This is a genomic window from Deinococcus peraridilitoris DSM 19664 (assembly GCF_000317835.1).
GTDB lineage: Bacteria > Deinococcota > Deinococci > Deinococcales > Deinococcaceae > Deinococcus_A > Deinococcus_A peraridilitoris.
In genome coordinates this window covers 115,344-173,014 of the sequence record NC_019793.1, presented here as the reverse complement: position 1 = coordinate 173,014, position 57,671 = coordinate 115,344, and the positions used below count along the sequence as shown (strand labels likewise).

The following is a 57,671-nucleotide window of genomic DNA, read 5'->3' as shown; positions in this document are numbered from 1 at the left end:
CGCCTCGCCGATGTGCTCCTCTGGTCCCTCGACTTCATCGAAGAACAAACTCCAGACCCGCGACAGCCATTTGGCCGGACCGTTGATGCCGCTGGCACTCCATGGACCACCCACTTCCCAGGGCGCGATGAAGGCCAGGTAAACCCGGACCGCGTCAACACCGTATTCCCGTACCAGGTTGTCGGGGTCAATCACGTTGCCGCGCGACTTGGACATTTTTTCGTTGTCCTCTCCCAGGATGATGCCCTGGTTGCGCAGGGCTGCAAACGGCTCGTCCGAGGAAATCAGGCCCAGGTCGCGGGTGGCCTTGGTCCAGAAGCGGCTGTACAGCAAATGCAAAATGGCGTGCTCGATGCCACCGGTGTACAGATCAATCGGCATGAAGTGTTCGGCTTTCGCCGTGTCGATGGGCCCGTCGATTTTGTCTGGATTCAGAAAGCGGTACATGTACCACGAGCTGTCCACGAAGGTGTCCATGGTGTCGGTGTCACGCTCGGCGGGTCCGGCGCACTGCGGACAGGTCGTCTGGCGCCATTCGGTGCTCAGCTTCAGTGGGCTCTGGCCGGTCGGCAAGAACTCGACGTTGTCGGGCAGCAGCACGGGCAACTGGTCTTCGGGCACCGGAACCGTGCCGCATTGCTCACAGTACACGATGGGAATGGGCGTTCCCCAGTAGCGCTGGCGTGACAGCAGCCAGTCGCGCAGCCGGTACGTGGTTTTGGCGCGGGCAATGCCCGAGTGCTGCAGCCGCTCGATCACCGGGCCGATGTGGGCTTTGCCGCCGGGCAGGCCGTCCAGTTCACCGCTGTTTACAATTATACCGTCACCGCTAAAGGCCTCGGTGGCCGTGGCCGGGTCGAACGGTTCGCCGCCGCTGGGCCGGACAACTTCCACAATCGGCAGTTCGTATTTTTTGGCGAACTCGAAGTCACGCTGGTCGCCGCTGGGTACCGCCATGATGGATCCCGTGCCGTAGGTGGCCAGCACGTAATCGGCAATCCAAATCGGCACCTGATGGCGCGAAATGGGGTGGGTTGCGAAGCTGCCGGTGAACACGCCGGTCTTCTCTCGCCCTTCGGCCTGACGGTCGATCTCGCTCAAGCGGGAAGCCGCGTCGATGTACGCCTCGACTTCCGCACGCTGCGCGTCCGTGGTGAGCGCCTTGACCTTCGCGTGCTCGGGGGCCAGGACCAGGAAGGTGGCGCCCATGATGGTGTCAGGTCGGGTGGTGAAGACCGTCTCGATTCCGGCCGGAGTCTCGAAGTCGATCTCGGCGCCCTGCGACTTCCCGATCCAGTTGGTCTGCATCAACCGTACGCGTTCGGGCATGTCGGTCTTGCTGAAGTCGAGCAGTTCTTCGGCATACTCGGTGATCTTGAAGTGCCACTGGCTCATCAGGCGCCGTTCGATCAGGGCGCCCGAGCGGTCGCCGCGGCCATCGATCACCTGCTCATTGGCCAGCACCGTCTGATCGACCGGGTCCCAATTGACAAAGGACTCTTTCTTGTAAGCCAGACCACGCCGATAGAACTGCACGAAGAACCACTGGTTCCAACGGTAGTACTCGGGGTCGCAGGTGGCGAACTGGCGCGACCAGTCGATCATGGTGCCCATGCGCCGGAACTGCTGGGTCATATAGGCGATGTTGTCGTAGGTCCAGCTGCGCGGGTTGATGCCGCGTTTGATGGCGGCATTCTCGGCAGGCAGGCCAAAGGCGTCGAAGCCCATCGGAAACAGGACGTTCCAGCCGTTCATGCGCATCCAGCGGGCACGCGCGTCCGGGACGCAGTAGGCGTACCAGTGACCGATGTGCAGATTGCCGCTGGGGTACGGGAACATGGTCAGGGCATAGTGTTTGGGCTTCTCACTGCTTTCGTCGAAAGTGTATAAGCCCTGCGCGTCCCAACGCTGCTGCCACTTGGGCTCGATGGCGTGGGGGTTGTAGCGAGCGGAGCGGGGTTCGGGTCGAATGGTCGGGGTACCGTCGGATTGTGCCTCTGGGACAGTCATGCTGAATACCTCGTTCTGGAAGGAAAAAGAAAAGCCCCGGCTTGCCACAAGCCGGGGAGACGCGCGCGCTGAAGTTTAGCCGCGAACTCCCCATTGTATAAGCGCAGAGCGGATCACGCATTCAGTGTAGGGGGCGGCGCTTGACGGGTCAATGTAGGCGCGCGAAGGCTGTGTTCGTGCAGGCCGCGAATTTCCCCACGATCCGCAGGATGGGAGCGCGTAAGCATCGTCGCCGCAGCGAAATTTTCCCTGTCGGCGACATCGGGCCAACCAGGGACCGCGGTCCCTCTGCTCGCGCCCTGTGTGCCGCGGCTGATTTCAGCTGCCAGGCGCCCCTTACAGGCTCTCGACCGACAGGACTTGCAGCATGGCCTGCACTGCAGCGATTTCGTCCTCGTTGATCAGGTGGCCCATGCCCGGGTAGATGCGTTTATCGACCTGACCACCCAGCCGCTCGAACACCTCGGCGCTCTCTTCGACGCGCTGCAGGGGAATGTGCGGATCGCGGTCACTGCAGCCCAGAAACACCGGCGTGCCGTCCAGGCTGCCCGGGTAGTCGCGAGGCGTGCCGTCGGGTCCGATCACGCCGCCCGAGAAGGCGAACACGCCGCCGTAGCGATGGGCGTTGCGCGCCACGAATTCCGAGACGAGACAGGCGCCTTGCGAAAATCCGCCCAGCATGACGTGCTCGCGGGCGATTCCGGCCTGTTCGAGCGTGCTCAGGGTGTCCTCAATGGCTTGCAGGCCACTCGAAAGGTCCGGTTCGTTGTGCGGCATGGGGGCCAGGAAGCTCTGCGGATACCACGTGTTTCCCTGCGCTTGGGGCGCGAGGTACGCGAAGGCCGACATGCCAAAAGCCTGTGACAGGCCCAGAATGTCCTGCGCGCTGCCACCACGACCATGAACCAGCAGCACGGCAGCCCGTGCCTGTTGGGGGGTCCGCCCTGCCGTCAGCAAAGGTTGGCCCTGGTGTGGACCGTTGACCCGTCCTGCGCTGCTTGTGGGGGAGTTGCTGCCTCGCCGGGCACTGTTGCGGCCGATCGTCGTGCCATGCTCAGGATTGACGATGGGAGCGAGATGTCCTTCGATGGCGCTTCGTCTGCTTTCCAGCCAGGCGGGAAGTTTCAGGGCCCGCCCCAGTTCGGCCACGTCCTCGTCGGCGGGAAAACCGGGAGCGTCGGTGGCAATTTCGAACAGCACTCCGGAAACATCCCGGAAGTAGATACTGTGAAAGTACTGGCGGTCCTGCACCGGGGTAACGCCGTAGCCTTTTTTGGTGAGGTCGCGCTGGTACTCGATCTGTTCGGCATCATCGCGGGTGCGCAGGGCCACATGATGAACACTGCCCGCGCCGAACTGCCCGCGGCCCTGACCGGGGCGCTCGACGACGTCGATGTACAGGCCTACCCCGTCCGAGTCTCCCTTGAATCGGGTGCGCGGGCCTTGCGGATCGTTTTCCTGGCCGACTCGTGTAAAGCCGAGATGCTCGGTGAGAAGCGTGGCTACAGGGGCAGCCCGCTCCACCCAGAGGGTGACGGAATGAAAGCCGCGCGGCGCGATGGCCTCGTCCAGCGGGCTTTGCCGCCAGGGCCGCGGCACGGGCGCATTGCTGGGGTCGGCGATGAGTTCCAGCGGCAGGCCGTCCGGATCCACCACTCGCAGGTACGCTGCACCGAAACGCATTCCTTCGGTGTAATCGAGGTTGAGCGCACTAAGACGAGCTTTCCACTGCCCCAGGGCGTGCGGGGGAACCGCATAGGCCAGCGCGCTGACCTCGCCGTTCCCGCGCTCCCCCCGCTGGGCGTCCGGCCACGGAAAGAAGGTCATGATGGTGCCCGGCGATCCCACCTCGTCGCCGTAGTACAGGTGGTAGGTGCCGGGGTCGTCGAAGTTGACGGTGACCTTCACGAGACGCTGGCCCAGCACCTGCGTGTAGAAGTCGATGTTGCGTTGCGGGTCGCTGGCCATCACGGTGAGGTGGTGCAGACCTTGCACGGGGGTTTTCATGCCCTTACTAAATCACTTGACGTGAAAAGATTTCGTGAGGTCAAACGGTCGGGAGCAGGCCGCCTCAGCGTGAACGCAGACGCCAATCGGCGTCCAGCCACAACAGCGCGCGCTCCTGTAAAAAGTCCGGCGCTTTCAGCACTTCACCGAGGTCGGCTGCCGGGCGCGCCAGATCGGGCAATTCCCACTTGCCACGGGCTTCGGCGTTCCAGACGGGCGTATCGTACCCCAGGCCGGCCAGTTCGCAGGCGCGCTCAATCCCAATGTTCAGGTCGCCAAGCTCATCGATCAGGCCGACTTCCAGCGCATCGGCGCCGGACCACACCCGGCCACGCCCCAGTTCATTCACGCGAGCCTGGGTCAGACCACGGCCCTCGGCCACGCGACCGGTAAAACGGTCGTAGACTTCCTCGATCGAACGATCGATCAACGCCCGCTCGCGCTCGCTCCAGGGCGTCGAGGCGCTCATCAATCCCGGGTACTCGCTGCGGCTGACGCGCTCCGGGCGAAAGCCCTGACGTTCGTTGAACTCCTGCAGCACCGGCTTGCCCGCCACCACGCCAATCGAGCCCGTAATCGTCGTCGGGGCGGCAATCACCCGCTGCGCGTGGGTCAGCACGTAGTACCCACCCGAGGCCGCCACATCACCCATCACGGCCACCACCGGTTTTCGTGAACGCTGCACTTCACGCCAGATCAAGTCCGAAGCCAGCGCCGAACCCCCACCGGAATTTACGTAAAACACGATTGCCTTGGTTCCGGGGTCCTTCTGGGCACGCCGCAGGGCGGTCACCACGGTGTCGGATCCGGCCTGTGGCCCGCCGAACAGCGGAATCGGCAGCGGATTGTTGCGTGAACGACCTGGAACAATCGCACCCTGCAAGGTGACCACCGCGATGCGGCTCGCACCCGGAGCGCTTGGAAGCAGTTCGGAAAGGTCCGGCTTGAGCAGCGCACGCACCACCGTCGAAAAGGGGCGGGTGCCAGGACCGACCAGTTCGTCCTCGTACGCGACACGGTCGATGATGCCCAGCTCCCGCGCCCGCCGGGCCGAGGTGACACCCTCGGTCAGCCACTCTCGTACCGTGTTTTCGTCCACGCTGCGCGCCCCGGCCACTTCGCGCACCCAGGTCGCTTCGGCGCTGGCGAGCAGCGCTTCGCGCTGCTCGCGGTCGAACGCGTCCATGCGCGACTCGCTGAAGCGGGTCAGGGCGCTTTTGTATTCCTTGATCCGCGCGTTTTCAAAAGCGATGCCGTGCTTGCGCAGGAACTCGCCCAGAAAAGTCACTTCCATGGCGAATCCGGTGAGGGAGAGGTCAGCGCTTTCCGGTAATGCGATTTCCCGAGCGCCGCTCGCAACCAGCAAACTCACCATGTTCAGCGATGACGCGTAGGCAATGGTCCGTTTTTCCTTCGACAGGCGGCGCAGGGAGCGCATCAGGTGCCAGGCGGTGCCCGCCTCGATGGGCAGCTCGCCCAATCTGATCAGCACGCCGTGCAGACCGGGGGCACCGGCCAGCGCATCGATTTTCCTGTCAAGGCTCTCCAGGGAGTCCGTGCGCTGCACGAGCGCCTGCAGGGCGTTGCGCGGCGCGCGTGCCGGGTAGGGCCCTTGCACGTCCAGCACCACCCAGGTTGGAAAGCTCAGGCCTTTCGGAAGCTTGTCGAGTACAGGAATGGGAAGGTCCATGTCTTAAACTACGTCAGCTTTTGGTGAGACGTTCCCGGCTTTGCTTGGCGCGCAGGACCCGGCCCATCGCCTCCGCGCGCGCGGTCAACAACGCCGCGTGCCCGGGTGCAAGCCCCTCACCGCAGGCCGCTTCGAACAGTGACAACCACCGCGTCAGGTGCTCTGCGCGAATTCCCAGGTGTGCGTGCGCCACGTTCAGATTGCCCTGGTAACGCGGAATGCCGCTCAGTGCCGTCACCCAGAAGTCTTGCACCCGATCGATGTGCGCGTCCCAGTCATGAACGTGCGCGGTGAACACCGGCCCCAGCACCTGGTCGTGACGGGCGCGGGTGTAGAAGTCGCGCAGCACCGCCCGCAGCGCCGCCTCGCCTCCCATGGCGTCGAGGGGGTCGGCAGGTCGGCGCTCGGGGTGCAGGCGAGCCTCCGTCAGGAACAGTTCGAGCAGAAAAGGAGGCAGCGCTACGCCCGCGTATCCCCAGTACCCCGCTCCACGAAAGAGCACGGGCAAGGCGGCCGCGCGGACCAACGCTTTTGCGCCGCGAGGAAGCGTAGTGACTTCCCGCGCGAGCAACACTTCTTTCAGAACAAGGCGTTGAAGCAGGTCTCGCGGACACTCGAGGGTCGTTGATGCTTCAGCGGAAATCTGGAGGGCCTGTGAGGGTAACGCGTTTTCCTGGAGGTGAACGCCCGCTCCCATTGCTCTGCCCAGCAGCGCCGCCCCGGAGCCCCAGCCGAAGACAGGAACTCCCATATTCAAAGCGCGGCGCACCAGGATAAGATCCGCCCAGCGCGACGGCTGATTGGCAAGATTCACGACCGGAAGATCGTCATGTGGCAGGAGCAGGGCGGTCGCGCGGTCCAGATTTACGGTCAGCCTCAGCGGCCACCACCGGCTCCTGAGCGCGTCCCAAAGAGAGAATCAGTTCAGGCGTCACCTCATTTCAGGTTTTTGAGGTGCGCCTGGATATCCGCAAGATCCTGATCCGAGGCGGGTTGACCTTTGGGCTGCAAGGCCACCGCGCCGTAACGCGGCATGGTGGCGTTCAGTGAATCGCCATCCGGGGTGACGCCACGAAAGAGCGCCCGACGGAAATCCGCGAATTGCCAGTCTGCCGCGCCTCCGTCCTCGACCAGGCTGGGGCCCAGGACACCTTTGGCGTTGGCTCCGTGGCATCCCTGGCAGTTCGCATTGAACAACGTTTCCCCGCTCTCTGCGTTGCCTTCCAGGCTGGCATTCTGTGCCTCTGCCGTTCCGCCGGAAACGACGCCTGAGGATTGATTCTGGGATTGCTCGGTGCTTCGGCGGTTCGCTTCGGGAACGCTGCCCGGTTGGGTCGTCAGGTTGCCCTGATTGTCCGTTCCCGCCTGACCGGCTTCACCGGCCTGGTCGTTGTTCTGCGTGCCTGTCTGGGCCTGGCCGCCATTCGCTTCACCGCCCGTCGCTTCGGTGCGCCCATCCGGGCCATCCTGAGGCCCCGCGCCCGACCCGGGACGCAGTTCGCCCCCGCGAGGCTCCTCCACTGCCGCTTCCCCGTGTGCACTCACGCCCAGGTGGTAGGCGTAATATCCGCCGCCCAGGCCCAGGGCGAGCAACAATGTCATCGACACCGCAAATGTCCTCATGAAACCAAACTACCACAGGCCGAGCGGGGCTTTTGTCGCGCTGCGCGCCCTTCTGTCTTCAGTCGCTCCTCACTGACGCGAGTGAAGCCCGCGTGCCATGCTGCTTCCATGCGCTTGGCCTCCCTGACCTGTTCGAACACCGAGATTCTCGTTGCGCTGGGGCTGCACCCGTCACTTGTTGCCGTGGACAGTCATTCCGACGCGCCCGAGGTAGCTCACCTTCCGCGGCTGGGCCCCGACCTCAACATCGACGTAGACGCTCTGGCGACATTCAGGCCCGATCTGGTGCTGAGCAGCCTCAGCGTGCCGGGCATGGAGCAGGTGGTGGCGAGGGTCGAGGCCGCGGGGCTGCGGCAGCTGATCCTCGATCCTCAGGGCTGGCCGGACGTGCTGCGTGACATCGAGGAAGTCGGCGCGGCGCTGAACGCGTCCGGGCGCGCGCGGCAGGTGGTTCGGACGCTGCAAGACGAGGTCAGGCTCCTGCAAAGACCTGGGGTACGCCGTCTGCGGGTTGCTGTGGAATGGTGGCCGCGCCCGATTATCGTCGCAGGTCGTCTCAGCTGGGTGACCGACATGCTGCAGGACCTCGGCGCGCAAAACGCCTTTGCAGACCGCGAGGTGCGCAGCACGCCCGTCAGCCGCGCAGACTGGCAGAGCGCGGCCCCTGACCTGATCGTGGTTTCCTGGTGCGGTGTGCGCCGTCTGCGCCCGGAGGTGGTGGAGGCGCGTGGTCTGGGTGTTCCCGTAGTCTGTATACCCGAGTCGGGGCTGGGACGCCCTGGACCGCGCCTGATTGAAGGTTACCGGGCCCTGGCGCACGCACTTGACACGCTGGGCAACTGACACACGGACAAGCGCCCCGCGTCGGTAAGCAGCGCAGGGCGCTCACTTTTTTTTGGCGACCGCACCGTGCAGCGGCCCGTTTCGAGTGAGTCATTTCAGCCGCGTTCGGGCAGGCCAAGCAGCGCACGCAGGCCCTTCAGGCAGCGCCAGCGGTACAGTTCGAGGTCAGGCTCACGGTCGTACAGAAAGCGGACCGAGAGGCCGTCGACCAGCGCACGTATGTGCAGGGCGCGGGCCTGCACGTCGCCCGGTGTGAGACGGGCCAGTTCGAGGTCGAGTTCGTGCGTATCCTCGTAGGCGGCGCGGGTCACCGACAGCAGGGCGGGGTCCTTGGTACTGGCCGACAGAAAATCAAGGTACACCGTGTAAAAGCGTTTGGTGTTGGCGAGCCCGTAGAACTGGTTCTCCACGAATACCCGCAGCTTCTCGTCGGTGCTGACCGCAGCCCGCAGCGCGCGGCGGGTGCTGGTGGCGATGGTGCGCATGAAACGCCGCATCACCAGCTCGAACAGTTTTTCCTTGCTGCCAAAGTAGTAGACCAGCGTTCCTTTGCTGACACCGGCAGCGCGGGCGATATCGCTGAGGGTCACCCGCGCGTAGCCGTGCTCATAGATGGCAAAGTAAGCAGCCTGCACCAGTTCCGCGCGCCGCTGCTTTTCCTTGATGGGGTTTACGCGGCGTGCCATGAGCAGCAGGATACAGGAGCAGACCGGCCTGGCCTACAGTGACGACCGCCCGGGCCGGGTGACGCAGCCGAAAGGCCACGTTTTCGGCTCGCGGCGTTCAGGGAAGGTCCGTGAGGACCTTCCCTGAACGCTCCAAGTGACGCCCCGGGCCGTGACTTATTTCCGTTCGGGCGTCGGCAGCGTGACTTTGTCGGCGAAAGTCTGCAGCTTGAGTCGGGTCAGCTGACTGTTGACGTACTTCTGGGCAGCCTCGTTTGCCAGCGTCTTGCGAATGTCGGCCTGCACCTCGGCGAGTGGCGCCATGCCAGCGTCATTGCGGCTCGACACGATCAGCAGATGCACCCCGAACTGCGACTTGACCTGCTGCAGCGCGCCCACGGGCCCGCTGAAGGACGCGCGGTCGAACTCGGGCACCGTGACTCCCCGCTCAAAGCAGCCCAGCTCGCCACCCTCGTTCTTGCTGCCCGGATCCTGCGACAGGTCGCGGGCGACGGCCGCAAACGCTTCCTGCTTGTCCAGCCGGGCCTTGGCAGCCTTCGCGGCAGCCTCGTCGGCCACCAGAATATGCTTGACGCAGGCCTGGGCGGCCCGCTGGAAGTCGGAGCGGTGCGTCACGTAATAACCGTTCACGATGGCGTCCGAGAAAGTGAATTTGCTCAGTAGGCTTTCCAGATAGGCGTTGGCCAGCAGGCTGTCGGTGATGATCTGGCGCAGCTGCTCTTCTCCGTTGAAGCCCGACTGGCCCAGGGCCTCGGCGAACTGCTCGTCGTTCTCGAAGTCCTCTTTGTTGCTGGCAATGGTGGCCTCGACCTGGGCGGTGTCGGTTTGCAGGCCGGCGTTGCGGGCCAACTGCAGCAGGCCACGCTGCCGGGTGATCTGGGTGAGGATCTCGGGACGATACTCGTTGAAGTAAGGCAGGACGCTCTCCGAAAAAGGCATGCCCTGTCCGTTCACAATCCGGCCGACATACACCCGGAACTGGGTCTCGAACTCGCCGAGGGTGATTTCTTCGCTGCCCACCCGCGCCACCACCGTGCCTGGATCCTGCGGCGCGGCGCTGGCCGGCGGGGTCGCGGGCGTTATCGGCGCCGTCTGGGCGGCGGCCATACCCGCGAAGAGGGCGAGGCCAAGTACGAAAGTCCGCCCCAGCCCGCTGCCGGGCACAGAGCGCCACGAGGGGCGCAGCAACGTGTTCATTTGTCCACTGTAGCGCACCCACAGGGCGCTCCACCGTCTGCTGGGTGAGGACACACTCAGCATGTCTACAGCCGGGAAAGGCGATACAATCCGCGCGTGTCTCTTGTCCTTGAACCCATCACCGAACCCCGCGCTTACGACGAGGTCGTGCGGGCCATGCCAGTCACCAGTGCGCTGCAGGGCTGGGGGTACGGCGAGGCGAGACGCACGCTGGGGCTCGTTCCCTTCCGGTTCCTGCTGCGCCGCCGTGAGCGCACCGTCGGTGCCCTGCAGCTGTTGCGCAAACCGTTGCTGGGTGGTCTGAACGTGCTCTACGCCCCTAGGGGGCCGGTGCTGGAAGACATGAGCCTGCTGCCGGAAGTGGCGTCGGCCATCAGGGCCTGGGCACGGCCCAGCGACGTGCGCGTACTGATCGAGCCTCCTTTTGCCCGTGACCTGAACCTCGTTCCCGAGCAGATCGGTCCTTGGCGACGTGCTGAGGCCGAGCAGCCCGAGCACACCATCCTGGTGAACTTACAGCGAAGCGAGGAGGAATTGCTCGCGAACCTGCACCACATGGCGCGCCGGAATGTGCGCACCGCACACAAGCTGGGTGTCCATGCCGGGCGTGACGACGACTTCGAAGCCTTCTGGGAGATTTTCACGGCCACCAACGAGCGTGCCCAATTGGGCGCCTACCCACGGGCGTACTACGAAACGATGCTGCGCGAAGCGAATGCCTACGGTGGTGAAGCGTACCTCGTGCTCGCGCGCCACGAGGGCAAGGCGCTGGCAGGCGGTTTCTTCCTGGCCATGGGCGGGGGAACCTACTACCTGTTCGGTGGCAGTGTGAAAGACGACCGACCGGGGACGAACGGCGAAGTTCGCAAGGACGTGCGGGCGCCGACGGCCTTTTACTGGCACGCCATGCTGGACGCCAAGGCGCACGGTTACCGCTTCTTCGACTTCTGGGGGATTCCGCGCGCCCTCGATGAAAGCAAGCACAGTTTTGGGCTGGTCAAGATGAAAGAGAATTTCGGGGGCGACAAGGTGTGGTATCCCGGTTACGACTTTGCGCTGAGCCCCCTGGCGCCTGCGGTGGCCCGCGCGCTGCGCTGGCGCAAGAGTTTCAACAACTACCGCAAGCGGGGAACCACCCAGGACGTCCTGTAAGACCCCGGCCAGCCTGCCCGGCGCTCGAGGCTTGGCAGAAACCGGGTCTCACTCTACACTCAGCTTCTCGGTTGCTCGTTTCCGATCATTCCGCCTCTCGTGATCTTGGTTCGCTGCTTCGGGCTTGCACGTTGCCGCGCCTGCTGCACGACGTTTACCCGGAACGCCCATGACCGGGCAGCCCCGTTCAAGGAGAATTCCGTACCCGTGAACCCCGACGCTCCGCTGGCCCTGATTGGCTATTCCCCCGACACCGCCCGTGCATTGCGGACGTTTGGCCTGTTGTCGCTGGCTGTACCCGAGGGGCCTCCTGGCGACGTGGTCGGCGCGCTCAAAACGCTTCGATTTACCGGTGCCCTGATCGCGCCGCACCTGGAGGAGGTCATGCTGGCACACGCGCAGCCTGACGCTGCCGCGCGCAAGGCCGGCCGGGTCGATGCCCTGTCTTTCTCCGGAGCGCTCCACGCCACCCACACCCTGGAAGAAGCGGTCGTGCGACTGGTCGAGGACAGCGGGTACGCGGCCCGCGGCGCTCAGGTGCTGATCGTCGGAGACGGAACGTGGCTTCGCGCGGCCCTTGGGGTGGCGCGGCTGGGCGCGCCCAGTGTCACGGTGGCCTCTTCCAGCCGTCCGGAGGCCGAAAGGGTGATTGCGCTGCTGCCGGGCGGCGTCAAGGGTTACGCCGTGGCTGCTGCTGACGGCGCCCTCGCCGCCCTCGCCGAGCGCGCCGACCTGGTCGTCGTGGCCAATGGTCCGCTGCCCGCTGGCGTACTGCAGCCCTACCACACCCTGCTTGACCTCAGCGGCGGTGCGCTTCCTCTGGCCAGCCGCCAGGGGGTCGCAACGATCGACTGCACTGGACTGCTGGCGTGGCGGCTCAGCCTGCAGCTGGAACACGCGACTGGCCAGCGCTTCAAGCCAGAGGCCCTGGCCGAGATCACTGCGACCCTGAGCAGCTGAAGCTGATCTGATGCAGCCTGAGGGCGGCTTCTCCTGTTAGACTGACGCGTGGTTTTCCTGTCTTGCAACACCCGGAATGCCGTCCTGGCCCGCCCACAGGCCGCCGGCGGCAGTTCGTGCTCGGCTTGGAGGGCATTCTGAATGCTTACCGCCACCGAGGCTTTTCCTTGGACGGTTTTACACCGTCTCTGGTAGCCTCGGAGGACTCCTCGGCAGCCATGTTGTTTCTGTTTCAGCAGGACCGTCTTCTGGTCCGCGGGGACGGCTCTTTGCCGATGGGGCGCCCGGAGCAGTATGGCGTGCTCGCGCCGCAGTTCCTGGGGACGTTGGCCGGCCGGAGCGCGTTCGCCGCTGCCGTGTCCGGGGACGCACCTCCCTCTCTTACCTGGAGGCGACTGCGCAGCGCCTACGGAACCCTGCCGGATGCTCAGTTCGCACTGGCCGGTTACGCCTACCAGGTGGTCGAGTGGGACCGCACGCACCGTTTCTGCGGCGCCTGCGCCACGCCCACCGAGGCCCATCCGACTGAGCGGGCCAAGCGCTGCCCCGAGTGCGGCCTGACGAGTTACCCACGTCTGGCTCCGGCTGTGATCGTGCTGGTCCGGCGGGAACGCGAGCTGCTCCTGGCGCGCTCACCGCATTTCCCGCCGGGCATGTACAGCGCCGTAGCGGGTTTTGTGGAGCTCGGTGAGACCCTCGAGGAGTGCGTGCAGCGTGAAGTGCGAGAGGAAGTCGGCCTGGAAATCAGTACCCTGCGGTACTTCGGCAGCCAGCCGTGGCCATTTCCCCACTCGCTCATGATTGGCTTCACCGCCGAATACGCGGGTGGCGATGTGCGTGTTGACGGCGTCGAGATCGAGGACGCAGCCTGGTTTTCTCCCGACGCACTGCCCACCGTCCCACCGGACATCAGCATTGCGCGGGCATTGATTGACGCTTCGCTCGGGTCATCGTGAGCGCATGACCGACCACATTCGTCTGCTCACCGCCGACGTTCTCTATACCGGTATGGGCCTCCCCATCGAGGGGGGTGGGGTCGTCGTGTCGGGTCGCACGGTCGCGGCAACCGGCAAAGCCCAGGAACTGCGCGCCCGTTATCCCCACGCTCGCCCAGAGCGGGCCGGGCATGTCATCGCGCCCGCTGCCATCAACGCCCACACCCATCTCGATATGAGCCACTACGACTTCCGGGCGTTGCCGTACTTTCGCTGGATTCCCGAAGTGGTGATTGCCGGGCGTGAACGTCGCGGACTGCACGGTGCCCGCGCGGGATTCGAGCAACTGCGGGCCAGCGGCGTGCGGGCCTTTGGAGACATCGTGTGGCATCCGGACGTCATGACTTTCCTCCTGCAGGAAAGCGACCTGCCCGGTATCGCCTACTGGGAAGTGCTGGATCCCAATCCGGCGACGGCCCAGGACACCTTCCGTGAAACCGTGCGTCGCCTGGAGGAATGGCGAAAGCAGGAGCGGACCGGCGGTGTACGGGTGGGGCTCAGTCCACACGCCACTTTCACGGTCTCACATGCCCTGCTGCGGCTGCTGGCCGATTACGCCCGCCGTGAGGAGCTGCCCATGCAGATTCACGTCGCCGAGCACGGCAGCGAGCGTGACCTGTTCGCGTTGGGAACGGGTGAGCTGGCCGAGTCGTTCCTGCGCAGCGTGTCAGGCCGGTTTCCAGGGCTGAGCCTGAGAGAGATTTTCGGGCGTCCGCCCGATCCGGCCCTGACCCCCGTGCAGTATCTCGCCGATCTGGGTGTGCTGAACGCCCGACCAACCCTGATTCACATGGTGCATGTCACCGAACAGGATGTGCAGCTCGTCGCGCAGTCGGGTTGCAGCGTCGTGACCTGTCCGCGCAGCAATCGCAACCTGTCCTGCGGAATTTTCGACTGGCCGCTCTTCGCGCGGTACGGCGTGGAGGTGGCGTTGGGCACCGATTCGGTGGCGTCGGGGGAGACGCTCGACGTTCATGCCGAAGTGAATCTGGCGCGCAGCCTGTACCCGCAGTTGGGCGAACGGACTTTTGTCCGGGCCGCAGTGAAAGGTGGAGCTCGCGTGGTCGGTGAATCGGTTCCGCTGATTCGCCGGGGCGAAGCGTGGTGCGACAGCTTCGTCTGGCGTGCGTTGAGTTCAGCCTGACCCACATAGCAGCGAGGAGCCCTTCCGGCTGGGAAGGGCTCCGCTCCTGGTCACCTTCGAATTGCGGTTACTTGATAAAGCTCAACACCGTGAAGCGCGAACCGTAGTAGCTGTTCATCAGCTTGCGAGGCATGGCGCCACCAACGCGGTTGTTGTAGGCCACGTTGTAGACCGGACCCGCCAGATACACCACGGGCTGAAGCTTCGACTCGACACTGGCAAGTTGCTGTCCCAGCGCGCGCCGCTTGGCCGGATCGCTTTCCTTGAGCCCCTGGAAGTAGAGCTTTTGCATTTGCTCTTCTTCGGGGGCGATGCACTTGCCGCTCATGTTCCAGAAGTGCAGTCCACCATCGCAAGGCACGACGTTACTGCCGAAGGGCCAGATGTTGTCACCACCCGAAAGTCCCAGCAGAATCGCGTCGAACGGCCGCTTGTCGCCGCTTGCGGTCAGCGAATCCACCAGCTTGTTGAAGTCAATCGGATTGAAGTTGACCTTCACGCCGGCCTTTTTGGCTTCGTCCGCGAAAATCTGCGCCATCTGCTCACGCTCGTTGTTGCCGGCGTTCGTGGTGAGATCGAACTCCAGACGCTCGCCCGAGGCGTTCACGAGATAGCCGTCGGTATCCTTCTTGGTGTAACCGAGCTCGGCAAGCAGCTTCTGGGCAGCCTGCACGTTGTACTTGTACGTTGGCAGGTCTTTGGGAATGAAGTTCGAGAAGATCGGGTACACACTGCTGTACACCGGAGCGCCCAGCCCCCCGAAGACCAGTTGCACCATGGCGTCGCGATTGGCGAGGTGACTCATGGCCTGACGGAACTTGCCGTTGCGAAAAAGTTCCTGCTTTTTGGGATCGTCAGCCTTGTTCCAGTTGAACACGATCCAGGAGGACGTCGCGTTGGGGCTTACATTGGGCAACAAGGTGGCTTTGAGGCTGCCCGCATCAATGGCCTTTTTGATCTGCGCGAGGTTATCGGCCTTCGTGGCAGGGCCAACGTCAGTCTGACCGGCCAGGAAAGCCGCGAGGTCACTGTTGGTATCTTCCACGATACGCACCGACTGACCGTTCAGGTAGGGGAGAGCTCCTCCCGCGCTGTCCTTGTTCCACTCACCCCAGTACTTGTTCTTCACGAAGCTTGCACGTTCACCGGGCCGGTAGCCGCTGAGCACCCACGCACCCGGCGAAACAATGTTCTTTGCGGGTGTGTTCAAGGCATACAGGGCCTTGACGGCTGCCGCACCACCCGAGCGGTAAGCCTTGCCCCACACGTGGTCAGGCCAGGGCTCGAAGGTCAGTTTGGCGAAGGCCGTGACGTCCTGCGAGGGAAAAGTGACCTGCAGCTGGTACTTGCCGAGCTTTTTCACGGTGACGGGCTTGTCCTCGATGAAAAAGCCGTCGCGCGCCTGGCTGCCGACTTTCTCGTCGGTGTGAAGCTTCCAGGTTGTCACGAAGTCATCGGCGGTGATCTCCACGCCGTCGCTGAACTTCATGCCCTTGCGCAGGGTGAAGGTGTAGGTCCTGCCGTCCTTCGACGCTGTGAAGGACTCGGCCATGTACGGCAGGAATTCGTCGGTGCGCGGGTCTTGCCGCACCAGGCCCGACGTGCCGGTCGCCATGATGGTCGGGATGCTGTCAGCCTCAGCCGAAGTAAAGGGGTTAAAGGTCTTGAAGTCCGAAATCTGCGAACCACGCAGTTCGCCGCCCCGCTTGGCCTGCTGGGCGGGCGTATCGGACCAGGCGGCTGGCCAGACGAAGGGTTTGTCGACTTTGGTCTGCGCCGATGCTGCACCGAGCACCAGAGCGCTTGAAAGGGTCAGAAGAGTGCGCATACGCATCAGAATGTTCCTCCTGGAAGGACAGGCTAGCGGCCCCGGGTGAGAGAAGTTCCCGGGATTTCTGACGCGGCTCTCAAAGGGTTAGCCTGGCTGATCGGGCACCCGTGACTGACCATCTGCACGCACGTTTCTGGATATGCTCCCACTGTACGCGGAGCTGACCACGGTCAGCGTATTCCGGTACGCAAATTCTCGGCCGCGTGCTGACCCTGCGGTGCGTGGACCTCGGCCCAGCGCGCCGCCGTTTCGAAATCGTACGGCACCCGGCGGAACTCGGCGTGCCAGACTCCCGCCTGACGCCGAAGCAGGACCCAGCGGGCATGCGGATCGCCATCCTTCTGGCGCGATACTGCCCCGACGTTCACGATCAGCTTCCCGCCGACGCGCGCGACGGCCTCCAGGTGGGTATGCCCGACCGCCACAACCCGCACGTGGTCCGGGACCCCGTGCAAGCGCTCCTGGAGGACCGCGCGGGAAACGGGTTCGTCGTCCTGAAAGAGGAGCTGCTGGTGTGGACTGTGCGGTGTGCCGTGCGCGAGCAGCACCTCGCCGTCCGCCACACGCAGCGAGATTGGCAGCCTGCCGAGCCACTCGCGCTCCTCAGTCGAGAGCTGCTCCGCCAGCCACGCGTCACTTTTTCCTTCAAAGTGCGCCAGGTACTCGTCGGTATTTCCCCTGACCGTCGGAAAGTTGTGCGCCTGGAGCACGTCAAGCGCTCCTCGGGGATCGGCGTGCCCCCACACCAGGTCACCCAGGTTGACCGTCAGGTCGGGTGAAGCGGCGTCGATGTCGGCCAGAACCGCCTCCAGGGCAAAGCGGTTGCCGTGCACGTCAGTCAGGATGGCCAGGCGGAATTCACTCATCCGTTTACTTTACCGGCAGCCGATAACGTGCAATTCGAACGTGCTCCACTGCACACTCATCGACCAGCATCAAGCCGAAGGTTTCGTAGAGGTTTCGCAGCTTGGTACGTCAAGCGGCCGTGTCGAGACGCAGCAAGCGCCTGTGGCGGCCCCGCGCTTCCAGGCGGGCGGCCTGCAGCATCTGCAGGGCCAGCCCAAGCCCCGCCACTTCCCGCGCGACCGGGAGTTCGCGCAAAAACAGCGGCCTGCCATCGGTGATTTCAGGCCAGAACAGCGGACCAGCGTCTTGCAGGATCATGGTGGCCACCGCGCGACCTTGCTGCCAGCCCCGGCGAAAATCGGGCAGCACGTACACTTCGAGCAGGCGTTTGGGCGTCAGGCACTCGGCTCTCACGAGGTCCTGTCGCGCGCCTGCAAGTCGCGGGCAACGCACTCCAGCGCTGAAAACAAAGGCAGCTGCTTGGGGAGAACGGGGCGTACGCCCAGCACACCATGTCCTCAGCGCTCAACATGGGGCGTGATTTTGCCTGGCAGGTCGATGAGGTGCCGGGCGCAGGCCAGGGGTTCGCAGGCCAGCACATTCCTGGCTTCACCCAGCTCGAAAGTGGTCAAAGCGGTGTTTTCATGCGCCGCACGTTTGTCAAACCAGGCCTGGGCCACGTCCCAGCCCAGCAGGCTGCTGATGAGGCCAGTGATGGCCGCGCCGTGGGTGACCAGCACAACGTGTTCACCCGGGAGTGGACGCAGCGTGTCCACGAAGGCCCGCACGCGGGCGGTGACATCACCCAGAGACTCACCGCCCGGGGCCGCCGTGACGGGCCAGCGTTCCAGCGAGGCTTCATCCTGCGCGCTGATCTCGTCGTAGCTGCGACCTTCCCAGGCTCCCACGTGAATTTCGCGCAGTTCTGCGGTGGGCTCGGCCCTCAACCCCAGCAGCGCTTCAAGTGCCGCGGCCGTCTGGCGCGTACGAAGCAGGTCACTGGTGTAGAGACGCGACACCGCATGTTCGTGCCCGTGCAGCCGACGGGCCAGCCGTGCCGCCTGGGCATGGCCGAGATCGTCGAGGGGAATGTCGGCCCAGCCCTGAAAGCGGCGACTGGCATTGTAGGCGGTCCGTCCATGACGAACGAGGGTGAGCAGCGCGTTCAATGCGCTTTCCCGTCTTGCAGGCGGATCTCGATGGCGCGGGCATGTGCCTCGAGACCTTCGGCCCGTGCCAGGCGCGCGGCGTGTGGCCCGACTTCGCGTAGCGTCACTTCGTTCAGACCGATGAGGGAGATGATGTTCTGAAAGTCGCGCACGTTGACCGGACTCAGAAAACGGGCGGTGCCGCCAGTGGGCATCACGTGGCTGGGTCCGGCCGCGTAGTCGCCCAGCGCTTCCATGCTGGCCTCACCGACAAAGATGCCGCCGGCACGCCGGACTTTACCGACGTATGACCAGGCGTCCTGCAGCAGCAGGCACAGATGTTCGGGCGCATACAGGTTCGCCAGCTCGAAGGCTTCATCGAGGTCACCTGCCAGCACGATCTTGAAGCGCGTCATCACCGAGTCACGCGCCCAGCTGCGGTTTGGTTCGGGAAGGTTTTCGAGTTGTCTCGCGAGCTCGCGCTCCACCTCGATCAACAGCTCCCGCGAGTCGGTGACCAGCACGGGTTCGGCGCCGTTGTGCTCGGCCTGCGCCAGCAGATCTGCCGCCACGAAGCGCGCGTCGGCGCCGTCGTCGGCCAGGACCAGCGTCTCGGTCGGACCGGGCAGGCTTTCGATGCCCACACTACCGTAAACGGCCCGTTTGGCGAGCACCACGAACTGGTTGCCCGGTCCGGCGATCTTGTCCACTGCCGCGATGCTTTCGGTGCCGTATGCCAGCGCCGCAATGGCCTGGGCGCCGCCAACCCGGTACACCGCTTCCACGCCGATTTCACGGGCGGCCACCAGAATCGCCGGGTGCACCTGTCCGCCCTGTCCGGGCGGGGTGGCCACCACAATCTCGCGGACGCCTGCCACCACGGCCGGCACGGCCGTGTGGATCAGGCTGCTCACCAGCGGCGCCAGACCCCCTGGCACGTACACGCCCAGGCGCTCCAGCGGCCGGACCAGCTGGCCCAGCGCGCCGCCCTCGGTGTGCTCGATCCAGCCACCGGCAGGTTGTTTCTCGTGAAAGGCACGCACCCGAGCGATGGCGACCAGAATGGCCTCGTGAAGGTCAGGCTCGACCCTGGCCGATTCGATCAGGTGTGCGGGAAGCTGCACCACGTCGATGTCAACTCCGTCGATCAGCTGGGTCCAGTGACGCAGCGCCGCGTCGCCACGCTCGCGGACGTCCGCAAGAATGCGGTCGACGGCCTGCTGCGGAGAAAGCCGCTCGCCGAACAGGGCGGCGCTGCGCTGCAGCACGCTTTCGGGAACGGGATTGTCGGCAAAGGTGCGCTTGAGGGCGGCACGCGCCGCGTCACCGGTCAGGATATTCACGCCCACGATCCTAAAGCATTTGCCGAGCACGCCGCCGACCTCGTCAGCGCCGTCGGCGGCGTGGGGTATCCGCGCGTATGCGGGAGCGCTCGACGCGCAAGATGGCGTCCAGCAGACCAAAATCGGTGGGTTGAACCAGCGTGAGCACCCGGTGGGGTGGGGCGTCGGCCAGGTAGACCAGTGCCCCGCCCGGACGAAGTTCGAACGCGCGGGCGTGAACGCCGTTGACGTCCACGTCGGCCAGACGCCGGACGTGCACCTTGCCCCCGGCCATCAGCACGTCGGCGCGCTCCAGCTGAACGTTGGCCCGCAGCCACAGCAGCACAGACACCGGATCGTGAACGTCACCCAGGAGAGGAGCGCTGGCCTCGTCGCGTCCTTGCTTGAGCGTGAGCACCCCGCCGCTGCGGTCCACTTGCGTCTCGAAGGTCGAGCGCTTGCCGTCTCCCTCGCTGTATCCGAGGCTGGTCAGGGTGCGGGGATGCACGCGCGAGGTCTGTACCCGTCGCAGACCCGGCAGAACGCCGCCGAAGTCGGTCTGTACGCGCGCCACCCAGGTGTGCTTGTCAGGCACGATCTGCCAGTGCATCTCTCCGGCCGAGCGGGAGCCCAGCATCAGGTCGAGAGTAAAATTCTCCGGTTGGAGTCTGAATTCCGATTCCACGGCGCGCTCCTTTCTCAGCTGGCCGGACTCTTGTGAACGTGAACGACCTGCCAGGGCTCGACCTGTCCAGGGGCTGACCGTTCCAGCACCCGAGTTTCGTTGCTGGTGCGGTGCGAGAGCCCCTGTTCGGTCACGACTGACACCATCAGCGTGTAGCACACCACCGCGACCTGTCCGCCCGCGAGCAGTTGCACGCTGGGTTCCAGAATCGAGACGTGATGCTCGCGTCCTCCGGTGGCCCAGTGGTTCTGAATCATGAAGCGGTGAAAATCCAGGCCACTTTGGCGGTGTGGGGTGACAAAATGCTCGTACAGGGTCAGCTCTTCGCTCGTGGTGGCCGCGTACCCGTCCCAATCGGCACGAAAGATCGCTTCGAGGTGGCGACGCAAAAAGAACAGGACCTCCTGACCCGCCGCGTCCGAACTCACGCTGCTCCCGCCGGGCCTGACAAAACGGGCCAGAAGCTCTCGCCCGGCCCGCTCCAGCTCACACCCAGAGCCTCAGCCACCGTGGCGCCCACATCGGCGAACGTGGCCCGTTCGCCCAGATCCACCCCGGGAATTCCTGGCCGGTAGGCGAGCAGTAGACCGTACTCGCGGGTATGATCGGTGCCATGCCAGGTCGGGTCGTTGCCGTGGTCGGAGACGATCAGCAGCAGACCATCGTGCTCCACGGCGTCCAGCAGTTCGGGCAGCCGTTCGTCGAAGGCCGCAAGGGCCGCGGCGTAGCCCTCCGGGTCGCGGCGATGGCCGTACTTGGCGTCGAAGTCGACCAGGTTGGTGAACACCAGACCATGAAACGGAGCGCGCATGCGCCGCAGCGTCTTCTCGATGCCGTCGAGGTTGTCGTCGGTGTGAATCTCCTCGGTGAAGCCGCTGTGGTCATAGATGTCCGGAATCTTGCCGATGCCGATCACGTCCAGCCCGGCGCTGTGCAGGGCGTTCAGTACCGTAGGAGGTGGTGTCAGCGAAAAGTCCTTGCGCGCCTCGTTCGCCCGCTCGAAGGGAGCGTCACCGCGAAACGGTCTTGCAATGACGCGCGCCACCGCATGCGGACCCTGCAGAATTTCGCGGGCAGCCCGGCACCATCTGTAAAGGGTCTCCAGCGGAACCACGTCCACGTGCGCGGCAATCTGAAAGACACTGTCAGCCGAGGTGTACACGATCGGGTTCCCCGTGCGCATATGCTCCTCGCCGTAATCGCGGATCACGTCGGTGCCGCTGTAAGGCCGGTTGCACAGCCAGCCGCGCCCCGTCGCCTGCGAGAAGCGTTCCATGACTTCAGGCGGAAACCCCTCCGCGAACGTCTGAAAGGGGTGCTCGAGCTGCACGCCCATGAATTCCCAGTGTCCGGTGCTGGTATCCTTGCCCGGAGAGACTTCGCGCAGGCGACCAAAGCTCCCCAGGGGTTCTGCCTGCATCTCCAGCAGCACGCTTTCGATTCCGCCCAGCCCCAGCCGGGCCAGTTGCGCCAGCTCCACGCCAGTACGCTGCAGCACGTGATTGAGGGTATGGGCACCGACGTCACCGAACGCGGCGGCGTCGGGAAGCTCACCCACACCCACCGAGTCGAGCACGATCAACGTGACTTTCATCGGTGCCGGGGTGTGGATGAAAGAGAATTACGGGTCGTCATGCTGCGAGTCTACCGTGTCGGTGCCGGGGCGGGTTCAACGCTTTCGCCCTCGTGGAGTGGCCATGCGGAAGGTGCCTCACAGGGTGCAAACGGCTGCATGCTACGATTTTCCCAATCATGAGTGCGCCCGTCTCTCCCGCCCCTTCCACTGCGGTGACCCCGATTCTCAGTGCCCAGGGCCTACACAAAACCTACGGTCGCCGAACGGTCGTGGGCGGGGTCAACCTGCACATCGCCCGGGGCGAAATCGTGGCGCTGCTGGGGCCCAACGGCGCTGGAAAGACCACCACCTTCTACATGATGGTCGGTTTTGTTCGGCCCAACGCGGGTCGCATCACCCTGTCGAGCGAGGACGTCACCCGGCTGCCGATGCACCGCCGGGCCCGGCTGGGTCTCGGTTACCTGCCCCAGGAGCCAAGCGCCTTTCGGCGCATGTCCGCCCGGGATAACCTGATGGCCATTCTGGAATACCAGCCCCTGAGCCCCAAAGAACGCGAACGGCGGGCCGACGAACTGCTCGACGAATTCGGACTGACCGCACTCGCGGCCAGTCCGGCCGTGGCGCTGTCCGGCGGGGAGCGCCGCCGCCTGGAGATCGCACGTGCCCTCACGACCGACCCGGATTTCATCCTGCTCGACGAGCCCTTTACGGGTGTTGACCCCAAGAGCGTGCGTGAAATTCAGCGCCTGATCCGCGATTTGCGCGAGCGGCGCGGTTTGGGCGTGTTCATCACCGACCATAACGTTCGGGAGACCATTGCGCTCGCTGACCGCGTCTACCTGATGTACGGCGGTCAGGTGACTTTCGAGGGCACTCCGGCCGAGTTCTGGAGCAATCCGGACGTGCGCTCCCGCTACCTGGGCGAGGATTTCGAGCTGTGACAGGCGCTCGTGTTGCTTCGGTTGCCCGTGTAGAACCCCTTTTCAAGCCTCTGACTGACTTCCACTGATGTTTCTCCTGTTTCTTGGCTTTGTCGTCCTGCTGTCGGGCTTCGTGGCGTATGCGGCCGACACCATCGCACGCCGGGTAGGACGGCGGCACCTGCGCCTCTTTGGTCTGCGTCCCAAAACGACCGCGCTGATCGTGGCGGTTCTCTCTGGCATGGGCATCAGCTTCGCGTCGGTGCTGGCGTTTGGCATACTGAACCGTCAGGCACTGCGCAACGTCGCCCAGGCCGACGAGATGCGCGTGGAAATCCGTGTGTTGCGCGACGAGCTCGAACCACTGCGGGCTTCGATCGACGAGACGCGCGATCAGCTTGATCACGTGCGCGGACAGGCTGCAGCGTTGGAGCGCTCCCGCGACGCCGCCATCAAGGCGCGCGACGAAGCCTCCGAGCAGGCGCAGGCTCTGGGGCGGGAGCGGGCGGCTGCCCTCAAGGAGCGTGATGAGGCCGTGCTGCAGGCTGATACTGCCGCCGCGCGAACCCGCGCGCTCGAGCAGCGGGTCAGTCAGCTGGCCAAACGGCGCGACGAACTGGCCCTCAAGGCGCAGGAAGCCGAAGCCGCGCTGGCCGAAAACCGCCAGGAAGTCGAAGCGCTCGCCGGGCAGCTTCAGAACCTCGAGCAGACCCGAGCCACCCTGGAGACGCAGGCGACCGAGGCACAGCGCCGCGAGCGCGAGGCACGGGCCCAGGAAGCGCAGGCCAAGCTGCAGGAAGAAGGTGCCCGCAAGCGTGAAGCCGAGGCCCGCAGTCGCGAAGCGGAGGCGCAGCGCCGCGAGGCGCAGCGCCGCGAGGCGCAGGCCCAGCGTGAAGCGCGCCTGGCGCAGCAGGACGCCCGCGCGGCCGCACAGCAGGCCAGCGAACTCGAAACGAAACTCACTACCCTGCAAAGCCAGCTGAACGCCGTGCAGACCCAGACGCGGCTGCTCGCCCAGCAATCCCAGGCGCTGATCGCCGAGCGTGACCGCCTGCGCAAGGAGCGCGACAAGGCGCAGCAGGACGTGCGGGCTGAGCAGGCCAGACGTGACGCCATCGTGCGTGACAACGAAATGCTGCAGCGCAGCCTGCAGGCCGCACAGACCGAGCGGGCCCGCCTGGCCGGCGATGTAGCACGCGCTACGAGCGAGCTGAGCGCTACGCGCACCGGTGACCTGCTGTACGAGAAAGGCGATCTCGTGCACATGCAGACGGTCGCCTCGGTGCATAACATCCCAGAGGCGATTTCGGGCGCGCAGGCGAAAGCGGCCGCACGCGGCGCGCGTGGCAGACCCCCGGCCACCCTGTCCGAGAGTGCCCACACGCGCCTGCAGGCGCGTGTACGCGGCCTCAATTACTCGGCGGTGATCGTGTTTCGGAGCGCGACGAACGCCGTACAGGGCTTTCCCGTCGAGCTGACGGCAGAAGCGTTCGCCAACCGCACGCTTTACCGGCGTGACGAGGTCATTCGCTCGGCCAGCCTCAGGCTCGGCAGTCCCGACCAGATGCGCGAGCAGCTCCTCGAACTGGTGACGCAGGCCCTGCTGGATCTGCAGGAACGCGGCGTTCCACCGGAAAACATCGCCAGCGGGGGCCTGAATCCCGTGGACACGGTGTCCTTTCTGGGTAACCTGAAAGGCACCGGCACAGTACGGGTTGGGGTGGCGAGCCGCACCGAAGTGCGCCCTGGCGGTGAGGTCGAACTGTACCCGGTGCTGCGCTGAAGCCAGACCAAGGGCAAGGGGAAGGCGGGCGCCATACTTGTTCGGCGCCCGCCTTCCTGTGGTAGTGCGTACCCGGAGAACGCGATGCCGGGCAACTGCTCGTACGAACTGGCGTTCATTTCAGAGCACCTGCAAAGATCACTCAGGTGCTCCTTGATCGCTGCAACCTCGTTGCTGAGTGCGTTCACTGCTTGCGGCGTCGACTGCTTTGCTCGGTCGTCAACGCCACTTGGTATCAGAAGAAATTACCAAGCCGGAAGTAGAACTTGCCGCCGGGATTCACCGGGCTGAAGGCGTAGTCGAAGCGCAGGGACGGCAGCAGGAAGTTGCCCAGGCCCAAGTTGAGCTGCACGCCAACTCCATAGCCGACGTTCAGGTTGAAATCCTGACCGCTGGTCCACGCGTCACCCACATCGACGAACGCCACGCCGAAGATGCCCTGGGCGATGCTGGTGTTGACGTTGAAGTTGTAACGGTACTCGACACTCGACGTCACAAAATTCTTGCCAGCCATGCTCTGGGCGTCGTAGCCGCGCAGCGTGAAGCGCTCAGACTGTTCACTGCCACCCACGCCGAAGAATCGGCTCTGTGGTGCCGTGCCGACGATGGTGCCCGCGTTGACCCGGAACGCCAGCGCCTGCTGCCGGTTGCCGTCACCGAGTGTCTGACCGAAGCCAAGATAGGTACGGGCCCCGACCTCGTACTGGGTCCAGCTCAGGCCGGTGCCGCCCTGATATCCGAAACCATACCCGGCACTGCCGCTGGCGCGGACTCCGCTGGTCGGGAAGTCCTGGTAACGCACGTTGTCGAAGTTGACGTTGCTGCTCAGCAGGGTGGTCAGGCTGGACGGCGGAAGGGCCGCTGCTGCTGCCGCATCACTGGCCGGACCGCCCGGTTCGGAGCCCGCAGCAGGCACAGGTTCCAGGCGGAAGTAGCTGTACTGCGTCGAGACGCTCGTTCCGGCCGTGATGTTCGAGGTGATACGCCGGTTGGCCGCGACAGAGAAGCCCGAGGCCCGCTCGGTGTACTGGCGCCCGGTGTTGACATTGCCCGCCGAAGTGTCGAGCAGCGCGTTGTTGCTGTTGGCATTGCTGTAAAGCCCGAACGTCAACGAGGTGCGGTTACGCCGGAAATCGAGGAAGTTGAAGTCCAACCAGGGAATGGTGTAGGACGCGCTGCCCGAAAGGTACTCGCCGATCTCGCTGGGCGCGGCCGTCAGGTTGAACGAGTAGGCGTGCCCCAGCCCGAACAGGTTGTTGCCGGAAAGTCCCACCTCGCCGCTGAAGCCGTTGATGGTGTCGTACGCGATGCCGGGCGTGAACACGCCCGTGCGCTGCTCACGCACCGTCAGCACGTACGTGACGTTCTGTGGATTGTTGGGATCGGGCACGAACTGCTCGGCGACCGGCACGACAAAGCCCAGGCGGCCGACGTTGTTCTGCACCGCCTGACGCAGCGCGTTGATGTTGAGCACACCACCGGGTTCGGGAAGCTCACGCAGAATCACGCGTTCCTGGGTGACCTGCGCTCCCTCGAAGCGAATCTGGTAGCCGGCCAGGCGGGGTTCCACCACGTCATAGATCAGCACGCCGTTTTCATAGCGAATGGGAGTGCGTCCCGGTGCCTGGGTCAGCACCTCAAAGCCACGGCTGCGGTAGAGGCGCTGGATGGCGAGGTAGTCTTCCTGTGCGAGCTGTGGTGTGTACACGTCACCGAGGCGGACCTTGAGGACCTTGGCGATGTCTCCCGGACTGACAGCACTCGCTCCGGCGATACGCACTTCGTTGATCGGTCCAGTGGCCTGATCGCTCGTGACAAAGGCCAGGTTGACCCGCGCCGGGTCGCTGGGATCAATCTGCTGGTTGACGCCCACGGCTTTGCCGGAGGCGTTCGCCAGCGTCCGGATATCCTGTGCCAGCGTGTTGGTGTTGAGCAGTTCCCCGCTGCGCGACTGCAGCGGGGCGTTGAGGGTGCCCAGTGCACTGGTGTCGATTTGACCGACCCGCCGCTCGCGAATCACGACCCGCAGCACGCCGCCCGAAAGTTCGCTGGCCTGAGGATCGATAAAGCCGCCCAGTCCTCGCTCGTTGTACGCGTTACCGATGGCCTGCACGGCCCCCTGGTACAGGGGCAACGTAAAGGATTTGTTGTCTACCAGCGGACGGAAGGTGTTGCGGATGAACTCGGCGCTGAGCTGCGTGCTGCCGGTCACCTCGACGCGCGATACCGGAGCGCTTTCGTCGATGGTATACGCGACGGTGGCGCCGTTTTGCCCCGAGGTGACCTGAGCACTGACGCCCGGCGAAAACGGAAAGCCGTTTTCGCGGTATGCCTGCTGCAAGAGCGTCTTGCTTTCCTCGACGCGCGCGTTGTTGAGAACCGTGCCAGACGCGATGTTCAGGCGATCTTCGAGAAACTGCTTGATCTGCGCGGGCTCCACGAAAGTCGCGCCCGTGACCGTCACGTCCGCGACCGTAGGATTGGGAACCACTGTCAGGCGCAGAATCGGTCGATTTCCCTGAGTGGTCAGCTCAGCAGCAACCGAACTGAAAAAGCCGGTCGCCAGCGCTTCTTGCTGCACGGCGATCGGATTGACCTGGCTGAGTGGGGTACCGATCTGAACTGTCAATGACACTTTGAGAAAGTCGGCCAGCAGGTCGGGTGCGCCCACCACCACGATGTCTCCGAGGGTCGCGGCAGTCTGGGCGTACGCGTAAGGTGCGCTGAGCAACAGGGCACTGACCCCGACGGTGAATAGGTTTCGCATGAAGCCTCCTGATGAATGACCTGCCAGCACATAGGCGGTAGATGAAGCGTGTTGTCCCGACGCCGCCGAACGGGTGGCCATTCACCACTTCGACGTAGGTGGCGTGCATCCGATCAGCCGATCGGCACACGACGCCCAGTCAAACAACACTCACTATAAAAGCCCTGAGAAGCATGAAAAAGCCTTTACCCCGACTTCGCCCTCGCGTGTCGTGTGCCTTGCCGTGCGCCAGGGCAGACTCCACAATGCGGACATGACGCATTTTGACGACGTGATGGCAGCGCGTGACTTCGTGCGCGAGCGGGCGAACCTCATTCCCGAGGTGAGCCTGACCCTCGGTTCCGGACTCGGTGGTCTGGCCGACGAGCTGACGAACGCCATCAAGATACCCTACGCCGAGATTCCTCACTTTCCGGTCTCGACTGCGCCCGGTCACGCCGGTGCGCTCGTGCTGGGTGAGCTTGGCCACCGACCGGTGGTGGCGTTTCAGGGCCGGGTGCACTATTACGAGGGCTACACTCCCGGGCAGGTCGTCTTTCCGGTGCGCGTGGCCCATGCGCTCGGCGCCCGGGTGTTCGTGATCACTTCGGCAGCGGGCGGTCTGCGTGCCGAGTGGAAAGCCGGCGACCTGATGCTGCACCGCGATTTCATCAACTTTACCGGCACCAACCCACTCATCGGCCCCAACGAACCCCGTTTTGGCGAACGCTTTCCGGGCATGTTCGACGCCTACGACCCGCAACTGCGCGAACGGGTCAAGCAACTCGCGCGTGCCCGCGATCAGGAATTGCGCGACGGCGTGTACATCGGCATTTCCGGTCCGACCTACGCCAGTCGGGCCGAATTGGTCGCCTACCGTGCCTGGGGCGCCGACGCCATCGGCATGAGCACTGTCCCTGAGGTGATTGCGGCGCGCCACCTGGGCGCGCGGGTCATCGGAATCTCGACCATCACCGATCTGGCGATTCCCGAGCACCACGAGCACGCCGGTGAACAGGAGGTCATCCGGGTGGCGCAGGCCAGCGCGCAGAGGCTGGCGGGCCTGGTGCGCGACATCGTGGCGACGCTGTGAAGAGCTGACGCTGATGGGACTTCCAGAAGTATTGGCGCACATCCGGGCAGCCGAGGCCGGGGCTGGCCGATCGCCGGGAAGCGTACGGCTCGTGGCGGTGACCAAGGGCCACGGCGCGCCGGAAATTCGGGAATGCGTGCTGTCACATGGCACCTTCGCGCTGGGGGAAAGCAAGGGCCAGGAACTGCGCGACAAGCGCGCCGAACTGGGCCTTCTTGGCCTTCATCCACAGTGGCACTTTATCGGCGCGTTGCAGACCAACAAGCTGAAGTACCTGCAAGGTGTTTCACTGGTGCACTCGCTCACCCGCCGCGATCACGCCGCCGAACTGGCCCGCCTGGGCGACAGGTGGGGAGACGTTCCGGACGTGCTGCTGCAGGTGCACAACGGCGAGGCACAGAAACAGGGCGTGGCGCCGGGCGAGCTTCGCGCGGTATACCATGAGGTGTCGCAACTGGGTCTGCGCGTGCGAGGACTGATGGTCATGGCGCCCGAGGGTGACCGGCAAGCGGCGCACCGCATTTTTCGTGATACCGCCGCGCGCGCCCATGAACTGGGACTTTCCGAACTCAGCATGGGAATGAGTGACGACTACGCCGAAGCCATCGGTTGCGGCGCCACCCTGGTGAGGGTGGGGAGGGCTCTGTTCATGAAGGACACAGCGCAATCAAGGACCGTGCAATGAAGGACCCGATGAAGTTTACGCCGCTTGACATCCGACATCAGGAATTCTCCGGGGCACTTTCCGGCTACGCGCGGCGTAAGGTCCGGGCCTTTCTGACCGAACTCTCCGACCATGTCGAGGAGCTGCTCCGCGAACAGCAACTGTTGCACGAGCGACTTGCCGAACAGGAGCGGCGCCTGGAGGAGTACCGCCACAGCGAGGACGAACTCAAGCGGACCCTGGTGGCCGCCGAACGGATCACCACCGAAATGCGTGCCAGCGCGCAGAAGGAAGTCGAGCTGATGCTGCGCGAAGCCGAAGCCGACCGGGAGCGCGTCTTTACCGACGCGCGTCTCGGGCAGCAGCACCTCGAGCAGCAGTTCCAGGCCCGCCATGCCGAGCTGGAGCATGCCTACCAGGTGCGGCAGGCTGAACTGGAACAGCAGTACCGCAACCGTGCGAGCGCTATCGAACAGGAAGCCATGGCGCGCCGCAGCGAACTGGAAAACAGCCTCTCGCGTCTGCGCGCCGAACGCGCCCAGTTCCTCGCGCAGTACCGTGCGCTGCTGCAGGGCTTTGGGGAACTCGCCCGTCACCACGAGGCCGAGCTGAGTTCGGCCAACGAAACGCGGGGCCGTCTTGAACTGGGAGAGGCGGCGCCCAGTGCGGCCGCACTGGGCGCCGGGGAAGACCCGGGCGCGATGTCCGACCTCGATCCGGACGGCACGGCAGACGAACCCTCCACCGTACCCACGTTCTCGCATCAGCTGTAACAAGTGAGCGCCCCACGGGGTCTCTGCCGAGGTCGCGGCGCAGGTCCCGTGGGGCGCCCATCACGAAGCCGCGCGAGCAGCCGGTCATCGGTGCGCAACTTCGCCGCGTAACCTCGCGTAGGACCTTCGGAGGTCAACATGCTGCACATCGAACATCTGAGCAAGCGCTACGGCTCGTTTCATGCGTTGCGCGACGTGAGTTTTCAGGCCGGGGAAGGACAGGTCTTTGGTCTGCTGGGCCCCAACGGTGCAGGAAAGACCACGCTGCTGCGCATCCTGGCCACCCTGCTCTCGCCCACCGCCGGAAGCGCGCGGGTGGCAGGGTACGACGTGCGCCGCGACGCCGAACGGGTGAGAGGACTGATCGGGGTGGTGAACGGCGGTATGGGGCTGTACGACCGCCTGACGGGCCGCGAGATCCTGCGCTACTTCGGCGGATTTTATGGCCTCAGCGACGCCCGCACGGATCGGCGCATCGACGAGCTCGACGGTCTGCTCGACCTCGGCGAGACCCTGGGGCGTCGCAGCGGCGACTTCTCGACGGGCATGAAGCAGAAAATCGTCATCGCCCGCGCGGTGCTGCACGATCCGCAGGTCCTGATTCTCGACGAGGCCGCCAGCGGTCTCGACGTGCTGGCGCGCCGCTCTCTGCTCGATTTCGTGCTGCGTTACCGGGCGCCCGGCAAGCTGGTCCTGTACAGCACGCACGTCATGGCCGAAGTCGAGGAAGTGGCCGACCGGCTGGCCATCATCGAAGGCGGAGAACTGCTGACCGTGGATACGGTCGGGGGGCTGCTTCGCTCAACCGCGCAACCCAGCCTGGAGCGCGCCTTTTTTTCGCTGCTGCAAGACCGGGCCCGACAGGAACGGCGCGCTCCACAGAGTGTGGCCTGATGCGCGGCCACTTCATCTGGAAAGTCGCCTACAAGGAACTGGTCTCTACCCTGCGCGACCGGCGCACTCTGGTCAGCACCATCGTGATGCCCCTGATTTTTATTCCGCTGTTCACCATCGCGTTTCCGTTGCTGCTGTCGCGCACCTTCGGGGGTGAGCAGGAACGGCGCCAAACGGTGGGGGTCGTTGGACTGGCCAGTTTGCCCGAAGGGTTGCGTGAACGCCTGACCCGCAGCGAGCGTGCACCGGACGGAAGCGTTTTGCGCTCGGGGGTTGACCTTGTGGACGTACGCGAACCACTGCAGGCCGTGCAGAGCGGAAAGGCGCAGGCGGTTCTCGAGTTGCCCGCCCGGTTGCCCGGCGGGGCAGGTGAAGGCCAGGCGACCGTGAAGCTCTACAGCAAGTCCAGCGATCAGCGGATTCAGGCCGGGGCGGCGCAGAAGGTGCGTGACGCCCTGCGTGATTACAACGACACGCTCGTACGGGCGAAACTGCGCGAGCTGAGTTTCGACGAAACCTTTCTGGCACCCCTGCGCGTCGAAGCGGTCGACGCGGCCACGACACAGGAACGTTCGGGTGGACCGCTCGGCTTCATCATTCCGTACTTCCTGCTGCAGTTCATTCTGGCGGGCGCCATGGCCACGGCCATCGACTCGACTGCCGGAGAAAAGGAGCGTGGCACGCTGGAAGTACTGCTGGTCTCGCCGGTGCGGCGCTCGGAGGTGGTGGTGGGCAAACTGCTGGCCACAACACTCTTTGCCATGGCGAGCGCCGTTTTCGGGGTGGCGGGCTTCGCGCTGGCGGGGCCGCTGGGTCGCCTGGTGCTGCCCGAGCAGGTGGCTGGAGAGGCGTTCGCGAGCGCCCTGGGGGGAACCCTCGCCGTCGGGGCGGGTGAGCTGCTGATTCTGCTGGCCGTGGCGGTCAGTGCGGCCCTGCTGATTTCGGCGATCCTGCTGTCGATTGCTGTCTTCGCCCGCTCGTACAAGGAGGCACAGACGTACCTCACGCCCATTGCCATCGTGCTGATCATTCCGCTGTTCATGCTGCAGTTTTCGGACTTCCTCACCAAGACGCCCCTGCTGTACGCCATCCCGCTGGTCAACGGCGCGCTGGTGATTCTGGACATCATCAAGGGCGCATTGCTGCCCGCGAACGCCGTCACCGCGATCGTGTCGAATCTGGTGTACACCGTGCTCTTTACCTTGTTGGCCCTGCGGTCGTTCAGCCGCGAGCAGGTGATCTTCCGCAACTGAGCGCATCCACCTGCATTCAGAAGGGGTGAATCCGCCCGGCTTCACCCAGGCGCTCAGAGGGAGGGGTGTTTCCGGCCTCCTGAGCGCCTGCTGCTTCGATTCTGCAGTCAACGGGCCTGAGTCAGTGCGTTCAGCTGCTGCCCGAGCGTGGCCGTGTCACGGGCCGGCAGGTCGCAGGCGAAGTTGCGGCACACATACGCCACACCTTCGCCCGAGCGACCCTCCAGCACCGGCAGCCCACTGCCTGCCTCGCTGGGCGCGAGGGCAGCAAACGGCAGAAAATGCCGGGCGAGTTCGGCCTCGAAAGGCGCGCGTGCCTGCGAACTCCCCAGCACCGCAACCTCGACGTGCGGCGCCGTCAGCAGGGCGTGTGCCTGCCACAAACCACCGAAACCACTGGGCGCGGCCAGCATGTCGGCAGCGAAGGTGCCGATGGTCCGCGTCGCGAGTTCTTCTCCGCGCGGGTCGCCGTAATAGCGGCCCATCCACAGGCCCAGCAGGGCCGCCGCCGCGTTGTCGCTCATCACTGCCGAATCGAAAGCGTCCTTCTGACGGGTGATCAGCGTTTCCGCGCGCGCAGAGGTGCTCCAGAAGGCGCCGCCCTCCTGGTCCCAGAATTCGGTGGCGACCACGTTCCAGAGCTCTCGGGCCCATTCCAGGTGAGGCAGGTGGCCACTCGCCTGGTACAGCTCGATCAGTCCCAGCGCGTACAGGGCGTGGTCTTCGAGCAGGCCCTGTACCCTGGCCTGACCGTCCTTGTAGCTGTGACGCAGGGTCGCGTCCTCGCTTCGCAGATGCGAGCGTACGAAGTCCGCATTGCGTCGGGCCACGTCCAGAAAGCGTTCCTCGCGCAACACGCGCGCGGCCAGCGCAAAGGCGCCCAGGGCGAGTCCATTCCAGGAGGTCAGTACCTTGGTATCGGTGCCCGGGTGAACGCGCAACTCGCGCTCTTCCCACAGCCGCCGACGGGCGGCCTCCAGGCGGCGGCGCACGTCAGGCTCACTCAGACCGAACTGCTCGGCCAGTTCAGTCGGACTGGCCACCACCGACAGCACGCTGCGCCGCCCGAAGTCCGGGTGGTGCGGGTCCATGAAATTCCCCTCGGCCGTGACGCCCCAGAAGCGCGCGGCCAGCGCGGCGTCGTCACCCAGAATGGCCTGAAGTTCCTGGGGCGTCCAGACGAAGAATTTTCCTTCGATGCCTTCGCTGTCGGCGTCCTGCGCGCTGTAAAAGCCGCCTTCGGGTGACAGCATCTCGCGCTCCAGGTACTCCAGCGTTTCACGCGCGAACTGGGTGAAGGACGCCTCACCCGTCAGCTGATAGGCCTGCAGGTACACTCGCGCGAGTTGGGCGTTGTCGTAGAGCATCTTCTCGAAGTGCGGAACCAGCCAGCGCTCGTCGACACTGTAGCGGTGAAATCCACCTCCCAGCTGATCGTACAGGCCACCGGCGGCCATTTTTTGCAGGGTGGTCAGTGAGATGTCGCGCGCCTGCGGCTGGGTCAGCAGATACGCGAGCGTCGTGGGTGCGGGAAACTTGGGCGCCGAGCCAAAGCCTCCGTGACGGGCGTCGAAGAGCTTGCGCACCTGTGCCAGGCCGCGCGCAGTAAAGTCGGCGGGCAGGGCCTCGCTGCCTTCGCGCCTCCCGGCGCTTTGCAGGTGCTGTGTGAGCGTTTCGGCATTCTGCATCAGGTCCTGACGCCGCCCGTTCCAGGCCTGCGCAACTCCAGCGAGCACCCGCGAAAAGCTGGGCATGCCGTGCGCGTCTCGCGGTGGAAAGTAAGTACCGGCGTAAAACGGGCGACCCTGCGCATCGAGGAAGACGGTCATCGGCCAGCCACCCGAGCCAGTGGTGGCCTGCACGGCGCTCATGTACACCGCGTCCACGTCGGGCCGCTCCTCGCGGTCGACCTTGATGTTCACGAAATGGGTGTTCATGAATCCCGCGACCGTTTCGTCCTCGAAGCTTTCGTGGGCCATCACATGGCACCAGTGACAGGTCGAGTAGCCGATGGACAGCAGGATCGGCTTGTTTTCGTTCAGGGCCTTCTGAAAGGCCTCGGGTCCCCAAGGAAACCAGTCGACCGGATTGTCCTGGTGCTGCAGCAGGTACGGGCTCGTTTCGTGCGACAGGCGGTTCATGCGGGCAGCCTAATCCAGCGTGGTGGATGACAAGTAGGAAAGAGGTGGCGTTTTCTTAGGCTGTCGGGGCAGCGGATGGCTAAACACCGAACTTGCCCGGGCGAACGCCAAGTCGATGCCAGTCCGGTGGCGGGAGACTTGAAGACATTCGCAATAGCAGCCAGGACCTTCGGTGGTCAGTTCTCCAGCACATCATGACTGTACGCTTTTCGGCCAGGACTATTCGGGCAGCGGAGGGGCGTGCCAGTCAGATCCAGCCGGCAATTGATTTCCTGCTCCCGCGTCACACGGTACCGTGCCGGGTGGAATGGGTCGGGGCGTGAGAACATCCTGGGCGACGGCGCTCAGAATGACACTGAGTCAGCTGTGATGCTTGGTTGAGCATGGTGCCTCTGGCTACGGCCATGACCAAGCGCCTCGCGGAGCGATTTGCTTTGCGATCACGTTAAGAGTAAGGTCACGGTGCCGTCCAGACTCACCTTTTGTGGGCGCCACACTGCAGTTTCGTTTGATGTGACGTCAGTGCTGCTCTGCCTCGGGTCGGCCTGTGTGACTGGCCAAGCTCCTACCTTGGCGGTCCCCATCCGCCTCCCGGGCAATACTGGGCTGGCAAGACATTGCCGGAAATCCCTTTGGTGCTCGTAACATTCTTTCTGCCGTGTCAGGACGCGCTGACCTATCAAGGAGACACATGCTCACGACTGCCGCCGTTCTTCGCTTCATGGGCACACCGGGGCCGTATGCCACTTCGCGGCCCCTCAGCATCGAGACGGTGCGGCTCGATCCTCCGGGTGAAGGAGAAGTCCTTGTGGAAGTCGCCGCCGCGGGACTGTGCCACTCGGACCTCTCGGTGATCGAGGGCGTGAGGCCGCGTCCCCTGCCGATGCTGCTGGGTCACGAGGCCAGTGGCGTGGTCGTCTCGATCGGTCCAGGTGTCCGGAGCGTTGCGGCTGGCGACCACGTTGTCTGTACCTTCGTACCGTCATGTGGGCACTGTCTTCCTTGCGCGACCGGACGTCCGGCCCTCTGCGAGCCGGGCGCGCAAGCCAACGCGGCCGGAACCCTGCTGTCGGGGGTGCGGCGCATCCGCACCGACGATGGCCCACTGCATCACCATCTTGGCGTTTCGGGATTTGCCCGCCACGCCGTGCTGTCCGAACGCTCCGTGGTACGCATCGATCCGGACGTTCCGTTGCGCGAAGCCGCGCTCTTCGGGTGCGCCGTCCTGACCGGCGTGGGCGCGGTCATGAACACCGCCCGAATCGAACCCGGCATGAGCGCGGCCATCTTTGGCCTGGGAGGGGTGGGCCTGAGCGCGGTGATGGGCGCGGTGGCCAGCGGCGCCCACCCTGTCATTGCCGTGGACGTCGTGGAAGCGAAGCTTGACCTCGCCCGGCAGATGGGGGCCACCCACGTGGTTCACGCGGCCCAGGACGATCCGGTGCACGCTATTCGTGAGCTGACCGGTGGGGGCGCGCAGCATGTCGTCGAAACGGTGGGCAGCGAGCGGGTACTCGTCCAGGCTTATCAGGCCACCCGCCGTGGCGGCACCACCACCACCGTCGGGCTTCCGGCACCGGACCGGGCCTTCTCGATTCCGGCAGTGTCGCTGGTCGCCGAGGAGCGCACCGTCAAGGGCTCGTACATGGGCTCGACCGTGCCGAGCCGCGACATTCCGCGTTTTATTGCCTTGTGGGAGGCTGGACGGCTGCCCGTCGAGCGGCTGCTGACGGGCACGCTGGCGCTGCAGGACATCAACGCGGGTTTCGACGCCCTGGCCGCCGGTCAGGCAGTGCGCCAGCTGGTGACCTTCGAATAGTGCCCCGGTGCGGACGCCCAGGCTCCCGCGTTTTGGGCAGTACGTAGGCCCATCAGGACGCCTGCCCGCGCCGCTTCACCTTCTGGAGTTGCTGATCCAGAAGGTGAAACAGGCTCAGACGGATTCCTGGTGTGGTTCGTTGAACTCGACGGGTTTGCCCTTCCGGGTACGCAGGTTCAGCATCTCGACCAGGACCGAGAAGGCCATGGCGAAATAGATGTAGCCCTTGGGAACGTGGAAGTCCAGTCCTTCGGCAATCAGGGTCGTGCCGATGAGCAGCAGAAAGCTCAGTGCCAGCATCTTCACCGTCGGATGGCGGTTCACGAAAGCACTGATCGGTCCGGCTGCGGCCAGCATGACCGCAACCGTGACCAGCACGGCCGAGACCATCACGCCGATGTCATCGACCATGCCGACGGCGGTGATGATGCTGTCAAGTGAAAACACCATGTCCACCACCAGAATCTGCGCGATCACCGCCGCGAACGTCGGTGCTGCGCGCACCACTCCTGCGTGATCCTGGCCTTCGAGCTTTTCGTGAATTTCGCGCGTGGCCTTGTACAGCAAGAACAACCCACCTGCGATCAGTACCAGATCTCGTCCGCTGATCTCCTGGCCGAGCACGGTAAAGAGCGGCGTGGTCAGGCGGACGATAAAGGCGATGAAGACCAGCAGCAACAGGCGCATTCCGGCAGCCAGCAGCAGACCGATCGTGCGGGCGCGGGCTTGCAGGGCGGTGGGCAGTTTACCGGCCAGAATCGAGATGAAAATGATGTTATCAATGCCCAGAACGACTTCCAGCACGACGAGCGTAGCAAAGGCAATCCAGGCTTCGGGCGAGGAGATCCAGTTGAACAGTTCGAACATTGCGGTCCTTTCGTGACGGCCACCTGCAGGCAGCAGGCTGCCCGAAGCGGCGACTTGCGAGGCGCTGCCCGGAAAAAAGGTCGCGCGCTGAACAATCGAGCCGGTGTTCTGCAGGTTCAGGCAGCACCACTGTCGCCCGTGACATCGAAACCTCCAGCCCGGGTCTCACCTTATTCTGCAGGCACCGGGAAGTCGCCCATACCGTGCTGACGATGGGTGCACCTGTTCACGGGCGGTTGCTCTTCCAGCGCGGCCTTGTGCCTCCGGCTCCGGGTAGGCCAAATATATATGGCAGAAACCAGACGAGGAACGCGCGCCGACGATCACCGTCTGTTCAGCGAGGTTTCACAAGCTGGGACGCTTTACATTTCCGAGCGCCCCTGCATGACGAGTATGAAAGGCACCTATGCCAACAATTCGCTTGCGGAGGCCAGCTTGAACACCAATGAACTGCAGGTGACGGTGAACGGAACGCCTCAGCGTGCCCGTGCAGGTGAGCCTTTGCTCGAAGTGATCAACCGGGCCGGCCTGGAAATTCCTCAGGTCTGCTACCATCCGCAGCTGGGCCCGATTCAGACCTGCGATACCTGCCTGGTGGAGGTCAACGGTGAGCTGGTGCGCTCCTGCGGCACCCCGGTGACCGAAGGCCTCAGCGTACGCACCGAAACCGAGGCGGCACGGAGGTCACGCGCGGCAGCTTTCGACAAGATTCTCGGCAACCACCTGCTGTACTGCACGGTGTGCGACAACAACAACGGCAATTGCGTGGTGCACAACACCACCGCGCTGCTGCGCGTCGAGCATCAGGTCACGCCTTACCACCCCAAGCCCTACCCCAAAGACGAGAGCAATCCCTTTTACCGCTACGACCCTGATCAGTGCATTCTGTGCGGACGCTGCGTGGAAGCCTGCCAGAATTTGCAGGTCAACGAGACGCTCACGATCAACTGGGAAGACCCCAACCCGCGTGTGCTGTGGGACGGCGGACGGCCCATCGACGAGAGCAGCTGCGTCAGCTGCGGCCACTGCGTCACCGTCTGCCCGTGCAACGCCCTGATGGAAAAGAGCATGCTGGGCGAAGCGGGCCTGATGACCGACCTGCCGCTGCCGATCTTCAACTCGGCCGTGGACCTGGTGAAAGCCGCCGAGCCCAGCGTCGGATACGGCCCGATCCTGCGTCTGTCGGACACCGAGCACGCCATGCGCGAGGAGAGCATCAAGCGCACCAAGACGGTCTGCACCTACTGCGGTGTGGGGTGCAGCTTCGAGGTGTGGACCAAGGACCGACATATCCTCAAGGTCGAGCCCACCCACGGCCCGGCCAACGGCGTCTCGACCTGCATCAAGGGCAAGTTCGGCTGGGATTACGTCAACAGCGACCGGCGCGTCACGACTCCCTTGATCCGCGAAGGCAACACCTTCCGTGAAGCGTCGTGGGACGAGGCGCTGTCCTACATCGCGCGCCGCATGACCGAAATCAAGGCCGCGCATGGCCCCGACGCGCTGGCATTCATCGCCTCCTCGAAGTGCACCAACGAGGAGTCGTGGCTGATGCAGAAGCTCGCACGTTCGGTGATCGGCACCAACAACATGGACAACTGCTCGCGCTACTGCCAGTCGCCCGCCACCATGGGACTGTGGCGCACGGTGGGCTACGGCGGAGACAGCGGCAGCATCAGCGACATCGAGCAGGCCGGGCTGGTGATCGGCATCGGTACCAACACCGCCGAGTCGCACCCGGTGCTGGCCACGCGCGTCAAGCGCTCGCACAAGCTGCGTGGGCAGCGCTTGATCGTGGCCGACCTGCGTGAACACGAAATGGCACAGCGCGCTGACCTGTTCGTGCGCCCCAACCCCGGCACCGACTTCGTGTGGCTCAGCGCCGTGGCAAGATTCATTCTCGATGAGGGCCTGGAGGACAAGGAATTCCTGGCCCGGTGGGTCAACGACCTCGACGAATTTAGGGCGAGCATCGAGGAGTACACCCTGGAACGCGCCGAGGAGATCACCGGCATTTCACAGGATGTTTTGCGCCAGATCGCGCACGAAATCGTGAATGCCGACGGTACCTGCATCATGTGGGCCATGGGTGTCACGCAGCAGTGTGGCGGCTCGGAGACCTCCACCGCCATCAGCAACCTGCTGCTGGTGACCGGGAACTACATGCGCCCGGGCGCGGGCTCTTACCCGCTGCGCGGCCACAACAATGTGCAGGGCGCCAGCGACATGGGCGCCATGCCGAACTTCGTCGGCGGTTACCAGAGCATCAACGACGAAGGGGTGCGTGCCAAGTTTGCCGCGAAGTGGGGAACGGAGCTGCCCACCAACAAGGGACTCGACAACCACGAGATGGTGCACGGCATCCACGCGGGCACGATCAAGGCGGTGTACCTCAAGGGCGAGGAGATGGGCCTCGTCGACTCGAACATCAATTACGTCGATCAGGCCTTCGAGATGCTGGAATTCTTCGTGGTGCAGGAGGTGTTTTTCAGCCGCACGGCCGAGTTCGCCGACGTGGTGCTGCCGGCCAGCCCCAGCCTGGAGAAAGACGGCACCTTCACCAACACCGAGCGGCGCATTCAGCGCCTCTACCGCGCGCTCGAACCGCTCGGACAGAGCAAACCCGACTGGGAGATCATTCAGGCAGTCGCCAACGCGCTGGGCGCCGGTTGGAACTACCAGCACCCCAGCGAGATCATGGACGAGATCGCCAGCCTCGTTCCCCTGTATGCGGGCGTCACCTACGAGCGCCTGGAAGGCTTCAAATCGCTGCAGTGGCCGGTGTTGCCCGACGGCAGTGACACGCCGCTGCTCTTCACCGAAGGCTTTCCCTTCCCGGACGGCAAGGCGCGCCTGTACCCGGCGCAATTCATCGGGCGCTTTGAACCCCTCGACGAGGAGTACGACCTGCACCTCAACAACGGGCGCATGCTCGAACACTTCCACGAAGGCAACATGACCTACAAGTCGCCGGGCATCACCCACAAGGTGCCGGGCATGTTCATCGAAGTCTCCGAGGAACTCGCCCGCGAGCGCGGCCTGGAAAACGGGCGTTTTGTGCGGCTCGTGTCGCGGCACGGCGCCATCAAGGGCCGGGTTCTGGTGTCAGGACGGGTGTTCGGCAAGCAGGTATACGTGCCCATGAACACACAGGAGGCGCCGCACATGGTCAACCGCCTCACGGGCAGTCACACCGATCTCAGCACCCACACGCCCGCCTACAAGGACACCGCCGTGCGCCTGGAAGTCCTGCCCGACATGGGTGACAGCCCGCTGCCACGCTGGAACCACCGTTATGGGCAGCCGACTCCCCAGCGGGGTGTCGAGGTCGAACGCAAATGGCGCCGCGCCGATTATGTGTTTCCCGGTCACCTGCCGGGACGCATGCAGCTGGCCCGCCACGTTGCGCCTGAGCTGATCGGAGGTGATGACTGATGGCAAAAGCCCTGCAGTTCGATCCACGCGTGCTGCTGCCTACGCCTTCCGAACGCCTCGCCGAAGGCACTGCCGAGAGTGCGGACGCACTGGTCGAAGCCCTCGAACTGCTGCGTGAACTGCACGAGCACAAGGTGCTGCACACGCTCACCCGGCTCGTGCAGGGCGGCGAGGGCCTGAGTTTTCAGGCGCTGGAAATCCTGAACGAGCCGGGCAGCGTGCGCGCGCTGCGCAACGCGCTCGAACTGGTGAAGGTGCTGGGAAGCGTCGAACCCCAGGCGCTCAGTGCTGTCTCGGGCGCGCTGGCCGACGGCATGCGGGAAGGCGCGCGCCGCGTGCAGGAAGGCGAGCGGGCCGGGCTCGGTGAGCTGCTCTCGCTCGCCCGCGACCCGGATGTCGGCCTGGCCCTCGGCGCGCTGGTGGGTGTGCTGCGCGGTTTCGGCAAGAGCCTCAGGGCACGCTCGCAGCACGGCAATCCTCCTGAAGCAGACCACACCTGAGGACTCCGGCGTGACGTCGCCCCGCACTTCCCGCACCGTTCTGCGCTACAGACAGCAGACGCCCTGCTGCCATGAAGAACCTGACGAGGTCGTCACCGAGGAACCCCTTGAAATCCGCCTTGTGCAGGGTGACGAGGAGCATTCGGTGGCGCTCACCATGCGCACGCCCGGCGCCGACGAGGACCTGGTGCTAGGGCTGCTGCACGCCGAAGGCGCCATTCACAAGGCACGAGATGTCCTGAGCCTTGACGTGTGGCAGGAGGGCGAAGAGGTCAATCCGAACGTCGTGCGCATTCAGTTGCGCTCGGGATTTCAAGTCCTGCGCCGCCTCTCGCGCAACAGCTTCACCAGCAGCGCCTGCGGTGTGTGCGGCACCGGCAGCATCGAAATGCTGGCGCTGCGAGCCGCGCCTGCCGCTTGGAACGCGCCGCCGCTCGATCCCGAACTCCTCGGCGGGCTTCCGGAGAAACTGCGCAAGCGCCAGACGCTCTTTGAGTCCACGGGCGGCCTGCACGGCGCCGCCCTGTGTGATGCGCGCGGGCAGCTGCTCGCCGTGCGCGAGGACATCGGGCGCCACAACGCGGTCGACAAACTGATCGGTTGGGCGCTTCGTCAGGACCTGCTTCCCCTGAGCGACCATCTGCTGGTCGTCAGCAGCCGGGCGGGCTTTGAGATTTCCCAGAAGGCCGCGTTGGCCGGAATTCCGGTCATCGTGGCAGTCTCCGCGCCGTCCAGCTTGGCCATCGAGGTCGCCGAGAGTTTTGGGCAGACGCTGCTGGGGTTCGTGCGCGAAGGCCGCTTCAACGTGTACTGCGGTGCCGAGCGCTTGGCACTGACCTCCTCACGGGCTCTGGCGCCGAGCGCCACCTCGCCGCCCTAAAGCGTTTGTCCATTCCACCCTTGGAGGAAGACACTCCATCAATTCCATTGTCTTGGGCAGAACGGACGCCCATGAGGACGCCTGCCCGCTTCCAAACGCTCCTGGTCAAGGTCACTCGCTCCGCTCGATCAAAGACATTGATCAAAAACCTATCAATGTCTTTGACAACCGCTTTAAGGGCGGCCGACCGTAAAAGCCACCTGTCAACGCTCTCCCGGAGGTCCCTGATGTCCTTTCTAGACCGTGCACATTCCGTTGCCGAGCCCGGCTATAACCGCTGGCTCGTGCCACCCGCGGCGCTCGCCGTTCACCTTTCCATCGGCAGTATCTACGCCTACAGTGTCTTCAACGCACCCCTGAACGCGCACGGGGGCTGGAGCCTGCTGGCCATCGGCTGGATCTTCTCGATTGCGCTTGCCGTGCTGGGCGCTTCGGCGGCCATCTTCGGCAAGTGGGTCGAGCGCGTCGGCCCGCGTATGACCATGTTCACCTCCGCCGTGTGCTTTTGCGGTGGGTTTCTGCTGGCGGCGGTGGGGTACTACACCAAGCAGCTGTGGCTGATCTACCTGGGCAACGGTGTGCTGGGTGGCATCGGTCTGGGCCTCGGGTACATCTCACCGGTGTCCACCCTGATCAAATGGTTTCCCGACCGTCCGGGCGTGGCCACTGGCATGGCCATCATGGGCTTTGGCGGCGCCGCGCTCGTTGCCGCGCCGCTGTTCGTGTCCCTCATGAACTACTATGGTGGTGGCGTGCCCGCGCAGGGCATCGGGGCCACCTTCGTGACAATGGCCATCGCGTATTTCATCTTCATGATGTTCGGGGTGTTCACCGTGCGCGTGCCGCCTCCGGGCTGGAAGCCGGTCGGCTGGGTGCCCAAGACAACCGAGAACCGCATGATCACCACTGCCAATGTGGACGCCGACACGGCCATCCGTACCCCGCAGTTCTGGCTGCTCTTCGCGATTCTCTTCCTGAACGTGACCGCCGGCATCGGTGTTCTCGGCCAGGCGTCCGTGATGATTCAGGAAATGTTCTCCGCGGCCGCCGTCGGTGAGCGCGCCGCCGTGACCGCCGCCGCCGCCGGGGGATTTGTCGGCCTCCTGAGTCTCTTCAACATGGGGGGCCGCTTTCTGTGGTCCTCGCTCTCCGACAAGATCGGGCGCAAGAATACCTACTTCACGTTCTTTGCGCTGGGCGCCGTGCTGTACTTTCTGGTGCCCTACACCGGCCGGATCGGCAGCGTCGAACTCTTTGTGGTGGGCTTCGCGATCATCCTGACGATGTATGGGGGCGGCTTTGCGACGATTCCCGCTTACCTGCGTGACCTGTTTGGCACCTACCAGGTCGGCGCGATTCACGGCCGCCTGCTGCTCGCGTGGTCGCTGGCGGCGGTCGTGGGTCCCTTCCTGGTCAACTTCATCCGTCAGACGCAGATCGAGAGCGGTATTCCGCCCGCTCAGGCCTACTCGACCACCATGTACATCATGGCGGGACTGCTGGTTGTGGGCTTCATCTGTAACCTGATGGTCCGTCCGGTCAATCCGCGCTTCCACCGCATTCCGACGACCGACACCGAGCAGACCCCTCTGCTCCCCACCGGCACGAGCACGACTTCCAACCGCTGAGAAGACGAGGTAGGACATGAGCGACCAACGCGTGCACGACCCCGAAACCCAACACGTTCCCACCGGCAAACTGGCCTTCGCCTGGATTCTGGTGAGCATCCCGCTGCTGTGGGGCGTCTACCAGACGGTCCTGAAGTCGATTCCGCTGTTCATGCGCTGACGCCGTAACCGTCAGAAAAGGCCGCTCTTCCGGAGCGGCCTTTGATTTGAGCACTTCACCTTACTGGAGCACTTCAGAACGCTGCTTAAATGGACAGTCCGCCCGCGTGCGCGCTCACGCCGCGCAGCAGCTGCCCTGGTGGCAGATCGATGACTGCGCGGTTCTCCTCGAACTCGTCGTGCCAGCCCATCTCGTCGAGGACTTTCTTCCACTCGCCGATGCTCTCGTTCTTGTAGAGGCGGTAGGCGGCCATACCGATCTCGGCGCCACCCCGCGCGATGACGCTCTCCACCCAGGCCCACTTGGCGCTGACATTGCGCAGCTCGGCCACCGTGCGGAGCTCTTTCTGGATGCGCTTCAGGCGGCCTTCGATTACCTTGACACCCGCAAAGGCGTCGGCGAAGTGCGGGGTGTGCCGCTTGGGCACGAAAGGGGAGACCCCCAGCGCGATACGGTTGACCTTGGCGAGTTCTTTCGTGAAGGAAATCAGCTCGGTGATGTCCTCGTCGGTTTCCGGGCCGAGGCCGATCATCATGTAGACCTTGAGGCCCGAAAAGCCCAGGTTGCGGCTGATGTGGGCCGTCTTGAGCAGGTCCTCGGTGGTGATGCCCTTCTTGAGCCAGCGGCGCAGGCGCTCGCTCGGGGCGTCAGACGCGACCGTGAACGTCCGCAGGCCACCCGCCTTGAGAATCGCAGCGAGTTCCTCGTCGACGGTGTCGGCACGGATGCTCGAGACGCCCAACTTGACGCCGCGCTCCGTGAGGGTCCGGCCCACGTACTTGGTGTGCGGGAAATCGCTCAGCGCCGCGCCCACCAGCCCGACCTTGGTGGCCCAGTCCGGGATTCTCTCGAGCAGCTCGTCGCCGCCGTTGTTGCGGTTGGGACCGTACATGGTCCGCGCCAAGCAGAAGGTGCAGGGACGTGGGCAGCCGCGCTGCGCTTCGACCAGGAACATGTTGCTCAGTTCCGAGTGCGGTGTGACGATCTGGCTGTAGGCCGGCAGCAGTTCCTTGGGTGCGGTCGCCCACTTGGGCTCGTGCACGTGACGATGCGGCAGGAAGATGCCCGGCACGCCGTCGATCAGGTCAAAGAAATCCTCGCGCCCCGACGCTTCGCGCAGCGCCTCGCTGATGACCGGCACCAGCTGCTCACCGTCGCCGATGGCGATGATGTCCGCAAAGGGCGTCAGGGGATACGGGTTGCTGCTTGTGAAGGGCCCGCCGATCATCACGATCGGATCGCGCTCGTCACGCTCCTCGCGCAGTGGGGCAAGGCCCGCCACGTCGAGTGTACGAATGATGTTGGTGAGGTCGAGCTCGAAGGACACGCTCATCGCAAAGAGTTCGCAGTCCCCGGCGTTACGGCCCGTCTCGACGGTGGGCAGCGCGCCACGGAAGTTTTCGGGTTCGTCGGGTAGAAAGGCGCGTTCGCAGGCGACGCCTTCCTCGTTGTTGAACATGCGGTAGATGACCTGATACCCCAGGCTGGCCATACCGACGCTGTAGCGGTTCGGGAAGGCCAGCGTCACGCGGATCGGCGCCTGCTTGTGAATGGTGCCGGTCTCGTCGTCGAGCAGGGGTTTGAGTTGATCACGCCAGTAATTCAAACGCTCTCCAGGGGCGCGAAAAGCCCGGCAGAAATCGTGGCCGAGCCCCTCGTCGAAGGTGATTGATGTGAGGACCGCTGTCCGGTGTGCGAGCGTCGAACCGGACGCTTGGCAGGTGACGGGCGGTCATGAGAAAGGCGGCGGTACACGCCGCCAGGAATTCACTATAGCCCGGTTCGTGAGGCGCTTTCGTGGTTCAGTCGGGGTTCTCGCCCTGCGCCAGAGCGGTTACTGCTGTGCCTCGACGTCCGCCTGGGCGAAGGCCCGCGCCGTGCCTGAGAACAGCCGTTTCCAGGTGGCCTGGTCGACCACGCCGGTCACCGGCAGGCCGTTGGCTTGCTGAAATGCCCGCACGGTCGCCTGTGTACGTGGTCCGTACCAGCCGTCGCCACCGGATCCACGCGGCATTCCCGCCACATCTACCAGCCGGTTCTGAACCCGACGAACATCCTCTCCGTGCATGCGGGGCTCGCCCAGTGACAATTCCCGCACGAAATTATCCGGACCCCCGGTCGTTTCGGCAGGCGGCGCTGGTGACTCTGTCTTCGTTTCGGGCGGTTGTGCGTTCGTCTGGGGGGCTGGAGGAGTCTCGGCGGCCCGCACCGCGAAAGTCTGGGCCTGCTCGGAAAAGAGCCGCTCCCAGGTGGCGCGGTCCACGGTGCCCGTTGCGCTGAGGCCATTGGCCTCCTGAAATGCCCTGACCGTTCTTTCGGTGGTGGGGCCATACCAGCCGTCTCCCCCGGGACCACGCGCCATTCCTGCCACGTCCATGAGCCGGTTCTGGACGCGCCGGACATCTTCGCCGGTCAGACGCGGCTCGCTCAGCGACAAGGCGCGCGTGAACGTGTCTTCCGAAGGGCGGTCTGCCGGAGGGCGGAGCGTATCTGGCTGCGCCAGATTACCGCTGGCACTTTCCTGAGGTGCGGAACGCAAAGTGGCAGGTGGTGCGGGAAGCGCCTCGGGTGGGGGCAGCGGGGTCTCTGCTTCGCTGTCCTGTGGGGACGCCACAGCGGCATTCCTGGGGGAGGGTTTTGCTGGGGGAGGAGTTTCGACGGGTGGAGCAGGAGCCTGAACGGGCGACCGTGGTGTGGTAGGCGGCGCCGTGTCCGTGGAGCGAGGTGGCAGGGCGGGTTCGGGCGTCGGTCGGGGCGCCTGGGTGGTGGCAGGCTTGGGTGAATCCGGCGTTGTGCGCGGTGGGGTGGGCTCCGGCGCCGGGGTTGTGGCCGCGACCGGGGCCGCGTCGCGTGTGGCGAGCGGAGGAATAACCGGCAGTTCGCCTGTCTCACGATTCGGCGGCCTGTTCTGTTCGTGCCAGCCCACTTCGGCGGTGAGCGTACCGGCACCCTGCAGGCGCAGCAGCGTTCCTGCGGCCGCGCGTTCGGCGCTGACGCCCAGCAATTGCCCCTGATGCCGGAAGGCGTTGACGGGCACGTCGCGGTACTGCTCGGCACGCCATGACGTCGACCAGCGATTTCGCAGCGAAGTGTCCAGCTGTTCGACGACCTCGTAGGGCGCGCCGGGCGAACGCACACAGACCATTCGCTGCCTGCCCGAGCGTGCCGCAAGAAGCTGAGGCTCGCCTGACACTGCCGGTGTCGTACTCGGGCAAGGCGTGACCACGCCGCCGGTGGCGCGCGCCACGACAGAGGCGGCCTGATCGATCACCTGCTCGGGCGTGTCGGCGGTGAAACGCGGCAGCACCAGCGCCGCGAGAATGATCCCGGTACGTGCGCCCGTGAAAGCCGCCGGAGACCAGCGCAGAACTGCCATCGTTCCTTATTGTGCGCGGGCGTTTCCTGGGGCGCGTGATGAACCCCTAAAATTCCTCGGAGCGCCAGTTCATAACGAGTCACGCCAAAAAGGAGAGACTCCCAACGGTCACGGTCGGCGGTAGAGGCTGGCCATGAAGTACGTCAGTCCACCCAACAGCGCGGCAAGCAGCAGGTACCACACCAGCTTGGCCAGCACCAGGGCGCTGCCCGCCAGGAATACCCCCAAAAAGCCCAGCAACTGCCCGAACAGGTACAGGGCCGCAAGTGCGATGCCCGCGAGGAGCACCACGGCGAGGAGGCTGGTGAAAAGACGCCACATGCGCAGACAGTTTATCGGACTTTCACGCGGCGCGGCGACCATGGTCGCCGATTGCAAAAAGGCGGGCCACTGGCCCGCCTTTCACGAAGCTCTTCACCTGCGGTTTTACATGTTGGCAATGATGTGGTCGGCGAACTCGCTGGTCTTGACCTCGGTGGCGCCGGGCATGGCGCGCGCGAAGTCGTAGGTGACGTTTTTCTGCGAGATGGTCTTGTCGAGGCCCGCGACCACCAGATCGGCGGCCTCGTTCCAGCCGAGGTGGCGCAGCAGCATCTCGCCTGACAGGATCACGCTCGACGGGTTGATGACGTCCTTGCCGGCGTACTTGGGCGCGGTACCGTGGGTCGCTTCGAAGACGGCGTGGCCGGTGAGGTAGTTGATGTTGGCGCCGGGCGCAATGCCGATGCCGCCCACCTGCGCCGCGAGCGCGTCGGAGAGGTAATCGCCGTTGAGGTTCAAGGTGGCGATCACGTCGTAATCGGCAGGGCGCAGCAGGATCTGCTGCAGGAAGTTGTCGGCGATGATGTCCTTGATGATGATACCGCCCGGCAACTGGCACCAGGGTCCGCCGTCGATCTCGGTGGCGCCGAATTCGCGCTTGGCGAGCTCGTAACCCCAGTCGCGGAACGCGCCCTCGGTGAACTTCATGATGTTGCCCTTGTGCACCAGGCTGACGCTCTTGCGGCCGTTGTCGATGGCGTACTGAATGGCCGCGCGAATCAGGCGCTCACTGCCCTCCTTGGAGACGGGCTTGACGCCGAAGCTGCTGGAGTCGGGAAAGCGAATCTTGCTGACGCCCATCTCGTTGATCAGAAAGTCGCGCATTTTGGCGGCCTCGGGCGTGCCGGCTTTGTACTCGATGCCCGCATAGATGTCCTCGGTGTTTTCACGGAAGATGGTCATGTCGACCAGCTCGGGCTGCTTCATGGGGCTGGGCACGCCGTCGAAGTACTTCACGGGACGCACGCAGGCGTACAGATCGAGTTCCTGACGCAGCGCCACGTTGATCGAGCGGATGCCGCCGCCCACGGGCGTGGTGAGCGGACCCTTGATGCCGACCAGATACTCGCCAAAAGCGTCGATGGTGCCCTGGGGCAGCCAGATGGTCTCACCGTAGACCTCGTTGGCTTTTTCGCCCGCGTAGACTTCGAGCCACTCGATCTTGCGCTTGCCGCCGTAGGCCTTCTCGACGGCGGCGTCGAGCACCCGCACCGAGGCGCGCCAGATGTCGGGGCCGGTGCCGTCGCCTTCGACGAAGGGAATGATGGGCTGGTCCGGCACGTTCAGTTTGCCGTCCGTGAGGGTGATCTTTTCGCCTTGCGTCGGAATCTTGATCTTGTCGTCCATATCCCGACTACTTTACCCCGGAACTTTCAAGGGCGGTACTCTGCCACTTGCGCTGTTACACCTATCATGTTAAGTGTCACACAGTTGCAAGCTTGCAACTATTGCACAGTTTGCTGCATGAACGATCCTTCGGCTGCCCATTCGCAGGCCGCACTTGATCTGGGTCTGCGGGTCCGGCGCCTGCAGAAGTTGCTTGCTCCATACCTGATGAGTCAGATGGCCGGAGACATGCACGGCCACGAGCTTTCGTTCCGGCAGATGGGCAGCCTTTTTCAGCTGCGCGCTGCCGGTCAGCTCAGCGTCACCGCCCTGGCGCAGCGTGCGCACCTCAGCCTGCCGGCGGCAAGCCATCTCGTGAACCGGCTGGTGCGACGTGGACTGCTCGCACGGCGCGAGGACCCCGAGAATCGTCGCCAGAAAATCGTGATGCTCACACCCAAGGGCAGCCGGTTGCTCGAGCAGTTCGAGCGCATCAGCGCCCAGGCGTACGGCACGCTGCTCGCAGGAGTCCCGGACGCCGTCCTGGCCCGTGCACAGGACGCCCTGGACGAGCTGCTCGGTCACCTCGCCGGTGCCGGACACCCGTCGTGTCTTTTTAGCGAAAGAGACCCGCAATGACCAGACCGCCCGCAGCGCAAGCCACCAACTACGCCGAAGTGCTCGACTTTCCCACCAAACGCCTGATCCTGATCGGTGTGCTGCTCGGGCTGTTTCTCAGCGCCCTCGATCAGACCATTGTCTCCACGGCACTGCCCAAAATCGTCGCGGATCTGCAGGGGCTGAATCTGTATGCCTGGGTCACCACCGCCTACCTGCTGGTCAGTACTGCCCTGCTGCCGATCTACGGCAAGCTCAGCGACATCTATGGACGCAAGCCGGTCCTGATGTTCGGCATTGCCGTCTTTCTGATCGGATCGATGCTGTGTGGCGCTGCGGGCGAGCCCTTTCTGGGCAACCTGTTCGGCGGGGGCATGATGCAGCTGATTGTATTTCGTGGGCTGCAGGGTGTGGGCGCGGCGGCGCTGACCTCGATCGCTTTTGCCATCATCGCCGACCTTTTTGCGCCCGCCGACCGGGCGCGCTACCAAGGACTCTTCGGCGCGGTGTTCGGCCTTTCGAGCGTTATCGGTCCACTGCTGGGTGGATTCCTAACCGATAACATTTCCTGGCGCTGGGTGTTTTACGTCAATGTGCCGATTGGTCTGGTGGCGCTTTCCTTCATCGCCACTCGTATGCCCATTCTGGCGAGCGGCCTCAAGCCGAAAATTGATCTCCTGGGCAGCGTGCTGATCGTACTGTTCTCCGTGCCGCTGCTGCTGGCGCTGACCTGGGGTTCGGACTCGGTCTACAGCTGGACCAGCCCGACCATTTTGGGTCTGTTCGCCCTCAGTGCCGCGTCGCTGGTGGCCTTTCTGTTTGCCGAGGCGCGCCATGAGAGTCCGGTGCTGCCGCTGACCCTGTTCAGAAATCCGACCTTCACCTGGAGCGTGATTGCGCGCTTTCTGATCGGTGCGGGTTTTCTGGGCGCCATTCTGTTTCTCAGCCTGTACCTCGTGAACGTCAAGGGCGTCACGGCGACGGCAGCCGGCACCGCCACCATTCCGCTGACCATGGGCATCATCGCGGGCGCCATCGGTTCAGGTCAGGTGGCGTCGCGCGTCGGTTACTACAAGTTCCTGATGCTGGGTGGTCTCGCGGTGGCCACCGTAGCTTTCTGGTGGCTGAGCACCATGAACGTCGATACCCCCTACTGGGCGGTGGTGGCCCGCATGGTCGCGCTGGGTCTGGGTCTGGGCCCCGCGCTGCCGCTCTATACCCTGGCGCTGCAGAACGCCGTGAAGCCTTATGAGATCGGCGTCGCGACCTCCAGCGGCACCTTTTTTCAGCAGATGGGCAGCACGATGGGCGCGGCCGTGTTCGGCGCGATTCTGACCGCCGGCCTGACGAGCGAGTTCAAGGCGAATCTCGCCGAGGTGCAGCGCAGCGCTCCCTTCGCCCTGCAAAGTCAGATTGCGCCTTTCGGTCAGGCCGAGGGCGGAACCCGCCCGGGATTCGATCCCGCAACCGTGCGCGCCCAAGCAGAAGCGGGCGTGCGCGAGGCCTTCGGCCGGCAGCGTGACTTGGTCACCCGTGCCCTGCGGGAGCGGGACCCGGCGGCCATCGCCCGACTGCGCGAAGACGAGCGCACGCCGGAGAACGTTCGCGGCCTGCTTTCCCAGCTGAGCGCTGCCGGGCAGGTTCCTGCGGGCTCGGAAACAGCCAACGCCGCTTCCGAGCAGGCCTTGCGGGGCGCGCTGGCCAGCCTCAGCCAGGCCGAGACCCAGGCCCTCGCGCAGACCGGCACCACCATCGACCGGATTTCGCGCGCTGTTAAGGTCAGCTTTGCCAACGCCATCAGCCGTATCTACCTGATCAGCATTCTGATCGGTCTGGCCGCCTTTCTGGTCACGTTGGCCCTGCCCAACCTGCGTCTGCCCAAGCGCGGTGAGAAGTCGGGCGAGGACCGCCCCCAGGTACCCGTGGCCGAAGTTTAGCGCCCGCAGAGCGCCGAGAGCAGAGCGCCCCTGCGCGCTTCGGAACAAGAGAAAACGAACGAGGAAACCAGCATCAAGCCGGATTCCTCGTTCGTTTTGCTGCTTATCTTTACGTTTCCTCAGCGCACCTTGGTTCCGCTGGGAAGGTCCATTCCGGTTCCCACGAGGTCGAGGTTGCCTTCGGCGTCTTCGGCGGCCAGAACCATGCCCTGACTCAAAATGCCGCGCAGTTTGACCGGCTTGAGGTTGGCCACCAGCACCACCTTGCGTCCTACGAGGTCTTCCGGAGCGAACCACTTGCGAATTCCCGAGACGACCGTACGCTCCTCGTCGCCCAGCCTGACGGTGAGCTTGAGCAGCTTGTCGGCCTTCTCAACCGCCTGCGCCGCGATCACCTGGGCGATGCGCAGATCCAGACGCGCAAAGTCGTCGATGCTGATTTCAGGCAGGGTCTCCTGGGGCGCAACCTCGGGCGTCCGCGCAGCAGCGGGATTGGCCGGAGCTGCTGGGCCAGGGGTGGGTGCAGTGGAAGTGGCCGGGGGCTTCTTGCCCGCGTCCTCGCCCTTTTTCAGGTCTGCGTCGGCTTTGGGGAACAGAATCGGCCCACTCTGCACGGTCGTGCCAGCCGGCGTGAGTCCCCAGGCGCCTTGCAGAGGGTAGTTTTGTCCACCCAGGCCGAGCTGTTCGCGCAGGGCAACCGCCTTGTTGGGGATGGCGCTTTCCAGCAGCACGCTCGCGACCCGCAGGCCCTCGATGGCGGTGTAGAGCACGGTATCGAGCTGTGCAGCCTGCTCTTCCTTCTTGGCGAGATCCCAGGGCTTGCTTTCGGCAATGTAGCGGTTGAGGTCACGTACGAATTCCATGCTGGCCTCAAGGGCCTGGCTGAGACGCAGTTCGCGCACCAGTCCCATGATTTCCGCTGGCAGGGCCTGCGCGCGCGCGATGATGCCTTCCTCGCGCAGACCTTGCGGACCGGAAGCGGGCACGACGCCGCCCCGGTACTTCTGGACCATGCTGGTCGTGCGGGAAAGCAGGTTCCCGAGGTCGTTGGCGAGGTCGCTTTCCAGACGGTTTTTGAGGATGTTCTCACCGTAGGGGCTGTCGCTGCCCAGCGTGGTTTCACGCAGCAGCGTGTAGCGCACGGCGTCCGCGCCGAAGTCGGCGAGCAGCTTGACCGGGTCGATGGCGTTCCCGAGGCTCTTGCCCATCTTGCGTCCGTCCTCGGCCAGGATATGGGCGTGCACGACCAGCTTTTCGTAGAGCGGCAGACCCGCGGCCCGGAGCATGGTCGGCCAGAACACCGCGTGCGGTTTCAGGATGTCCTTGCCGATCACGTGCCATGCTTTCGGAAAGAGGTCGGTCCTGCCGACGTCTTCCAGGGCCGAGACGTAATTCAGCAGGGCGTCGAACCAGACGTACGTGACGTGCTCCGGGTCCCAGGGCAGCTCGATGCCCCACGGCACGCGGGCTCTGGGCCGCGAGATCGACAGGTCGCCGATGGGCTCACGCAGCATCTCCAGCACTTCATTGCGGTAACCGCTCGGCTGGATGAACTGCGGATTTTGCTGCAAATGCTCGAGCAGCCAGGCCTGGTACTTTTCCATCCGGAAAAAGTAATTGGCTTCGCGCCGAAGCTCGGGCGGTTCCTTGTCGCCGGGCAGGACGCCGTTGACCAGTTCCTTTTCGGTCACGAAGCGTTCGGCGCCGAGTGAGTACAACCCCTCGTACTCGGCGTAATAGATGTCGCCCGTGTCGTACACCCGTTGCAGGACTTCCTGCACGTAGCGCTTGTGCCGCTCCTGCGTGGTGCGGATAAAGTCGTCGTAACTGACGTTCAGGGTATCGTAGGTTTTGCGAAAGGCATTGTTCGACAGTTCGTCCGCGAACGCCTGGGGAGTCATTCCGGCCTCACGGGCCAGTTTCAGGATACGCTCGCCGTGTTCGTCGGTGCCGGTCAGGAAATAGGTGTCGTATCCGGCGGCGCGGTGGTAGCGCGCGAGCGCGTCGGTGAGTACCTTTTCAAAGACGTGGCCGATGTGTGGTGGACCGGTCAGGTAATCAATGGCCGTCGTGACGTAAAAAGTGCGTTTTTCCTCGGTCATGCGTTCTCCTCGGCTTGGGGGTACCTCGGTCCAAAAGTTCAGGGGCGCACCATAATGCGCCCCCGTGCGATGTCGCTTTCGCTACTCGCCCGGGGTGCCTCGCATCATTCGCGCCCACATCATCTCGGGAGTATACACGAGGGGCAGCCCGAGAGCGGCGCCCCACCACCTGAGATTGGCCCTGCCAGCCCGAGGACAGGCGCGCCGTGTATGGTAAGCCGCGCCCGTCGGCGACGGGACCGATCACCGCCCGGTATTCAGGACGAGACCACCACGCCGCTCCTGAGCCCATCTCCGATGCGGAAAAGATACTGTGCGTCCGCTCGGCGGGGAATGTCGTGATGCGACGCGGGCCAGTCGAAGGCCAGACGCCCGATGAAGGGAAACTGCCCGAACAGCACCTCCGCTACGCCGTGCCCCTCACTGCCGGGCAACCACGCGGCTACCAGCGCGTCCCACTGCGGTATCTGCTCTGTGATGATCAGGGGCCGGCCCGACAGCAGTACCACGACCAGCCGCTCGCAGCGTCCACGTACCCGCTCGATCAGCGCCAGTTGCTCGCCGGACAGCGACAGATCGGCACGGTCGCCCATTCCCTCGGCGTACGGCTCTTCGGCCACCACGACCACACCAACCGGGTAGTGGCGCTCCACTTCACCGTCAGCACTGAAATGCACCTTGCCAGGCGCCGCCTGCTGAAAACCCTCCAGGATGCTGGTGCCCGGGGTGACGTTGCCGTGTCCACCCATCCAGCTGATCGTCCAGCCGCCACACTGCGCCCCGATGTCATCGGCCGCCGCGCCGGCCACCAGAATCTCCGGACCGTCCGCCCGCAGGGGAAGCACGTCACCTTCGTTCTTGAGCAACACCAGTGACTTGCGCACGGCTTCGCGGGCGAGGTGCCGGTGCGCCTCGCTGCCCACCGCTTCCAGCAGGGCGGGGTCGGTGTACGGCTGCTCAAAGAGGCCCAGAGCGTGCTTGGCCGTCAGGATGCGCCGCACCGCGTCGTCAATTCGCGCTTCAAGAACCTCACCGGTCTGGACCGCTCGCTTCAGGCTGGCGATGAAGCGCTCGTAGTCGAAGGGCACCATCACCATGTCGATGCCAGCATTGATGGACAGGACCACCGCACGGTCGAAGTCCTCGTGCACCTGATCGATGGCTTCCCAGTCGCTCACGACGAAGCCCTGAAAGCCCAGTTCCTGTTTGAGCACGTCGGTCAGCAGGTATTGGTGAGCGTGCATCTTGAGGCCGTTCCAGCTGCTGTAAGACGCCATCACGTTCAGGGCGCCCGCGTCGATGGCCGCCTTGTACGGCGGCAGGTGCACTTCACGCAGGGTCGCTTCGTCGATCAGCGCGTCGCCCTGATCGATCTGCCAGGCGCCCTGATCGAGCAGTTCGACAAAGCCCTGACCCATTTTGGCAATCGCCAGCGTGCGGTCCAGACTCAGCGCCTGACGGTCGACGCGTTTCGAGGTGCCCCAGGTCGCGGCTGCGTCGGCCACGAAATGCTTGACGCTGGGCAGCACCGAGGTCGGGCTGTTCCAGGCTTCACCCCGCAGTCCTTCGATGTACGCCACCGCAAGTTCGGACACGACCTGCGGGTCCTGGCTGTACCCCTCGTAGGTCCGGCCCCAGCGGATGTCCTGCGGAATGCTCACGGCCGGCGCGAAGTCCCAGCGTACACCGGTGGCTGCCACTTCGAGCGCGGTGGCCCGCCCGATGCGACGCACCAGATCGGCGTCGCGGGTGGCGCCGAGCGCAATATTGTGAGGAAAGATAGTGGTGCCCACCACGTTGTTGTGTCCGTGTACGGCGTCGACGCCGTAGAGCAGCGGAATTTTCAGGCGGGACTGCAGTGCTTCCTGCTGAAAGCCCTCCACCATCGCGCGCCAGGCCATGGGGGTGTTCGGCTCGGGATTGCCGCCGCCACCGCTGAGGACGCTGCCCAGCGACAGACGGGCGATGTCGCCGGCTTTGACGCTGTTCTTTTCAGGTTGCGTCATCTGGCCGATCTTTTCGTCCAGCGTCATGGACGAAAGAAGGGACGCGACAAACTGCTGGCCGGTGGCCGAAAGGGGCTGGGTCATTTCAGAAATCTCCTTGGGATCTGGACGCGTCAGGTCAGGCGACCGGTTGAGGACTGGGATGCAGGGGAGGCTGGGTGGCCAGAACCGGATCGTGCAGAATGCAGCGCGACTGATGTTCCGGTCCGACTTCGTACAGGCGCGGCAAGCTGTCACGGCATACCGGTCGGGCGTAAGGGCAGCGCGGCTCGAAAGGACAGCCGGGCGGCAGGTTCTTCAGGTCCGGCACCTCGCCGCGCGCTTCGAGCGGCCCGGACCGGAGTGCGGCCTCAGGATTTGGCGCGGCGCTTTTCAGGAGCTGCGTGTAAGGCATTTGCGGACGGTTGATGACCTGATCTGCGGGACCGATTTCCACCAGGTGCCCAGCGTACATTACCGCGACGCGGTCGCTCATGTAACGTGCGCCCGCCAGGTCGTGGGTGATGAACAGCATGGCGAGGCTTTCCTGATCGCGCAGATCGAGCAGCAAATTCATGATGTCGAGCCGGATCGACACGTCGAGCGCGCTGGTCGGCTCGTCGGCGAGAATCAGTTGCGGCTTCGCGGCAAGCGCCCGCGCGATCACCACGCGCTGACGCTGACCGCCCGAAAGTTCATGCGGCTTTTTGGCGGCGTAACTCGCGCCGGGAGACAACCCGACCCGTTCGAGCAACGCGTTCACCTGCGTCCGTATCTCAGCGCCGCGAGCCAGTCCGTGAATCCTCAGGGGCCGCGAGAGAATGTACCCCACGGTGTGCAGCGGATTGAGGCTCGCGAAAGGGTCCTGAAAAATCATCTGCACGTGCCGGCGGAACTGCCTCAGTGCGGCTCCGTGCAGGGCGCGTGGAACCTCCCTCCCGGTTACCGTCAGTTGACCTGAGGTGGGTTCGTGCAGGTGCGCGATGAGGCGCGCGACCGTGCTTTTGCCGCTGCCGCTCTCGCCGACCAGCCCGAGCACCTCGCCGCGTTTGATGCTCAGCGTGAGGTTATTGACGGCGGTGACAGGCTGCTGGGACCGCCCGACCCTGAACACCTTGGTCAGGCCGCGCAGTTCAAGGGCACTTGAGGTGTCCGCAACGATACTCGTCGCGGCCATTTCAGTCGCTGGCAAGCGCTTCATGCTGCTCCTTGCGTTGGGGATCGACCGTGGGATCGTAGAGAAAGCACGCAACGGAATGCCCGGTCGCTTCGTCGAACTTCTGCAGCGGCTTTTCGTTGCACACGCCGGGCATCCGGCTGGGGCAGCGCTCGAAGAAGGGACAGCCCTGAATTGACTGGGACAGGGCGGGGGGCCGTCCCGGAATGCCCGCGCGGCGTTCCCGAGGACCTTCCAGCGGCGGAAAGGCGCTCATGAGCTTGCGGGTGTAGGGGTGTTTGGGGTGGGTGTAAATGGCGCTGGCACTCGCTTCCTCCACGACTTCGCCCGCATACATGATGGCGATGCGGTCGCTCATCTCGACCAGCAGGCTGAGGTCGTGGGTGATAAACACGATGCTGATGCCCAGCCGGCGCCGGACGGCGTCGATTTCCTGCAGAATCTGGCGTTGTACGACAACATCGAGGGCTGTGGTCGGTTCGTCCATCACGACCAGTTTCGGCTCCAGCGCCAGGGCGATGGCGATGACCACGCGCTGCTTCATGCCGCCCGAGAGCTGGTGGGGGTAGGCACTCAGGTAATCCTCGCGGATGCCCACCAGCTGAAACAGTTCACGCGCGCGCGCTTCCAGTTTGGCCTGGTCCTGTATCCCGTGCGCCTGCATGGCGTCATAGACTTGCTCGCGCACTTTCAGCACCGGATTGAGGATGTTCATGCTGGCCTGGAACACCAGACTGTAGTCTTTCCAGCGCACCCGCCGCAGCTCCTCAGGGGAGAGTCCCAGCAGATCCTTTCCAGCCAGCCGGGCTTCGCCGCCGAACACCACGCCCGGCGCGTCGAGCAGGCGGGTGGCAGCAAAGGCCAGCGTGCTCTTGCCGCAGCCGGATTCTCCGGCCAGGCCCAAGAATTCTCCCGGCGCCACGTCGAGGCTCACGTCCCGCACCGCGCGGACGTTGCCGCCGGGAGTCACGTATCCGGCGTCGAGGTTGCGGATGGCCAGCAGGGATTGGGCGCTGCCCGGCGAGGCCAGCGGCGCGGCATTCGCGTGTTTCCGCCGCAGTACGCGCGTGGCCTTGTTGGCGTGCATGACCCTGGGATTGGTGACTTCGTCAATGCCGAAGTTGATCAGGGCGAAGGCCGTCCCCAGCAGCGCGATGCACAGTCCCGGCGCGGCCACCCACCACCACGCGCCCTGCAGCAGCGAGCCCTTGGCCTGCGCCCAGTACAGCATGGTGCCCCAGGTCACCTGGCTCACGTCACCCATGCCCAGGAACGCCAGGCCCGCTTCACTCAGCACGGCGTACAGCGCCGTGCCAAAGAAGTTGGCGGCAATCAGTCCCGCCAGGTTGGGCAGCATCTCGGCGAAGATGATGCGCCCCGCGCCTTCACCGCTGGCCACGGCGGCCTGTACGAAATCACGGTTGCGCAGCGCCAGCGCCTGCGAGCGCAGCACGCGCGCTCCCCAGGCCCAGCCGGTCAGGGAAATCACCAGAATAATTGACCACACGCCGCCGCCCCGCAGGAAAGCGCTGGCGATGATCAGGAGGGGGAGGCCCGG

46 protein-coding genes (2 of these 46 cut by a window edge) are annotated in these 57,671 nt (G+C 64.6%); 20 read left to right on the top strand and 26 right to left on the bottom strand.

Translation table 11 applies throughout. From position 1 onward, the window contains the following. The 5 genes from leuS to DEIPE_RS21835 form a co-directional block, all read right to left on the bottom strand. Positions 1–2,010, bottom strand: partial view of a leucine--tRNA ligase gene (gene leuS / locus DEIPE_RS00660; RefSeq protein WP_015234055.1) — the 5' portion only. 483 nt of this gene lie to the left of the window's left edge; 2,010 of the gene's 2,493 nt are visible here — the first part of the coding sequence; its start codon is at positions 2,008–2,010; its stop codon lies beyond the left edge, outside the window. Between the two features lie 336 nt (positions 2,011–2,346). Continuing rightward, positions 2,347–4,017: a VOC family protein gene (locus tag DEIPE_RS00655; protein ID WP_015234054.1), complete on the bottom strand. Its 1,671-nt coding sequence runs from the start codon at positions 4,015–4,017 to the stop codon at positions 2,347–2,349. 64 nt (positions 4,018–4,081) lie between these two features. Next, a complete protein-coding gene (locus DEIPE_RS00650) occupies positions 4,082–5,707 on the bottom strand; it encodes a S49 family peptidase (RefSeq protein WP_015234053.1) in 1,626 nt (541 codons plus the stop codon). Between the two features lie 13 nt (positions 5,708–5,720). After that, a complete protein-coding gene (locus tag DEIPE_RS00645; protein ID WP_085931718.1) occupies positions 5,721–6,458 on the bottom strand; it encodes a group III truncated hemoglobin in 738 nt (245 codons plus the stop codon). Between the two features lie 185 nt (positions 6,459–6,643). Next, positions 6,644–7,330: a c-type cytochrome gene (locus DEIPE_RS21835; protein ID WP_083865681.1), complete on the bottom strand. Its 687-nt coding sequence runs from the start codon at positions 7,328–7,330 to the stop codon at positions 6,644–6,646. A 108-nt stretch (positions 7,331–7,438) separates the two neighbouring features. Here DEIPE_RS21835 and DEIPE_RS00635 point away from each other — a divergent pair, with 108 nt between their 5' ends. Then, positions 7,439–8,173, top strand: a complete 735-nt coding sequence (locus DEIPE_RS00635) for a helical backbone metal receptor (protein WP_015234050.1) — start codon at positions 7,439–7,441, stop codon at positions 8,171–8,173. A 95-nt stretch (positions 8,174–8,268) separates the two neighbouring features. Here the strand turns inward: DEIPE_RS00635 and DEIPE_RS00630 are convergent, their stop codons facing one another. Together DEIPE_RS00630 and DEIPE_RS00625 are read right to left on the bottom strand one after the other, a co-directional pair. Then, positions 8,269–8,859, bottom strand: coding sequence for a TetR family transcriptional regulator (locus tag DEIPE_RS00630; RefSeq protein WP_015234049.1), 591 nt, complete (start codon positions 8,857–8,859; stop codon positions 8,269–8,271). A gap of 156 nt (positions 8,860–9,015) precedes the next feature. Continuing rightward, a complete protein-coding gene (locus tag DEIPE_RS00625) occupies positions 9,016–10,056 on the bottom strand; it encodes a peptidylprolyl isomerase (RefSeq protein ID WP_157448718.1) in 1,041 nt (346 codons plus the stop codon). A 96-nt stretch (positions 10,057–10,152) separates the two neighbouring features. Here DEIPE_RS00625 and DEIPE_RS00620 point away from each other — a divergent pair, with 96 nt between their 5' ends. The 4 genes from DEIPE_RS00620 to DEIPE_RS00605 all read left to right on the top strand — a co-directional run bounded on the left by DEIPE_RS00620 (position 10,153) and on the right by DEIPE_RS00605 (position 14,307). Next, positions 10,153–11,208 (top strand): lipid II:glycine glycyltransferase FemX, encoded by a 1,056-nt coding sequence (locus tag DEIPE_RS00620; protein WP_015234047.1) that lies wholly within the window; start codon positions 10,153–10,155, stop codon positions 11,206–11,208. A 207-nt stretch (positions 11,209–11,415) separates the two neighbouring features. After that, positions 11,416–12,168 carry a shikimate 5-dehydrogenase gene (locus DEIPE_RS00615; RefSeq protein WP_015234046.1) on the top strand — a complete coding sequence of 251 codons (753 nt, stop codon included), beginning with the start codon at positions 11,416–11,418 and terminating at the stop codon, positions 12,166–12,168. A 218-nt stretch (positions 12,169–12,386) separates the two neighbouring features. Next, the gene (nudC, locus tag DEIPE_RS00610; RefSeq protein WP_157448717.1) at positions 12,387–13,124 is read left to right on the top strand and encodes an NAD(+) diphosphatase; all 738 of its coding nucleotides are present in this window, start codon (positions 12,387–12,389) and stop codon (positions 13,122–13,124) included. 4 nt (positions 13,125–13,128) lie between these two features. Beyond that, positions 13,129–14,307: an amidohydrolase family protein gene (locus tag DEIPE_RS00605; RefSeq protein ID WP_015234044.1), complete on the top strand. Its 1,179-nt coding sequence runs from the start codon at positions 13,129–13,131 to the stop codon at positions 14,305–14,307. Between the two features lie 67 nt (positions 14,308–14,374). On the opposite strand, the gene DEIPE_RS00600 is transcribed toward DEIPE_RS00605, so the two are convergent. The 8 genes from DEIPE_RS00600 to DEIPE_RS00565 all read right to left on the bottom strand — a co-directional run bounded on the left by DEIPE_RS00600 (position 14,375) and on the right by DEIPE_RS00565 (position 21,733). After that, on the bottom strand, positions 14,375–16,135 hold the full coding sequence (locus tag DEIPE_RS00600) for an ABC transporter substrate-binding protein (RefSeq protein WP_041230609.1): 1,761 nt from the start codon (positions 16,133–16,135) through the stop codon (positions 14,375–14,377). A gap of 173 nt (positions 16,136–16,308) precedes the next feature. Next, a complete protein-coding gene (locus tag DEIPE_RS00595; RefSeq protein ID WP_015234042.1) occupies positions 16,309–17,004 on the bottom strand; it encodes a metallophosphoesterase family protein in 696 nt (231 codons plus the stop codon). Between the two features lie 109 nt (positions 17,005–17,113). Beyond that, entirely contained in the window at positions 17,114–17,398 is a 285-nt protein-coding gene (locus DEIPE_RS00590) for a hypothetical protein (RefSeq protein WP_052326602.1), read from the bottom strand. Positions 17,399–17,502: 104 nt separating this feature from the next. After that, a complete protein-coding gene (locus tag DEIPE_RS00585) occupies positions 17,503–18,153 on the bottom strand; it encodes a histidine phosphatase family protein (RefSeq protein WP_015234040.1) in 651 nt (216 codons plus the stop codon). Continuing rightward, on the bottom strand, positions 18,150–19,475 hold the full coding sequence (hisD, locus tag DEIPE_RS00580; protein ID WP_041231020.1) for a histidinol dehydrogenase: 1,326 nt from the start codon (positions 19,473–19,475) through the stop codon (positions 18,150–18,152). Before hisD ends, DEIPE_RS00585 begins: the two co-directional genes overlap by 4 nt. Before the next feature lie 43 nt (positions 19,476–19,518). Further along, the gene (locus DEIPE_RS00575; RefSeq protein ID WP_245557570.1) at positions 19,519–20,091 is read right to left on the bottom strand and encodes a DUF3108 domain-containing protein; all 573 of its coding nucleotides are present in this window, start codon (positions 20,089–20,091) and stop codon (positions 19,519–19,521) included. A gap of 62 nt (positions 20,092–20,153) precedes the next feature. Next, positions 20,154–20,567: a nuclear transport factor 2 family protein gene (locus tag DEIPE_RS00570; protein WP_015234037.1), complete on the bottom strand. Its 414-nt coding sequence runs from the start codon at positions 20,565–20,567 to the stop codon at positions 20,154–20,156. Beyond that, complete coding sequence (locus DEIPE_RS00565) at positions 20,564–21,733, bottom strand: phosphopentomutase (RefSeq protein ID WP_015234036.1); 1,170 nt, start codon at positions 21,731–21,733, stop codon at positions 20,564–20,566. Before DEIPE_RS00565 ends, DEIPE_RS00570 begins: the two co-directional genes overlap by 4 nt. Before the next feature lie 158 nt (positions 21,734–21,891). On the opposite strand from DEIPE_RS00565, the gene lptB reads away from it, so the two are divergent. Together lptB and DEIPE_RS00555 are read left to right on the top strand one after the other, a co-directional pair. Continuing rightward, on the top strand, positions 21,892–22,656 hold the full coding sequence (gene lptB / locus DEIPE_RS00560; protein WP_015234035.1) for an LPS export ABC transporter ATP-binding protein: 765 nt from the start codon (positions 21,892–21,894) through the stop codon (positions 22,654–22,656). A gap of 67 nt (positions 22,657–22,723) precedes the next feature. After that, positions 22,724–24,418, top strand: a complete 1,695-nt coding sequence (locus tag DEIPE_RS00555) for a DUF3084 domain-containing protein (protein ID WP_015234034.1) — start codon at positions 22,724–22,726, stop codon at positions 24,416–24,418. Positions 24,419–24,653: 235 nt separating this feature from the next. Here DEIPE_RS00555 and DEIPE_RS00550 read toward each other — a convergent pair whose 3' ends face one another. Next, a complete protein-coding gene (locus tag DEIPE_RS00550; RefSeq protein ID WP_015234033.1) occupies positions 24,654–27,185 on the bottom strand; it encodes a BamA/OMP85 family outer membrane protein in 2,532 nt (843 codons plus the stop codon). Positions 27,186–27,438: 253 nt separating this feature from the next. Here DEIPE_RS00550 and DEIPE_RS00545 point away from each other — a divergent pair, with 253 nt between their 5' ends. The 5 genes from DEIPE_RS00545 (at position 27,439) to DEIPE_RS00525 (ending at position 31,841) form a co-directional block, all read left to right on the top strand. Continuing rightward, the gene (locus DEIPE_RS00545) at positions 27,439–28,257 is read left to right on the top strand and encodes a purine-nucleoside phosphorylase (protein ID WP_041230608.1); all 819 of its coding nucleotides are present in this window, start codon (positions 27,439–27,441) and stop codon (positions 28,255–28,257) included. A gap of 13 nt (positions 28,258–28,270) precedes the next feature. Continuing rightward, on the top strand, positions 28,271–28,942 hold the full coding sequence (locus tag DEIPE_RS00540; RefSeq protein WP_015234031.1) for a YggS family pyridoxal phosphate-dependent enzyme: 672 nt from the start codon (positions 28,271–28,273) through the stop codon (positions 28,940–28,942). Further along, positions 28,939–29,694 carry a DivIVA domain-containing protein gene (locus tag DEIPE_RS21830; protein WP_015234030.1) on the top strand — a complete coding sequence of 252 codons (756 nt, stop codon included), beginning with the start codon at positions 28,939–28,941 and terminating at the stop codon, positions 29,692–29,694. Before DEIPE_RS00540 ends, DEIPE_RS21830 begins: the two co-directional genes overlap by 4 nt. Before the next feature lie 138 nt (positions 29,695–29,832). Beyond that, positions 29,833–30,588 (top strand): ABC transporter ATP-binding protein, encoded by a 756-nt coding sequence (locus tag DEIPE_RS00530; protein ID WP_015234029.1) that lies wholly within the window; start codon positions 29,833–29,835, stop codon positions 30,586–30,588. Continuing rightward, positions 30,588–31,841, top strand: coding sequence for an ABC transporter permease (locus DEIPE_RS00525; RefSeq protein ID WP_015234028.1), 1,254 nt, complete (start codon positions 30,588–30,590; stop codon positions 31,839–31,841). Before DEIPE_RS00530 ends, DEIPE_RS00525 begins: the two co-directional genes overlap by 1 nt. Positions 31,842–31,948: 107 nt before the next feature. On the opposite strand, the gene DEIPE_RS00520 is transcribed toward DEIPE_RS00525, so the two are convergent. Next, on the bottom strand, positions 31,949–33,982 hold the full coding sequence (locus tag DEIPE_RS00520; RefSeq protein WP_015234027.1) for a thioredoxin domain-containing protein: 2,034 nt from the start codon (positions 33,980–33,982) through the stop codon (positions 31,949–31,951). 691 nt (positions 33,983–34,673) lie between these two features. Between DEIPE_RS00520 and DEIPE_RS00515 the strand changes: the two genes are divergently transcribed. After that, a complete protein-coding gene (locus DEIPE_RS00515) occupies positions 34,674–35,801 on the top strand; it encodes a zinc-dependent alcohol dehydrogenase family protein (protein WP_015234026.1) in 1,128 nt (375 codons plus the stop codon). 114 nt (positions 35,802–35,915) lie between these two features. Here the strand turns inward: DEIPE_RS00515 and DEIPE_RS00510 are convergent, their stop codons facing one another. After that, positions 35,916–36,668, bottom strand: a complete 753-nt coding sequence (locus DEIPE_RS00510) for a TerC family protein (protein ID WP_015234025.1) — start codon at positions 36,666–36,668, stop codon at positions 35,916–35,918. 393 nt (positions 36,669–37,061) lie between these two features. Here DEIPE_RS00510 and fdhF point away from each other — a divergent pair, with 393 nt between their 5' ends. The 5 genes from fdhF to DEIPE_RS24415 all read left to right on the top strand — a co-directional run bounded on the left by fdhF (position 37,062) and on the right by DEIPE_RS24415 (position 43,271). Further along, positions 37,062–40,103, top strand: a complete 3,042-nt coding sequence (gene fdhF, locus DEIPE_RS00505) for a formate dehydrogenase subunit alpha (protein ID WP_157448716.1) — start codon at positions 37,062–37,064, stop codon at positions 40,101–40,103. Beyond that, positions 40,103–40,603 carry a helical membrane plugin domain-containing protein gene (locus DEIPE_RS00500; RefSeq protein ID WP_015234023.1) on the top strand — a complete coding sequence of 167 codons (501 nt, stop codon included), beginning with the start codon at positions 40,103–40,105 and terminating at the stop codon, positions 40,601–40,603. Before fdhF ends, DEIPE_RS00500 begins: the two co-directional genes overlap by 1 nt. Before the next feature lie 10 nt (positions 40,604–40,613). Then, positions 40,614–41,483, top strand: coding sequence for a formate dehydrogenase accessory sulfurtransferase FdhD (fdhD, locus tag DEIPE_RS00495; protein WP_015234022.1), 870 nt, complete (start codon positions 40,614–40,616; stop codon positions 41,481–41,483). Between the two features lie 227 nt (positions 41,484–41,710). Next, positions 41,711–43,111 (top strand): L-lactate MFS transporter, encoded by a 1,401-nt coding sequence (locus DEIPE_RS00490; protein WP_015234021.1) that lies wholly within the window; start codon positions 41,711–41,713, stop codon positions 43,109–43,111. A gap of 16 nt (positions 43,112–43,127) precedes the next feature. Continuing rightward, a complete protein-coding gene (locus DEIPE_RS24415) occupies positions 43,128–43,271 on the top strand; it encodes an MFS transporter small subunit (protein WP_015234020.1) in 144 nt (47 codons plus the stop codon). 85 nt (positions 43,272–43,356) lie between these two features. Here the strand turns inward: DEIPE_RS24415 and DEIPE_RS00485 are convergent, their stop codons facing one another. The 4 genes from DEIPE_RS00485 to icd form a co-directional block, all read right to left on the bottom strand. Then, entirely contained in the window at positions 43,357–44,877 is a 1,521-nt protein-coding gene (locus tag DEIPE_RS00485; protein WP_015234019.1) for a B12-binding domain-containing radical SAM protein, read from the bottom strand. Between the two features lie 228 nt (positions 44,878–45,105). Next, positions 45,106–46,647 (bottom strand): peptidoglycan-binding domain-containing protein, encoded by a 1,542-nt coding sequence (locus DEIPE_RS21825; RefSeq protein ID WP_015234018.1) that lies wholly within the window; start codon positions 46,645–46,647, stop codon positions 45,106–45,108. 108 nt (positions 46,648–46,755) lie between these two features. Then, positions 46,756–46,968, bottom strand: coding sequence for a hypothetical protein (locus DEIPE_RS00475; protein WP_041230607.1), 213 nt, complete (start codon positions 46,966–46,968; stop codon positions 46,756–46,758). Positions 46,969–47,073: 105 nt separating this feature from the next. Continuing rightward, the gene (gene icd / locus DEIPE_RS00470; RefSeq protein WP_015234016.1) at positions 47,074–48,315 is read right to left on the bottom strand and encodes an NADP-dependent isocitrate dehydrogenase; all 1,242 of its coding nucleotides are present in this window, start codon (positions 48,313–48,315) and stop codon (positions 47,074–47,076) included. A 117-nt stretch (positions 48,316–48,432) separates the two neighbouring features. Between icd and DEIPE_RS21820 the strand changes: the two genes are divergently transcribed. Both DEIPE_RS21820 and DEIPE_RS00460 read left to right on the top strand, forming a co-directional pair. Then, on the top strand, positions 48,433–48,933 hold the full coding sequence (locus tag DEIPE_RS21820) for a MarR family winged helix-turn-helix transcriptional regulator (protein WP_015234015.1): 501 nt from the start codon (positions 48,433–48,435) through the stop codon (positions 48,931–48,933). After that, positions 48,930–50,849 (top strand): MDR family MFS transporter, encoded by a 1,920-nt coding sequence (locus tag DEIPE_RS00460; RefSeq protein WP_015234014.1) that lies wholly within the window; start codon positions 48,930–48,932, stop codon positions 50,847–50,849. The genes DEIPE_RS21820 and DEIPE_RS00460 overlap by 4 nt, the downstream gene beginning before the upstream one ends. A gap of 119 nt (positions 50,850–50,968) precedes the next feature. Here DEIPE_RS00460 and metG read toward each other — a convergent pair whose 3' ends face one another. The 4 genes from metG to DEIPE_RS00440 form a co-directional block, all read right to left on the bottom strand. After that, entirely contained in the window at positions 50,969–52,951 is a 1,983-nt protein-coding gene (metG, locus tag DEIPE_RS00455) for a methionine--tRNA ligase (RefSeq protein ID WP_015234013.1), read from the bottom strand. Between the two features lie 257 nt (positions 52,952–53,208). Beyond that, positions 53,209–55,041, bottom strand: coding sequence for a glycoside hydrolase family 3 protein (locus DEIPE_RS00450; RefSeq protein WP_015234012.1), 1,833 nt, complete (start codon positions 55,039–55,041; stop codon positions 53,209–53,211). Between the two features lie 34 nt (positions 55,042–55,075). Beyond that, a complete protein-coding gene (locus tag DEIPE_RS00445) occupies positions 55,076–56,137 on the bottom strand; it encodes an ABC transporter ATP-binding protein (protein WP_015234011.1) in 1,062 nt (353 codons plus the stop codon). Next, on the bottom strand, positions 56,115–57,671 hold the 3' portion of the coding sequence (locus tag DEIPE_RS00440; protein ID WP_015234010.1) for a dipeptide/oligopeptide/nickel ABC transporter permease/ATP-binding protein. Its footprint extends 357 nt past the window's final position; only the last 1,557 of its 1,914 coding nucleotides appear in the window; the start codon falls outside the window, past its right edge; its stop codon occupies positions 56,115–56,117. The genes DEIPE_RS00445 and DEIPE_RS00440 overlap by 23 nt, the downstream gene beginning before the upstream one ends.

What these genes read in the sequence shown, in the direction of transcription:
- DEIPE_RS00655 (WP_015234054.1), bottom strand. Translation starts at nt 4,017, where the DNA reads ATGAAAACCCCCGTGCAAGGTCTGCACCACCTCACCGTGATGGCCAGC.
- DEIPE_RS00650 (WP_015234053.1), bottom strand. Translation starts at nt 5,707, where the DNA reads ATGGACCTTCCCATTCCTGTACTCGACAAGCTTCCGAAAGGCCTGAGC.
- DEIPE_RS00645 (WP_085931718.1), bottom strand. Translation starts at nt 6,458, where the DNA reads ATGGGAGTTCCTGTCTTCGGCTGGGGCTCCGGGGCGGCGCTGCTGGGC.
- DEIPE_RS21835 (WP_083865681.1), bottom strand. Translation starts at nt 7,330, where the DNA reads ATGAGGACATTTGCGGTGTCGATGACATTGTTGCTCGCCCTGGGCCTG.
- DEIPE_RS00635 (WP_015234050.1), top strand. Translation starts at nt 7,439, where the DNA reads ATGCGCTTGGCCTCCCTGACCTGTTCGAACACCGAGATTCTCGTTGCG.
- DEIPE_RS00630 (WP_015234049.1), bottom strand. Translation starts at nt 8,859, where the DNA reads ATGGCACGCCGCGTAAACCCCATCAAGGAAAAGCAGCGGCGCGCGGAA.
- DEIPE_RS00625 (WP_157448718.1), bottom strand. Translation starts at nt 10,056, where the DNA reads ATGAACACGTTGCTGCGCCCCTCGTGGCGCTCTGTGCCCGGCAGCGGG.
- nudC (WP_157448717.1), top strand. Translation starts at nt 12,387, where the DNA reads ATGTTGTTTCTGTTTCAGCAGGACCGTCTTCTGGTCCGCGGGGACGGC.
- DEIPE_RS00605 (WP_015234044.1), top strand. Translation starts at nt 13,129, where the DNA reads ATGACCGACCACATTCGTCTGCTCACCGCCGACGTTCTCTATACCGGT.
- DEIPE_RS00600 (WP_041230609.1), bottom strand. Translation starts at nt 16,135, where the DNA reads ATGCGCACTCTTCTGACCCTTTCAAGCGCTCTGGTGCTCGGTGCAGCA.
- DEIPE_RS00595 (WP_015234042.1), bottom strand. Translation starts at nt 17,004, where the DNA reads ATGAGTGAATTCCGCCTGGCCATCCTGACTGACGTGCACGGCAACCGC.
- DEIPE_RS00575 (WP_245557570.1), bottom strand. Translation starts at nt 20,091, where the DNA reads ATGCTGGGCTCCCGCTCGGCCGGAGAGATGCACTGGCAGATCGTGCCT.
- DEIPE_RS00565 (WP_015234036.1), bottom strand. Translation starts at nt 21,733, where the DNA reads ATGAAAGTCACGTTGATCGTGCTCGACTCGGTGGGTGTGGGTGAGCTT.
- lptB (WP_015234035.1), top strand. Translation starts at nt 21,892, where the DNA reads ATGAGTGCGCCCGTCTCTCCCGCCCCTTCCACTGCGGTGACCCCGATT.
- DEIPE_RS00555 (WP_015234034.1), top strand. Translation starts at nt 22,724, where the DNA reads ATGTTTCTCCTGTTTCTTGGCTTTGTCGTCCTGCTGTCGGGCTTCGTG.
- DEIPE_RS00550 (WP_015234033.1), bottom strand. Translation starts at nt 27,185, where the DNA reads ATGCGAAACCTATTCACCGTCGGGGTCAGTGCCCTGTTGCTCAGCGCA.
- DEIPE_RS00545 (WP_041230608.1), top strand. Translation starts at nt 27,439, where the DNA reads ATGACGCATTTTGACGACGTGATGGCAGCGCGTGACTTCGTGCGCGAG.
- DEIPE_RS00540 (WP_015234031.1), top strand. Translation starts at nt 28,271, where the DNA reads ATGGGACTTCCAGAAGTATTGGCGCACATCCGGGCAGCCGAGGCCGGG.
- DEIPE_RS21830 (WP_015234030.1), top strand. Translation starts at nt 28,939, where the DNA reads ATGAAGGACCCGATGAAGTTTACGCCGCTTGACATCCGACATCAGGAA.
- DEIPE_RS00530 (WP_015234029.1), top strand. Translation starts at nt 29,833, where the DNA reads ATGCTGCACATCGAACATCTGAGCAAGCGCTACGGCTCGTTTCATGCG.
- DEIPE_RS00525 (WP_015234028.1), top strand. Translation starts at nt 30,588, where the DNA reads ATGCGCGGCCACTTCATCTGGAAAGTCGCCTACAAGGAACTGGTCTCT.
- DEIPE_RS00520 (WP_015234027.1), bottom strand. Translation starts at nt 33,982, where the DNA reads ATGAACCGCCTGTCGCACGAAACGAGCCCGTACCTGCTGCAGCACCAG.
- DEIPE_RS00515 (WP_015234026.1), top strand. Translation starts at nt 34,674, where the DNA reads ATGCTCACGACTGCCGCCGTTCTTCGCTTCATGGGCACACCGGGGCCG.
- DEIPE_RS00510 (WP_015234025.1), bottom strand. Translation starts at nt 36,668, where the DNA reads ATGTTCGAACTGTTCAACTGGATCTCCTCGCCCGAAGCCTGGATTGCC.
- fdhF (WP_157448716.1), top strand. Translation starts at nt 37,062, where the DNA reads ATGAAAGGCACCTATGCCAACAATTCGCTTGCGGAGGCCAGCTTGAAC.
- DEIPE_RS00500 (WP_015234023.1), top strand. Translation starts at nt 40,103, where the DNA reads ATGGCAAAAGCCCTGCAGTTCGATCCACGCGTGCTGCTGCCTACGCCT.
- DEIPE_RS00490 (WP_015234021.1), top strand. Translation starts at nt 41,711, where the DNA reads ATGTCCTTTCTAGACCGTGCACATTCCGTTGCCGAGCCCGGCTATAAC.
- DEIPE_RS24415 (WP_015234020.1), top strand. Translation starts at nt 43,128, where the DNA reads ATGAGCGACCAACGCGTGCACGACCCCGAAACCCAACACGTTCCCACC.
- DEIPE_RS21825 (WP_015234018.1), bottom strand. Translation starts at nt 46,647, where the DNA reads ATGGCAGTTCTGCGCTGGTCTCCGGCGGCTTTCACGGGCGCACGTACC.
- DEIPE_RS00475 (WP_041230607.1), bottom strand. Translation starts at nt 46,968, where the DNA reads ATGTGGCGTCTTTTCACCAGCCTCCTCGCCGTGGTGCTCCTCGCGGGC.
- icd (WP_015234016.1), bottom strand. Translation starts at nt 48,315, where the DNA reads ATGGACGACAAGATCAAGATTCCGACGCAAGGCGAAAAGATCACCCTC.
- DEIPE_RS21820 (WP_015234015.1), top strand. Translation starts at nt 48,433, where the DNA reads ATGAACGATCCTTCGGCTGCCCATTCGCAGGCCGCACTTGATCTGGGT.
- DEIPE_RS00460 (WP_015234014.1), top strand. Translation starts at nt 48,930, where the DNA reads ATGACCAGACCGCCCGCAGCGCAAGCCACCAACTACGCCGAAGTGCTC.
- metG (WP_015234013.1), bottom strand. Translation starts at nt 52,951, where the DNA reads ATGACCGAGGAAAAACGCACTTTTTACGTCACGACGGCCATTGATTAC.
- DEIPE_RS00450 (WP_015234012.1), bottom strand. Translation starts at nt 55,041, where the DNA reads ATGACCCAGCCCCTTTCGGCCACCGGCCAGCAGTTTGTCGCGTCCCTT.
- DEIPE_RS00445 (WP_015234011.1), bottom strand. Translation starts at nt 56,137, where the DNA reads ATGAAGCGCTTGCCAGCGACTGAAATGGCCGCGACGAGTATCGTTGCG.